The organism is Roseicella frigidaeris (assembly GCF_003258945.1).
GTDB classification, from domain to species: Bacteria; Pseudomonadota; Alphaproteobacteria; order Acetobacterales; family Acetobacteraceae; genus Paracraurococcus; species Paracraurococcus frigidaeris.
Genome location: NZ_QLIX01000015.1, coordinates 55,957 through 111,924, shown reverse-complemented (window position 1 = coordinate 111,924; position 55,968 = coordinate 55,957). Strand labels below are relative to the sequence as shown.

Here is a 55,968-nt window from a genome sequence, read left to right as displayed (position 1 = left end):
ACTACGTGCTGCACGCGCCGCAGGGCGACACCTATGCCGACCTGCTCTTCACCATGATCGAGCGGCGCGGCGAGCGGCCGCCCGTGACCTACACCACCTTCGAGGCGCGCGACCTCGGCGGCGACACGGCGGCCCTGCTCCGCGCCGCCCTGCACGAGGCCTGCGAGCGCCACCAGCCGCAGGTCCTGCTGGTCGGCGCCTCCTGCACCGCCGAGCTGATCCAGGACGATCCCGGCGGCCTGGCCCGCCGGATGGGCCTGCCGGTGCCGGTGATCCCGCTCGAACTGCCGGCCTATCAGCGGCGGGAGAATTGGGGCGCCGCCGAGACCTTCTACCAGCTCGTCCGCGCCTGCGCCGGCCCGCCCGGGCCGAGGCCGCCGCGCCCGGCCGGCGCGCCGCCCCGCTGCAACCTGCTCGGCCCGACCGCCCTCGGCTTCCGCCACCGCGACGACCTGCTGGAGGTGCGGGCGCTGCTCGCCGGCCTCGGCATCGCCGTCAATGTCGTGGCGCCGCTCGGCGCGACGCCCGCCGATCTCGCCCGCCTGCCGGAGGCGGATTTCAACGTGGTGCTGTATCCGGAGGTCGCCGAGCCGGCGGCGCGCTGGCTGGAGCGCAGCTTCGGCCAGCCGGCGCTGCGCGTGGTGCCGATCGGCGTCGGCGCCACCCAGGATTTCCTCGCCGAGGCGGCACGCCTCGCCGGGCTCCCCCCGCCGGCGCCGGCCGCCGCGGCCTCGCGGCTGCCCTGGTACTCGCGCTCCGTCGATTCGACCTACCTCACCGGCAAGCGGGTCTTCCTCTTCGGCGATGCGACGCATGCGATCGCCGCGGCCCGGGTGGCGACGGAGGAGCTCGGCTTCGAGGTGGTCGGCCTCGGCAGCTACAGCCGCGAATTCGCCCGCGAGGTGCGGGCCGCCGCCGCGCAATACGGCGTCGAGCCGCTGGTGACCGACGACTACCTGGAGGTGGAGGCGCGGATCGCCGAGCTGCAGCCCGAGCTGATCCTCGGCACGCAGATGGAGCGGCACATCGCCAAGCGCCTCGGCATCCCCTGCACGGTGATCTCGGCGCCGGTGCATGTGCAGGACTTCCCGGCCCGCCACTCGCCGCAGATGGGGCACGAGGGCGCCAACGTCCTGTTCGACAGCTGGGTGCACCCGCTGATGATGGGACTGGAGGAGCATCTGCTCGCCATGTTCCGCGAGGACACCGAGTTCAACGACGCGGCGCCGCCCTCGCATCTCGGCCACGCGGCCGCGGCGCCGCCGCCGCCGGACCTCGCCGCCTGGGGGGCGGAGGCCGAGCGCGAGCTGCAGAAGGTTCCCTTCTTCGTCCGCGGCAAGGCGCGCCGCAACACCGAACGCTTTGCCCGCGAGCGGGGCATCGTCACCATCACGGTCGAGACCCTCTACGATGCCAAGGCGCATTTCGCACGTTGACGCGGCGACGCCCTTGCGCGTCGTCATCGTCACCATGGACAGCCACCTGGCCGGCGCGGCGCTGCGGGCCCGGGCGGCGCTGCGGGCCGAGATCCGCGGGCTGGAGCTGGTGCTGCACGCCGCCGATACGTGGTGCGGCGACGCGGCGGCGCTGGAGCGCTGCGTCGCGGATATCGGGCGCGCCGACATCGTCATCGCCGCCATGCTGTTCCTCGAGGAGCACATCCAGGCCGTGCTCCCCGCCCTCGAGGCGCGGCGCGAGCAGTGCGACGCCATGCTCTGCATCATGTCCGCCGGCGAGGTGATGCGGCTGACCCGGCTCGGCCGCTTCAGCATGGCCGGCGAGGCGCGCGGCCCCCTGGCGCTGCTGCGGCGGCTGCGCGGCAGCCGGCCCGGCGGCGCCTCCAGCGGCCAGGGCCAGATGCGCATGCTGCGCGAGCTGCCGCGGCTGCTCCGCTTCATCCCCGGCACCGCGCAGGACCTGCGCGTCTACCTGCTGGCCCTGCAATACTGGCTGGCGGGATCGGAGGACAACCTCGCCGGGCTGGTGCGCCTGCTGGCGCGGAGCTACGCGGCCGGGCCGCGCGCCGGCCTGGTCCGCGGCCTCGGCGTCGCGGCGCCGGTGCGCTACCCGGAGACCGGCCTCTACCACCCGCGCCTGCCGGGCCGCATCGGCGAATCGATCGAGGCGCTGCCGCGCGGCGGCGAGGCCGGCACGGTCGGCCTGCTGCTCATGCGCTCCTACGTTCTGGCCGGGAACGCCGCGCATTACGACGGCGCCATCGCCGCCTTCGAGGCGCAGGGGCTGCGGGTGATCCCGGCCTTCGCCAGCGGGCTGGACGCGCGCCCGGCGATGCAGCGCTTCTTCCAGCGCGACGGCCGGCCGCTCGTCGATGCCGTCGTCTCGCTCACCGGCTTCTCGCTGGTCGGCGGCCCCGCCTACAACGATGCCCGGGCCGCCGAGGAGGCGCTGGCCGCGCTCGGCGTGCCCTATGTCGCGGCGCATCCGCTGGAGTTCCAGACGCTGGAGCAGTGGGAGGCCGATTCCCGCGGCCTCACCCCGGTCGAGGCCACGATGATGGTGGCCATCCCCGAGCTCGACGGCGCCACCTGGCCGATGACCTTCGGCGGCCGCGCCGGCGGCGCCGGCGAGGGGGGCTGCGCCATGGCGGTGCATGCCGAGCGGGCGGCGACGCTGGCCGCGCGCGTGGCGCGGCTGGTAGCGCTGCGCCGCAGCGCGCGGGCGGGACGCCGCCTGGCGATCGTGCTGTTCAACTTCCCGCCCAATGCCGGCGCGACGGGCACGGCCGCCTATCTGTCGGTCTTCGAATCGCTGCACCGCACCCTCGGCGCCCTGGCGGCGGCCGGCTATGCGGTGGAGGTGCCGGCGACGGTCGAGGCGCTGCGCGAGCGCGTCCTCGCCGGCAATGCCGCCCGCTTCGGCATGCCGGCCAATGTCGCCGCCCGCATCCCGGTCGATGCGCATGTGCGGCGGGAACGCTGGCTGCCGGAGATCGAGCAGCAATGGGGGCCGGCGCCGGGGCGGCACCAGAGCGATGGCGGCGGCCTGCTCGTGCTCGGCGCCGAGTTCGGCAACGTCTTCGTCGGCGTGCAGCCCGCCTTCGGCTACGAGGGCGACCCGATGCGCCTGCTCTTCGAGCGGAGCTTCGCGCCGACCCACGCCTTCGCCGCCTTCTATCGCTGGATCCGCGAGGAATTCGGCGCCCATGCGGTGCTGCATTTCGGCACCCATGGCGCGCTGGAGTTCATGCCGGGCAAGCAGGCCGGCCTCTCCGCCGCCTGCTGGCCAGACCGGCTGATCGGCGACCTGCCGAATTTCTACCGCTACGCCTCCAACAACCCCTCCGAGGGCACGCTGGCGAAGCGGCGCGCCGGGGCGACCCTGATCAGCTACCTCACCCCGCCGGTCGCCCAGGCCGGGCTGTATCGCGGCCTGCTCGACCTGAAGCTGGCGCTCGGGCGCTGGCGCGCGCTCGCGCCGGGCGAGGAGCGGGGCCCGCTGGCGGGGCTGGTGCAGGCCCAGGCGGCGGCCGTGGACCTCGCCCCGGCCGAGCCGGCCTGGAGCGAGCCGGAGGCCGAGATCGCGCGGCTCGGCACCGCACTGCTCCAGCTGGAATACGCCCTGATCCCGCACGGCCTGCACGTGATCGGCGTGCCGCCGACGCCGACGCAGCGGACCGAGCTGCTCGATGCCGCCGGCATCACCGAGCCGGGCCAGCGCGCGACGCTGGACGCCCTGCTGGCCGAGGACCACGAGACGCCGGCGATCCTGCGGGCGCTGGATGGCGGCTATCTGCGGCCGGCGCCGGGCGGCGACCTGCTGCGCTCCCCGGCGGTGCTGCCGACGGGCCGCAACCTGCACGGCTTCGATCCCTTCCACATCCCGAGCGCCTTCGCGCTCCAGGACGGCGCCCAGCAGGCCGAGCGGCTGCTCGCCCGCCACCGCGCGGAAGCCGGCGGCAGGCTGCCCGAGACGGTGGCGATCGTCCTCTGGGGCACCGACAATCTGAAGACCGAGGGCGGCCCCATCGCCCAGGCGCTGTGGCTGATGGGCGCGGAGCCGCGGCACGACAGCTATGGGCGCCTCGCCGGCACGCGGCTGGTGCCGCTGGAGCGGCTGGGCCGCGCCCGCGTCGATGTGGTGATGACGCTCTCCGGCATCTTCCGCGACCTGCTGCCGATGCAGACGCGGCTGCTGGCGGAGGCGGCGCTGTTCGCCGCCGGCGCGGCGGAGGAGCCGGCGGCGATGAACCCGATCCGCCGCCACGCCCTCGCCTGCCAGGCCGCGCATGGCGGCACGCTGGAGCAGGCGGCGCTGCGCGTCTTCGGCAATGCCGAGGGCGCCTATGGCGCCAACGTCAACCATCTGGTCGACCATGGCGCCTGGGAGGCGGAGGACGAGCTGGCGGAGGCCTATCTGCGCCGCAAGGGCTTCGCCTATGGCGTCGACGGGCGGCCGATGCGCCGCGACGCGGTGCTGCGGCAGATGCTCGGGACCGTCGAGGCCGCCTACCAGAACCTCGACAGCGTGGAGCTCGGCGTCACCACCGTCGACCATTACTTCGACACGCTCGGCGGCATCAGCCGGGCGGTGCAGCGGGCGCGCGGCGCCGGCCCGGTGCCGGTCTATGTCGGCGACCAGACGCGCGGCGAGGGCCGGGTGCGCAGCCTGGCCGAGCAGGTGGCGCTGGAGACCCGCACCCGCGCCCTGAACCCGCGCTGGTACGAGCCGCTGCTGCAGCACGGCCATGAGGGCGTGCGCCAGATCGAGGCGCATGTGACGAACACCGTCGGCTGGTCGGCGACGACCGGGCAGGTCGCGCCCTGGGTGTACCACCACCTGGCGCAGACCTTCATGCTCGACCCGGTGATGCGCGAGCGCATGGCGGAGCTCAACCCGACCGCCTCGGCGCGCATCGCCAACCGGCTGATCGAGGCGCAGCAGCGCCGCTACTGGTCGCCGGACCAGGAGATGCTGGACCGGCTGCGCCGGGCCGGCGAGGAGCTCGAGGACAGGATCGAAGGCGTGGCCGTGGAAGGTGCAGCATGACCGTCATATTCAGGCCCGCCCCCGGTGCCGCGCCCCGCCGCGGCGATGGCGACGGCAGCGTCCAGGTGCATATGGACGCCGCCTCGCGGATCGAGGGCGCCAAGGTCTTCGCCGTCTACGGCAAGGGCGGCATCGGCAAGAGCACCACCTCCTCCAACCTCTCGGTCGCCTTCACCCGGCTCGGCCAGCGGGTGCTGCAGATCGGCTGCGACCCGAAGCACGACAGCACCTTCACCCTGACCAAGCGCCTGGCCCCGACCGTCATCGACGCGCTGGAGGCGGTGGACTTCCACGCCGAGGAGCTGCGCGCCGAGGATTTCGTCTTCGAGGGCTATGGCGGCGTGCTCTGCGTCGAAGCCGGCGGACCGCCGGCCGGCACCGGCTGCGGCGGCTATGTCGTCGGCCAGACGGTGAAGCTGCTGAAGGAGCACCACCTGCTGGAGGAGACCGACGTCGTCATCTTCGACGTGCTCGGCGACGTGGTCTGCGGCGGCTTCGCCGCGCCGCTGCTGCATGCCGACCGGGGACTGATCGTCGCGGCGAACGACTTCGATTCGATCTTCGCGATGAACCGCATCGTCGCCGCCATCGGCGCCAAGGCGAAGAATTACGGCGTGCGGCTGGGTGGCGTCATCGCCAACCGCAGCGCCGGGACGGACCAGATCGAGCGCTACAACCGGGCGACCGGCATGCGCATGCTGGGGCATTTCCCGGATCTCGACGCCATCCGCCGCTCCCGCCTGAAGAAGGCGACGCTGTTCGAGATGGAGGACAGCCCGGAGGTCGAGGTGGCGCGCGCCGAATACCTGCGCCTGGCGGCCACCCTCTGGGCCGGCGTCGCGCCGATCGAGGCGCTGCCGCTGAAGGACCGCGAGATCTTCGACCTGCTGGGGTTCGACTGATGCCGACGGCGAGCTATGCGGAGCGGCGCGGCGAGCTCCGCACCTATTTCGACCGCACCGCGGCGGAGGCCTGGGCGCGGCTGACCTCGGACGCGCCGCTCGGGCGCATCCGCGCCACGGTGCGCGCCGGGCGCGAGGAGATGCGCGCCCTGCTGCTCGGCTGGCTGCCCGCCAGCCTGCCCGGCGCCCGCCTGCTCGATGCCGGCTGCGGCACCGGCGCGCTGGCGGTGGCGGCGGCGCGGCGCGGCGCCAGGGTCGTCGCAGTGGATCTCTCGCCGACCCTGGTCGGCCTGGCGCGCGAGCGCGGCACGGCGACGGCGCCCGGCCAGGTCGAGTTCCATGTCGGCGACATGCTCGACCAGGGCGGCGGCTTCGACCATGCGGTGGCCATGGACAGCCTGATCCACTACCGCGCGCCGGACATGGTGCGGGCGCTGGCCGGGCTGGCCGCGCGCGCCGAGCAGTCGGTGCTCTTCACCTTCGCGCCGCGCACGCCGGCGCTGACGGCGATGCATGCGGTCGGGCGGCTGTTTCCGCGCGGCGACCGCGCCCCGGCGGTCGAGCCGGTGAGCGAGGCGGTGCTGCGGCGGCTGATGGCGCGGGAGCCGGGCCTCGCCGGCTGGCGCCCCGCGCGCACCCGGCGCGTCGCGCGCGGCTTCTACATCTCCCAGGCCATGGAGCTGCGCCGCTCATGATCAGCGCCCGCAGCGCCGCCCGCGCCTGGATCCGGCTGAGCCCCGTCCTGCTGCCCTTCGCCGACGCCGCCTCGCCGGCGCTGCCGATGGCGCGGCTGCTGCGGCTCTCGCTGTTCCAGGTCTCGGTCGGCGTCTGCGCGGTGCTGCTGATCGGCACGCTGAACCGCGTCATGATCGTCGAGCTGGCGGTGCCGGCCGGCCTGGTCGCGGTCATGGTGTCCCTGCCGCTGGTCTTCGCGCCGCTCCGCGCCTTCATCGGCTTCCGCTCGGACACGCACCGCTCGGCGCTCGGCTGGCGCCGGGTGCCCTATCTGTGGTTCGGCACGCTGCTGCAATTCGGCGGCCTGGCGATCATGCCCTTCGCGCTGATCCTGCTCTCCGGCGACACCGAGGGGCCGGCCTGGATCGGCGAGGCGGCGGCGGCGCTCGCCTTCCTCCTGGTCGGCGCCGGGCTGCACACGGTGCAGACCGTGGGGCTCGCCCTGGCGACGGATCTGGCGCCGCCGGCGGCGCAGCCGAAGGTGGTGGCGCTGCTCTCCGTCATGCTGCTCCTCGGCATGCTGGTGGCCGGCCTCGGCTTCGGCCTGCTGCTGGCGGAGTTCAGCCAGCTCCGCCTGATCCAGGTGATCCAGGGCGCCGCGGTGCTGACCATGGCGCTGAACGGCATCGCGCTGTGGAAGCAGGAAGCGCGCGATCCGGGCCGCGCGGCGCGCGCCCCGGCGCAGCCCGGCTTCCGCGAATCCTGGCAGGCGCTGCGGCGCGAGGGGCCCTGGGGCCGCCGCCTGCTCGCCGCCGGCATCGGCACCGCCGCCTTCGGCATGCAGGACATCCTGCTGGAGCCCTATGGCGGGCAGGTCCTCCGCCTCGGCGTCGGCGCCACCACGGCGCTGACGGCGCTGCTGGCGGCGGGCGGCGTCACCGGCTTCGGCCTCGCCATGCGGGCGCTCGACCGCGGCGCCGACCCGCAGCGCCAGGCGGCGCTCGGGGCACTCATCGGCATCGCGGCCTTCGCCACGGTGACGCTGGCGGCGCCCCTGGAATCCGTCCCGGTCTTCGCGCTCGGCGTCGGGCTGATCGGCCTCGGCGCCGGCATCTTCGCGCATGCCACGCTCACCGCCTGCATGCGCATGGCGCCGGCGGGGCAGATCGGCCTCGCCCTCGGCGCCTGGAGCGCGGTGCAGGCGACCGCCGCCGGCACCGCCATCGCCGCCGGCGGGCTGCTGCGCGACGCCGTCGCGGAGCTCGCCGCGGGCGGCGCGCTGGGCGAGGCCCTGGCGATCCCCGCCACCGGCTACGGCGTGGTCTACCTGCTGGAGATCGCGCTGCTCTTCCTCACCCTCGCCGTCATTGGGCCGCTCGTCCGGCCCGTGGCGGCCGGGCATCGCATGCCACCGGCGGCGCAAGCCGCCCATCACCCCGGCTAAGCAACCCGCAGAGCGGAGGTCCCGGATGCCAAGCGCAACCCTCACCAACAGCTTCGATGTCGCGGCGCTCGCGCTCTATTCCTTTTTCCTCTTTTTCATCGGGCTGGTGATCTATCTCCGCCGCGAGGACAAGCGGGAGGGCTATCCCCTCGATTCCGACCGGACCACCAGCTCCGGCGGCCGCGTCGCGGTGCAGGGCTGGCCGCCCGTCCCGCAGCCCAAGAAATACCTCCTGGCGCATGACCCGCGGCCGACCGAGTTCGAGCGGCAGGAGCGCGACCTCACCGGGCTTCTCGCCCCGGCCGCCGGCTTCCCCGGCGCGCCCATGCAGCCGCTCGGCGACCCGATGCGGGATGGCGTCGGTCCCGCCTCCTATGCGGAGCGGCTGGACGTGCCGGACGTGACCTTCGACGAGCAGCTGCCGAAGATCGTGCCGCTGCGGGCCGCCCCCGGCTACCATCTGGCGACGGAGGATCCCGATCCGCGCGGCATGACGGTCATCGCCGCCGACGGCATCGCCACCGGCACCGTGGTGGAGGCCTGGGTCGATCGCTCCGAGACCTTCGTGCGCTTCCTCGAGGTCGAGACGGCGCCGGGCGGGCGGCGCGTGCTGCTGCCCATGATGCTGCTGCGGATCGATCCCGCACGGCGCCTCATCAACGTCAGCTCGGTCACCGCCGCGCAGTTCCTCGCCGCGCCGACGCCGCAGCATCCGGACCAGATCACGCTGCGGGAGGAGGACCGGATCACCGCCTATTTCGCCAGCGGCCATCTCTACGCCACGCCGCAGCGTCTGGGGCCGTTGCTGTGAGGGAGGCTGCCGTGAGGGAGCATGAACACGAACCGTTCCCCGGCCTGCCCGAGGCGCTGCCGGCAGGCGAGACCGTGCTCTGGCAGGGGACGCCGAGCTGGACCGGCCTGGCGCGCCGCACCTTCCGCATCGGCTGGCTGGCCGCCTATTTCGGCGCCATCGCTGCCTGGGGCGCGGCCGCCGTGCTGCAGGAGGGCGGCTCGCCCGGCGCGGCCGCCGCCGCCATGGCCTGGCCGCTGGCCCTCGGCGCCGGCGTGCTGGGACTGGTGACCGGCTTCTGCATCCTGGCGGCGCGGAGCACGCTCTACACCATCACCAACCGGCGGCTGGTGCTGCGGGTCGGCGTCGCGCTGCCGACGACGGTGAACCTGCCCTTTGCCAGCATCCGCAACGCCGGGCTGCGGCCCTGGCGCGGCGGCGGCGACATCCTGCTGACGCTGCTGCCGCCGCACCGCGTCTCCTATGCCGGCCTCTGGCCGCATCTGCGCGGGCTGCGGGTGGCGCAGCCGCAGCCGGTGCTGCGCGCCCTGCCGGATGCCGAGGTGGCGGGGCGCATCCTGGCGCGGGCGCTGGCGACCCATGCGGCGCTGCCGGTGCCCGGGCGGGCGATGCCGGCTTCGGCGCCGGCGCCGGTCGTCCCCCCCGGCACCGCAACGGCCTGACGGGGAGGGCGCCATGCCGCAAGGCCTTGCCGATCGTCTTGCCGCCCGGATCCCCGGCTTCGGGATCGCCGCGCTGCTGGTCACGGTGCTCGCGGCGGTTGCGCTGTCGGGCGGCACGGCCTCGGCGCCGGTCGAGGCCGAGCCGCCGCTGGCGATGCGGACGCTCCGCTTCGCCGATCTGCCGCAGGGCAGCATCGCGGTCCTGGATGCCGCGACCGGCGCCACCCTGGCGCGCTTCACGGCGGGCGAGGGCGGCTTCCTCCGCGGCGGCCTGCGCGGCCTGGTGCGCGAGCGCCGGCTGGACGGCGGCGGCGCCGAGGCGCCCTTCATCCTGGCGGCCTGGCGCGACGGCCGCCTGACCTTCGAGGACAGCACGACCGGCCGCGTCCTCGAGCTGCATGCCTATGGCCAGACCAATGCCGAGGCCTTCGCCCGGTTCCTCACCGCGCGGGAGATGACGCCATGATGGAACGCCTGTCAGCCCTCGGCCGCGGCGGCCGGGCGCGTCGCTTCGAGGTGCCCTGCACCGTCGAGATCGAGCGCAGCGCCGAATGCCTCTACGCCTACGCCATTCCCGAGGGCGTGGAGCTGCGCCCGGGCGACCGCGTGCTGGTGCATGGCGCGCCCGGCCATATCGGCTTCGGCGAGAGCACGCGCTTCGAGACGCGGGCGACGGTGCTGCGCGCCGGCCCGCTGGAGCGCGCCTGGACCCGCTTCGCCGCGATCCTTGAGCTCGCCGAGCTCTACCATGTGGGCTTCGAGCCCGAGGGGGCCGTATGAACGCCGTCACCCATGGCGCCCGCGCCGCGGCGCCGCTGAACGAGACCACCCGCATCGCCACCACCGACACGGTGCTCTCGCCGCGCTTCTACACCACGGATTTCGCGGCGGTGGACCGCATCAGCGTGGAATCGATCCGCGCCGACTGGGACCTGCTGATGGCGGAGTTCCGCGCCGACCCGAACCGCGGCCACTTCACCCGGACCGAGGCCTTCGATGCCTTCCGCATGGCGGATCTGCCGGAGGGTTTGCAGAAGGAGCTGCTGGATTTCCTCGTCAGCTCCGTCACCGCCGAATTCTCCGGCTGCGTGCTCTATGCCGAGATCAAGAAGCGCGTGCGCAACCCGGACATGCAGGCGCTGTTCGGCTACATGGCGCGCGACGAATCGCGGCATGCCGGCTTCATCAACGACACGCTGAAGGATCTCGGCGTGGGCGTGGATCTCGGCTTCCTCACCCGGGCGAAGAAGTACCACTACTTCACGCCCAAATTCATCTTCTACGCCACCTATCTCAGCGAGAAGATCGGCTACGCCCGCTACATCACCATCTTCCGGCAGTTCGAGCGGCATCCGGAGCTGCGCTTCCACCCGATCTTCCTGTGGTTCGAGAAGTGGTGCAACGACGAGTTCCGGCACGGCGAGGCCTTCGCCCTGCTGCTGCGCGCCAACCCCGCGCTGGTGCAGGGCAGGAACCGGCTCTGGTGCCGCTTCTTCCAGCTCGCCGTCTTCGCCACCATGTATGTGCGCGACCATGCCCGGCCGGAATTCCACAAGGCGCTGGGCCTGACGCCGACCGAGTACGACATGCAGGTCTTCCGCGTCACCGAGGCGATCTGCCGCCAGGTCTTCCCCGACACGCTCGACATCGACAACCCCGCCTTCCTGCGCGGGCTGGAGCGGCTGCGCCGGATCGGCGAGGGGATGGCGGCGGCACGGGCCGCGGGCGGCCTCGGCGGGCGGCTGCGGCGCCTCGGCCTCGGCGCGGCGGCGGCGGCGAGCTTCGCGCGGCTCTACCTGCTGCGGCCGCGCCGGCACGCCCTGCCGGATCAGGTGCGCATGGCGCCGGCCTGGTAGGGAAGGGGGCTGGCCATGCTCGATTACGGGCTCCCCGCGCTCACCGCCCTCTTCCTGTGGTGGTTCAGCACCGGGCTGATCCTGCATCTCGACGGTCTCCGCCCGGAGACCTTCCGCTGGAGCATGGCGGCCGCCACCCTGCTGCTGCTCGCAGCCCTCTGGGGCCTCGACGGCGTGGCGGATGACGACACGCCCCGCGGCGCCTATCTCGCCTTCGGCTGCGCCCTGCTCTGCTGGGCCTGGATCGAGCTCGGCTTCCTGACCGGCTGGATCACCGGGCCGCGGCGGGAGGCGCTGCCGCCCGGCGCCACCGGCTGGCCGCGGCTGCGCGCCGCCCTGGCGGCGGTGCTCTGGCACGAGCTGGCCATCCTCGGCGTCGGCATCCTGGTGCTGGCGGTCTGCTGGGGGCGGCCGAACATGGTCGGCGCCTGGACCTTCCTCGTGCTCTGGATCATGCGCACCAGCGCCAAGCTCAATCTCTTCCTCGGGGTGCGCAACCCGGGCGAGGGCTTCCTGCCGGCGCATCTGCGCTATCTCGGCAGCTATTTCGCGCGCCGCCCGATGAACCTGCTCTTCCCGGTCTCGGTCACGCTCGGCACCCTGGCCTGCGCGGCGCTGCTGCACGATTTCCTCGCCCCCGCCACCGGCCCCGAACGGGCCGCCGGCGCCGGCCTCGTCGCCACCCTGCTGGCGCTCGGCGTGCTGGAGCACTGGTTCCTGGTGCTGCCGATCCCGGTCGAGGCGCTGTGGCGCTGGGGCCTGCGCTCGCGCGGCGGCGCGCCGGCGCGGATCGCTAGCTGGGACCCGGGCCTCGGCGGGCCGCTCGATTCCCGCTCGCTGCGGCGGCTGCTGGACGAGGTGGCGGCCGGCGCCTTCGGCCAGGTGGAAAGCCTGCGCGGCGTGGTGCGGACCGGCTCGGGCTGGATCGGCTTCAGCCTCGCCGGCGGCCGGCCGCGGCTCGAGGACCGGGAGGCGGGCACGGAGCCGGCGCGCGTGGTGGCGATCGGCCGGGCCCTCGACGAGGCGCGGCTGCGCGCCGCCTTCGCCGCCTGTGCCCGGCCGGCGGCGCCGTGATGGGCCGCGTCATGAATCATCGGAACGCCAAGGGAGGTCCCATGCAGTACGAAGCCTTCTTCCGCCGGCAGCTTGACGGCCTGCGCCGCGAGGGGCGTTACCGCGTCTTCGCCGATCTCGAGCGTCAGGCCGGCCGCTTCCCGCGCGCGGCGCGCGACGGCGGCGCCGGCGAGGTGACGGTCTGGTGCTCCAACGACTATCTCGGCATGGGCCAGCATCCGGCGGTGCTGGAGGCGATGCAGGAGGCGCTCCTGCGCTGCGGCGCCGGCGCCGGGGGCACCCGCAACATCGCCGGCACCAACCACCACCACGTCCTGCTGGAGCAGGAGCTCGCGGCCCTGCACGGGGCCGAGGCGGCGCTGCTGTTCAACTCGGGCTACATGTCGAACTGGGCGACGCTCTCGACGCTGGCAGGGCGGATGCCCGGCTGCGTCGTGCTGTCCGACGAGCTGAACCATGCCTCGATGATCGAGGGCATCCGCCACAGCCGGGCGCAGTGCCGCGTCTTCCGCCACAACGACCCCGAGGATCTCGACCGCCGGCTCTCGGATCTCGAGCCGGGAACGCCGAAGCTGATCGCCTTCGAGAGCGTCTATTCCATGGATGGCGACGTCGCGCCGATCGCCGAGATCTGCGACGTGGCCGAGGCGCATGGCGCCATGACCTATCTCGACGAGGTGCATGCGGTCGGCCTCTACGGCCCGACGGGCGGCGGCATCGCCGAGCGCGAGGGGCTGGCGCACCGGCTGACGGTGATCGAGGGCACGCTCGCCAAGGCCTTCGGCGTGATCGGCGGCTACATCGCCGGCTCGGCGGCGATGTGCGACTTCGTCCGCAGCTTCGCCTCCGGCTTCATCTTCACCACCTCCCTGCCGCCGCATGTGGCGGCCGGCGCGCTGGCGAGCATCCGCCATCTCCGGGCGAGCGGCGCCGAGCGCGCCCTGATGCACGACCGGGTGGCGCTGCTGCGCCGCCGGCTGGACGAGGCCGGGCTGCCGCATCTGGCGAATCCCAGCCACATCGTCCCGGTGATGGTGGGCGATCCGGTGCAGTGCAAGCGCATCAGCGACCTGCTGCTGGAGCAGCACGGCATCTACGTGCAGCCGATCAACTACCCGACCGTGCCGCGCGGCACCGAGCGGCTGCGGCTGACGCCCTCGCCGCTGCACAGCGAGGCGGATATCGAGCATCTGGTCACCGCCCTGGCCGGGATATGGGCGGAGCTCAGCCTCAGGCGCGCCGCATGACGGGTCCCGTCAACGGCGCCATCAACGGCGCCGCCGCCCACCCGCCGCCGCGTCGCGCCGCCGCGCCCCGCCCGGCCCGCGCCGCGGCGCGGGCGGCCCCGAAGGAGGCGGCATCGGGGCGGCGCACCCCCTATCCCTTCTCGGCCCTCGTCGGGCAGGAGGAGATGCGGCTCGCCCTGCTCGCCGCCGCGGTCGATCCCGGCATCGGCGGCGTGCTCGTCTTCGGCGACCGCGGCACCGGGAAATCCACCGCCGTGCGGGCCCTGGCCGCCCTGCTGCCGCCGATGCGCGCCGTGCGCGGCTGCCGCTATGCCTGCGACCCGGCCGACCGCGCCGGCTGCGAGGACTGCCGCGCCCGCCGGTCGCGCGGCGCCCTGCCCACGCACAGCTTGCCGGTGCCGGTCATCGACCTGCCGCTCGGCGCGACCGAGGACCGCGTCGTCGGCACCCTCGACCTGGAGCGGGCGCTGGCCGCCGGGGTGAAGTCCTTCGAGCCCGGGCTGCTGGCCCGCGCGCATCGCGGCTTCCTCTACATCGACGAGGTGAACCTGCTGGAGGATCATCTGGTCGACCTGCTGCTCGACGTCGCCGCCTCCGGCGAGAACCTGGTCGAGCGCGACGGCCTCAGCATCCGCCATCCCGCCCGCTTCGTCCTGGTCGGCAGCGGCAATCCGGAGGAGGGCGAGCTGCGGCCGCAGCTCCTCGACCGCTTCGGCCTCTCGGTCGAGATCCGCACGCCGGAGGTGCTGGCGGACCGCGTCGAGGTGATCCGCCGCCGCGATGCCTTCGAGCGCGAGCCGGAGGGCTTCGCCGCGCTCTGGGCCGAGGAGGAGGCGGCGACGCGGCAGCGCATCGCCGAGGCGCGCGGCCGCATCGGCGCCATGGCGACGCCCGTCGCCATCCTCGAGGCCGCGGCGCGGCTCTGCCTGGCGCTCGGCACGGACGGGCTGCGCGGCGAGCTGACGCTGGTGCGCGCGGCGCGGGCGGTGGCGGCGCTGGAGGGCGAGGCGGCGGTGACGCTGGCGCATCTGCGCCGCGTCGCCCCGGCGGCGCTGCGCCACCGGCTGCGCCGCAACCCGCTGGACGAGGCGGCCTCGACCACCCGCGTCGAGCGGGCGATGGCCGAGGTGCTGGGCGCGTGACCACGGCGCCGCCCAAGGTCGCGCCGGGAGCCGCGCCCGAGACCGGGGCGGAGGCCGCGCTGGTCGCGGCGTTGCTGGCCCTCGACCCGGTGGGGCTGGGCGGCGTGGCCCTGCGCGGCCCGCCCGGGCCGGCGCGCGAGGCCTGGCTGGCGCTGCTGCGGCGGCTGTTGCCGCGCGAGGCGCCCTGGCGGCGGGTGCCGCCGGGCGTGGCCGATGGCCGGCTGCTGGGCGGCCTCGACCTGCCGGGCACGCTGCAGGCGGGGCGGCGGATCGCCGAACGCGGGCTGCTGGCCGAGGCGGATGGCGGGGTGCTGCTGCTCGCCATGGCCGAGCGCCTGCCGGCGGCCACGGCGCTGCGCCTCGCCGCGGCGCTCGATACCGGCGAGGTGCGGGTGGAGCGCGACGGCCTGGCCCTCTGCCAGCCCGCGCGGCTCGGCCTGGTGGCGCTGGACGAGGGGCTGGAGGAGGAGCGGCCGCCCGTCGCGCTGCTCGATCGCCTCGCCTTCCATCTCACGCTCGATGGCGCGCCGCCCGACGCGGCCGCGCCGGCCTCCCTGCGCGCGGCGCGGGCCCGGCTGCGCCGCTTGCCACCCCCCGCGCCGGCGGTGATCGAGGCGCTCTGCGCCACCGCGGTCGCGCTCGGCATCGCCTCGCTGCGGGCGCCGCTGCTGGCGCTGCGGGCGGCGCAGGCGGCGGCGGCGCTGGCCGGGCGCCGGGCGGTGGAGGCGGCGGATGCTGCGCTCGCCGCCCGCCTGGTCCTGGCCCCGCGCGCGACCCGGCTGCCGGCGCCCGAGGAGGCGGCGGAGGAGGAGGAAGCCGCGGAGGCGAGGCCGCCCGAGGCGACCCCCGAGGCGGCGCCCGGCGAGGCCGCGGCCCAGACGCTGCCCGATGTAGTGCTCGCCGCCGCCCGCGCCGCCCTGCCGCCGGAACTGCTGGCGCACCTCGCCGCCGCCGCGCCGGTCGCCGGCGCCGGTGCCGGCGGCGAGGGCCGCAAGGGGCCGGCGCGGCAGGCGGCGCGGCGTGGCCGGCCGGTCGGGACGCGGGCCGGCGATCCCCGCGCCGGCTTCCGGCTCAGCCTCGTCGAGACGTTGCGCGCGGCGGCCCCCTGGCAGCGGCTGCGCGGCGCCGGTGGGGCAGGGGCGCGCATCGCGGTGCGGCGGGAGGATTTTCGCGTCCTCCGCCTGCGCCGCCCGGCCGAGACCACGACGGTCTTCGTGGTGGATGCCTCCGGCTCCGCCGCCCTGCACCGGCTGGCCGAGGCGAAGGGCGCGGCGGAGCTGCTGCTGGCCGCCTGCTATGCGCGCCGCGACCGGGTGGCGCTGATCAGCTTCCGCGGCAGCGGCGCCGAGCTGCTGCTGCCGCCGACCCGTTCCCTGGTCCGGGCGCGGCGCTGCCTCGCCGCCTTGCCGGGCGGCGGCGGCACGCCCCTGGCCCTCGGGCTGGAGGCGGCGCGGGCCCTGGCGGCCACCGAGCGGCGGCAGGGCCGCACGCCGCTGCTGGTGTTGCTGACCGATGGCCGCGCCAACATCTCGCGCGAGGGGCGGGCCGCCGGCCGCGCCCAGGCCGAGGCGGATGCGCTGGCCGCCGGGCGGGCGCTGCGGCGGGAGGGCTGCGCCGGCGCCGTGCTGCTGGTGGACATGGCGCCGCGGCCGCAGGCCTTCGCGCGCGACCTGGCCGAGGCGCTCGGGGCGCCGCATCTGCCCCTGCCCGCCGCCGATCCCGCCCTCCTCTCGGCCGCGGTGCAGCGGACCGCGGCGCGGCTGGTGGCGGGGCATGGCGCGGCGGCGTGAGCGACCATCCGACCTGGGACCGGGAGGGCCGCGACTGGCCCAACCGCGCCGCCAGCCGCTTCGTCGAGGCCGGCGGCCTGCGCTGGCACGTGCAGGTGATGGGCGAGGGGCCGGTGCTGCTGCTGCTGCACGGCACCGCGGCGGCGACGCATTCCTGGCGCGACCTGGCGCCGCTGCTGGCGCGGCATTTCACCGTGGTGGCGCCGGACCTGCCGGGTCATGGTTTCACCGCCATGCCGCCGGCGGGCGGCCTCACCCTGCCGGGGATGGCGGCGCTGGTGGGGGCGCTGCTGCGCCGCCTCGACCTCGCCCCGGCGCTGGCCGCCGGGCATTCCGCCGGGGCCGCGGTGCTGCTGCGCATGGCGCTGGACGGGCGCATCGCGCCGCGCGCCGTCATCGGGCTGAACGCGGCGCTGCTGCCGATCGGGCGCGAGCATGCCGGCTTCTTCCGCGGCGCCGCGCGGCTGCTCGCCGGCCTCTCCTTCGTGCCGCGCGCCTTCGCCTGGCTCGCCTCCGAGCGCGGCGTGGCGGAGCGGCTGCTGCGCGACACCGGCTCGCGGATCGGGCCGCGGGGGGTCGAGTTCTATGCCCGGCTGCTGCGCCGGCCGGGGCATCTCCGCGCCGCGCTCGGCATGATGGCGGGCTGGGATCTGCGGCCGCTGCTGCAGGACCTGCCGCGCCTGCCGATGCCGCTGGTCCTGGTGGTGGGTGAGGGCGACCGCACCATCCCGCCCGGCGATGCGCTGCGGCTGCGGGGGATGCTGCGGACGGCGGAGGTGGTGCGGCTGCCCGGCCTCGGGCATCTCGCGCATGAGGAAAGGCCGGAGGCGGTCGCCGCCATCCTGGAGCGCTGGGCGCCGGTGCCGGAGGCGCGGAAGCTCGACCGGTGCGGCCTGCCGGAGCGGTGACGCCGGCGGCCGGGCCAGACGCCGGACCATGCTCCGTTCCCGCGGGTTCGCGGAGCATGGTCCGGCTCATGGTCTGGTCGCGTGATGCAGGCCTTCGGTGATCCCACCCCAGGCGATCACGCTCCAGGGGTGGTGCGATCGTGGCGCGGGGAGCGCGGCATGGCGGAGCAGGCGTCGAAGGGCGAGGGCGATGCGGCGGAGCCGCGCCGCCTGCCGCCGGAGCATCCCTGGCGGGTGGCGCTGACGGAGGAGCTGCATGCGCGGCCGACCGAGCCGATCGTCGCGCCGGCCCGGCTCTCCTTCCTCGCCCTGCTCTGCGAGGAGCCGGAGCGGGAGGCCGCCTGGGCGGCGATGCGCGACCTCGCGCAGCGCCACGGCGCGCCGCCGCCGCCGCCCGGCGCCGTGCATTACAGCGCCGAGCTGGGCGGCTTCCGCGTGAAATGGGAGCTGCACACCGAATTCTATCGCTGCGTCGTCCTGCAGCCCGGCGCCGAGCCGGAGCACCCCTTCGCCGCCCCGGCCATCGACGCGCTGCCGGCCGACTGGGTGGCGGCGCTGCCCGGCCGGCTCATCGCCGCCGGGCATCTGGTGCTGCTGCGCGGCGCGCCGGACCTGCCGCGGCTCGACCTGGCCACGGCGGCGCGGCATGTCTCCGGCGGCGTGGTGGCCGGCTCCGCCCTCGCCGGCGGCGCCGCGACGGTGCTGAGCGATTTCCGCCTGCATGCCGATGGCTTCGCCCGCTTCCTCATCGAGGACCGGGCGATGACCCGGCGCCAGGCCGGGCGGATGATGCAGCGCCTGATCGAGATCGACATCTACCGCGCCATGGCCCAGCTCGCCCTGCCGGTGGCGCGCGCGCTCGCCCCCGTCCTCACGCGCTTCGAGCAGACGCTGTCGGAGATCGCCGCGACGCAGGTGGAGGGCGGCGAGGCGGGGGAGGCGGCGCTGCTCGACCGGCTCACCCGACTGGCCGCCGATGTCGAGAGCTGGCACGCCCGCACGCGGTTCCGCTTCGATGCCGGCGCCGCCTATTACGCGCTGGTCGAGCGCCGCCTCGCCGAGCTGCGCGAGCTGCGGATCGAGGGCTTCTCGACCCTGCAGGAATTCCTCGACCGGCGCCTGGCGCCGGCCAGGGCCACCTGCATCGCCGTGGCGCGGCGGCACGAGGCGCTGTCGCAGCACGTGGCGCGGGCGACGCAGCTTCTCTCCACCCGCGTCGGGGTGACGCGGGAGCGCCAGGCGCAGGCGCTGCTCGCCTCGATGGACCGACGCGGCCAGCTGCAGCTGCATCTGCAGCAGACGGTGGAGGGGCTCTCCATCGCCGCCATCACCTACTACATCACGGGTCTCCTCGCCTATCTGGCCAAGGGCGCGAAATCCGCCGGCGTCCTCAAGCTCGACCCGGAGCTGGTCGCGGCGGCCGGCATCCCGGTCGTGGCGCTCGCCGTCGGCCTCGGCATCCTGCGCATCCGCCGGAGCCTGTCGCGGCATGGCTGAGACCGGGCGCAGGCCGATCTCACCATCCTGCGCCCAGCCTTTGGCATGAGCCCGCTTTTGCGCTGGCGGCATCTGTCAGACCAAGTTTACAGTCGCGACTGTCATGCTGAACGCCGCAACCCTCGACGCCGCACCGCCCCCTGAGTCGCCCCCGGGCGAGGCGCGGCCGGGGCCGGACCCCGCCCGGCCGCATGCGGTGGTCATCGGCAGCGGCTTCGGCGGCCTCGCCGCGGCGGTGCGGCTCGGCGCCCGCGGCTACCGCGTCACGGTGCTGGAGCGGCTGCCGAGCCTCGGCGGCCGCGCCCGCGTGCACCGGCAGGATGGCTTCACCTTCGATGCCGGCCCGACCATCGTCACCGCGCCGCAGCTCTTCGCCGAGCTCTGGACGCTGTGCGGCCGCCGCATGGAAGACGACGTGACGCTGCGGCCGCTCTCGCCCTTCTACCGCATCCATTTCGACGACGGCGCGCAATTCGCCTGCTCCGGCGATGCCGCGGCGATGCGGGCCGAGGTGACGCGGCTCAGCCCCGGCGACCTGGCGGGCTACGAGGCCTTCATGCGCATGAGCGAGACGCTCTGCCGCGTCGGCTTCGAGGAACTCGGCGACCAGCCCTTCGGCGCGCCGCGCGACATGCTGCGGGTGCTGCCGGCGCTGGTCCGCCTCGGCGCCTGGCGCTCCGTGCATGCGCTGGTGGCGCGGCATGTGCGCGACGACCGGCTGCGCGCCGCGCTCTCCTTCCATCCGCTGCTGATCGGCGGCAATCCCTTCGCGGCCAGCGCCCTCTACGGGCTGATCGCGCATCTGGAGCGGCGCTGGGGCGTGCACTGGGTGATGGGCGGCACCGGCCGGCTGGTCGAGGGGCTGGCCGGGCTCATCCGCGGCCAGGGCGGCACGCTGCGCTGCGGCGCCGAGGTGGCGGAGATCCTGCTGCGCGACGGGCGGGCCTGCGGCGTGCGGCTGGCCGATGGCGCGACGCTCGCCGCCGACATCGTCGTCTCCAACGCCGATTCCGCCTGGACCTACCGGCACCTGCTGCCCGGCCTGCGGCGGCGGCGCTGGACCGACCGGCGGCTGGCGCGGGCGCGCTCCTCCATGGGGCTCTTCGTCTGGTATTTCGGCACCCGCCGGCGCTACCCGGCGGTGGACCACCACAGCATCCTGCTCGGCCCGCGCTATCGCGGGCTGCTCGACGACATCTTCCGCCGCCGCGTGCTGCCGGCGGATTTCAGCCTCTATCTGCACCGGCCGACGGCGACCGACCCCGCCATGGCGCCGCCCGGCGCCGATGCCTTCTACGCCCTGGTGCCGGTGCCGCATCTCGGCGCCGGGATCGACTGGGCGCGCGAGGCCGAGCCCTTCCGCCGCGCCATCGCCCGCCGCCTGTCGGCGACCCTGCTGCCGGGGCTGGAGGATGCGGTGGTGACCTCGCGCGTCACGACGCCGCAGGATTTCGCCACCGACCTCCTTGCCTATCGCGGCGCCGGCTTCGGCCTCGAGCCCATCCTGACGCAGAGCGCCTGGTTCCGGCCGCACAACCGCAGCGAGGAGGTGGAGCGGCTCTACCTGGTCGGGGCGGGGACGCATCCCGGGGCGGGGCTGCCCGGCGTCCTCTCCTCGGCCCGCATTCTCGACAAGGTGGTGCCGCATGCCCATGCGTTGGCCTGACAGCCCGGCCGCCGCGGCCGCGGCGCGCGCCGATCTCGCCGCCTGCCGCGCCCTGCTCCGCGGCGGCTCGCGCAGCTTCCAGATGGCCTCGCTGCTGCTGCCGAAGCGGGTGGCGCGGCCGGCGGCGGCGCTCTACGCCTTCTGCCGCCTCGCCGACGACGCCATCGACGGCACGGAGCCGGGCATGGGCGCCGGCGGCGCCCGCGAGGCGGCCCTGGCCGGGCTGCAGGCGCGGCTGCACGCCGCCTATGCCGGACGGCCTGCCGCCCTGCCGGCGGACCGCGCCTTCGCCCTCGTCGTCGCGCAGCATGGCATCCCGCGCGCCTTGCCGGAGGCGCTGCTGGAGGGGCTCGCCTGGGATGCCGCGGGACGGCGCTACCCCAGCCTGGCGGCGCTCGAGGACTACGCGGCGCGGGTGGCCGGCGCGGTCGGCGCCATGATGGCCCTGCTGATGGGCGCACGGGGGGGAGAGGCGCTGGCGCGCGCCAGCGATCTCGGCGTGGCCATGCAGCTCACCAACATCGCCCGCGATATCGGCGAGGATGCGCGCGCCGGCCGGCTCTACCTGCCGCTGGACTGGCTGCGGGAGGCCGGGCTGGCGCCGGAGGCCTTCCTCGCCGCGCCGGCCTTCCAGCCCGGCCTCGGCACGGTCGTCGCCCGGCTGCTGCGGCGGGCGGACTGGCTCTATGCCCGGGCGGAAGCCGGCATCGCCCTGCTGCCGGCGGATTGCCGCCCCGGCATCGCCGCGGCGCGGCTGCTCTATGCCGAGATCGGCCGGCAGGTGGAGCGGCAGGGGCTCGATTCCGTCGCGGCGCGGGCGGTGGTGCCGGCCCGGCGCAAGGCCGCGCTGCTGCTGCGCAGCGCCGCGCTGGCGTTGCGGGCCGCGCCGGCGCCGGCGGCGCCGCCGCTCGCGGCCAACCGCTTCCTGCTGCGGGCGAGCGCCGCCGAGGCGCTGCCGCCGGAGGCGCCGCTGCCCGGCGCCTTCGACATCCCGGCCCGCCTCGCCCGGGTGCTGCACCTGTTCGAGCGGCTGGAGCGGCGCGACCGCGCGCACCGGCCCGCCGGCTTCGAGGGGCTGTCCGACGGCTTGTCCGATCCGGCGCGGGCGGGGTGAGGATGGCCGCCCTCGCCCCTTGGGCCGGCGCCGGCTTCTGCCTGGCCGGCGCCTGGCTGCTCCGGTCGGCCTGGGCGCGGCGCGCCCGGGCGCGCGCGGCGATGGCGCGGGGGCTGGCCGCGCCGCCCCTGGCGCCGTCGCTGGCGATGATGGGCGAGATGATGCCCCCCATCATCCGCCTCGGGCTGATCCTGGCCGGGCTGCAGGGGCTGCTCGCCTATGGCATGACCGGCGGCGTCTTCTCGCTCTTCGATCTCGCCGGCTTCCTCTTCCTGCTCCTCGCCTACGACCTCTGGCTCCGCTGCCGCACCCGCTACCGCCTGCCCGACGCGGCCGGCTGAGCGGGACCGCGTCGCGAGCAAATGACGAAGGGCCATGCCGTTGCCCCGGCCTCCGTCGCGCTTTGGCCGCAGGCTTCACCAAGGACGGGGCACGTCATGGGCTGGGAAAACTTCGTGAGCTGGCTGTTCGGCCTGACGCTGGTGGCGGCGCTCGCCATCGGCATCTGGCAATTCCTCTCGGTCCGGCGCAGCCGCGCCAAGCGGGGCGAGGAGGGGCCGGTGAAGCATCCGCTCGGCGCCGGCCGCAACACCCCGCCGCAACGCTGAGCGGCGGCCTGGGGCGGGCATGGACGGCGCGACGCTCGCGCGCTGGGAATGGGGCCTGATCCTGCTGCTGGTCCTGGCGCTGGCGCTGGCCGAGCTGGTCGCGGTGCGCCGCGCCATCGCCCGGGCCCGCGCCCGGGGCGAGCGCGGCTGAAGCGGTAATTCAGCGCAAGCTGCGCGGAATGCGGAAGGGCAGCATCGCCTGCACCCAGGGCGCGCGGAAGCGGTCCAGGTCCAGGCTCTCATGCACCGCCACCGTCGCCTCGCCGCAGAGCCGCGTCGCGATCATCGAGCGGGCATAGAAGGGCGCGTCCTGCAGCGTCCGCAGCACCCGCGGCGCCTCGCCCGGATCGGCGCGCGTCGGGCGGTCCAGCCGCCAGCGGCTGCGCGGCAGCGTCGCGGGCGGCGGTGGCGGCATGTCCTCGATCGCGCCCGAGGGGTGGACCCGCAGCGCCAGGGACTGAGCCGTGCCGTCCCGGCGCGCGACGTTGTAGAGCACCGCGCTGCCCGCCGCCTCTCCCTGGCCGAGCGGCGCGCGGCACCAGTCCCAGCGGCGGAAATCCTCCTCCAGCGGCGCATCGCCGTCGTTGCTGTCGAAATAGCCGGGGCCGGACCAGCGCAGCCGCGGCTGGTCGAGCTCCACCTCGATCCGCGCCGCCGCGGCGATGGGCCGCCAGCGGTGCCGCCCCGCGGCATCCAGCAGGAAGCCGCGCCGGCCGGGCGCGGCGGCGTGCAGCCGCACCCGGCCGCGCACCGGGCGCGGCAGCGGCGCCGCGACCTCGGCGAACTCCACCACCAGCGTCGCGCCGTCCCAGCGCAGCGTGCTCGGCCCGATGCGCAGCCAGTCCTCGCCGCGGCCGAGCGCCTCGCCGCGCCGCTCGGTCATCGCCCAGCGGCCGCCCGGGCCGTAGAGGGCGACGTTCAGCGCGCAATGCGCCGCCGGCTCCGCCGCCCGGCCGCCGCGCCGCGCCCAGGCATACCAGGGCGAGAAGACGCTGCCGATGAAGGCGATGATCGTCAGCCCGTGCCGCCCGTCCTCGCTCAGCCCGTCGAGGTACCACCACGCATAGCCGCGCGGCGGGACGGGCCGGTCGAACCGAGGTCCGCCCGCAGGCTCGCCGCCGCCTGACGGCCCGACAGCGCCGCCATCGGCACCCCCGCCCCCGGATGCACGCTGCCGCCGCAGAGATAGAGGCCCGGCAGCGCCGTCCGCGCCCCCGGCCGCTGGAAGCTCGCCTGCCAGCCATGCAGCGCCCGGCCGTAGAGGGCGCCCCCCGTCGCCGGGAAGAGCCGCTCGAACTCCGCCGGCGTGGTCAGCGCCGTCGCCATCGGCCGGAGCGTGAGGCCGCAGCGCCGCATCAGGCCGAAACTCGCCCGCTCGCATTCCTTGATCTCCGCTGGGGTGAAGGCGCGCCGGTCGCCGCTCGGCGGCGCGTTGACGAGCAGCAGCAACCGCTCCGGCCCGCCGGCATGCCCGCCCCCCGCATCGTCGCGGTCCTGGGCGCAGGCATAGACGGTGGGGTGGGCGGGCAGGCGTTGCTGGGCGAAGACGCGGTCGAACTCGTCCGCATAGGCGCCGGAGAAGAACACCGTGTGCCGCGCCAGCGGAAAGCCCTCCGCCTCGGCCAGCATGGCCCAGGTGACGGCCGAGAGGGAGCGCTCGCCCCGCAGCGTCACGGCGCGGGCCGGCAGCTCGCCGAACAGGCCGGCGGCCAGCGCCGCCAGGTCGGCGTTCAGGATGGCGGCGTCGACGGCCAGCCTTTCGCCATCGGCGAGCCTGAGGCCGGCGACGCGGCCGCCGCCGACCAGGATCTCGGCGACCTCGGCGCCGTAGCGGATCTGCGCCCCCCGTGCCGCGGCGAGGCCGGCCAGCGCCTCGGCCACCCGGTACATGCCGCCCTTGACCAGCCAGACCCCCTGTTGCTCGACATGCGCGATGAGCATCAGCGTCGCCGGCGCGAGGAAGGGCGACGAGCCGCAATAGGTCGAGTAGCGCCCGAAGAGCTGGCGCAGCCGCGCATCGGCGAAATGCTCGGCCAGGGCGCGCCAGAGCGTGGCGAAGGGGGAGACCCCCCAGAGCTCGGCGAGCCCCGCCGGCCAGGCGGCGGTGATCAGGGACAGCATGGAGGGGCGCGGCGCGCGGATGAAGGGCTGCTCCAGCGTGGACCAGATGCGGCGCGCGCGGTCGCAGAAGGCGCGGTAGCCCTGCGCTGCCGCCGGCCCGGCGAAGGCGCCGATCGCCTCGGCCGAGCGGTCGATATCGGCGTAGAGATCGAGCCGGCCGCCGCCGTCCCAGGCGTGGCGCGCCAGCACCGCCGCCGGCTGCAGCGTCAGGTGCTCGTCGAGCCTGGCGCCCGCCTCGGCGAAGATCTCCTCGAAGACCCAGCGCATGGTGAAGACGGTCGGGCCGGCATCGATGCGCGCATCGCCGAGCGCGATCTGGCGCATCTTGCCGCCCGGCGTCGCGGCGCGTTCCAGCACGATCACCTCGAGCCCCTGCGCCGCGAGCGACAGGGCTGCCACCAAGCCGCCGATGCCGGCGCCGACCACCGCAACACGTCCGGTGCGCATGAGGAGGGCCCCGCAATTAGCGCTTGACTCTTATGTCAATAGAAGTTGACAGTCGTGATCGTCAAACAAAAACGACAATCGCCAGGGCGCTCCCGAAGCCCCGGCGCAGCGGAGGACGGCAATGGACGGCGTCACCCGGATCGAGCGCAGCCTGGAGACTGCGGTGGCGATGGCCGACGCCGCCGATGCGCCGCCGCGCCTCGCTGCCGCCATGCGCCACGCCGTATTCCCCCGCGGCGCCCGGGTGCGGCCGCGCCTCTGCCTCGCTGTCGCCGCGGCCTGCGGCGAGGACGCCCCGGCCTTGACGGATGCCGCCGCGGCCGCGATCGAGCTGCTGCACTGCGCCTCCCTGGTGCATGACGACCTGCCCTGCTTCGACGATGCGGCGGAGCGGCGCGGCCGCCTCTCCGTGCATCGCGCCTTCGGCGTGCCGCTGGCCCTGCTGGCCGGCGATGCGCTGATCGTCCTCGCCTTCCAGACCCTGGCGCAGGCCAGCGAGGGCCTCGGCGCGCGGCTGCCGCCGGTGCTGGCCGCGGTCGGGCAGGGCGTGGGCGTGCCGCATGGCATCGTGGCTGGCCAGTCCTGGGAATGCGAGCCGGTCGCCGCGCTCGAGGCCTATCACCGCCAGAAGACCGGCGCGCTCTTCGCCGCGGCGGCCGCGGCGGGGGCGGCCTCCGCCGGCGCGGCGGATCTCGCGCCCTGGCGGATCTTCGGCGAGCGCCTCGGCGAGGCCTACCAGGCGGCGGACGACATCCGCGACGTGGTCGCCGAGCCCGACGAGATGGGCAAGCCGGCGGGCCGCGACGCGGCGCTCGGCCGGCCGAGCCTCGCCCTGGCGCTGGGCATTCCGGCCGCCGTGCAGCGGCTCGAGGAGCTCGTCGCCGTGGCGGCGCAGGCCATTCCCGCCTGCCATGGCGCCGCCGAGTTGCGCGCGCTCGTCCGCAGCGAGGCCCGGCGGCTGACGCCGCGCAGCCTCAGCCGCAGCGCGGCCTGAGCCGGCGGCATGACCGCGCGGGTCATGGCCCCGTCGATGCTGCCGGGCACGCTCGACCGGCTGCGCGACCTGCGCGAGGGGCTGGTGGCGAATCCGCGCTTCCGCCGCTGGGCGGCGCGCTTCCCGCTGACGCGGCCGGTGGCGCGGCGGCGGACGCGGGCGCTGTTCGATCTCTGCGCCGGCTTCGTCTATTCACAGGTGCTGCTGGCCTGCGTGCGGCTGCGGCTGTGCGAGCTGCTGCGCGCCGAGGGCGCGATGAGCGCCGCCGCCCTGGCGCCGCGCCTCGGCCTGGACGAGGCGGCGGCGCAGCGGCTGCTCGGCGCGGCGGCCTCGCTCGGCCTGGTGGCCCGGCGGCGGGGCGGCCGCTTCGCGCTCGGCCCGCTCGGCGCGGCCCTGGTCGGCAATGCCGGCTTGGTGGCGATGGTCGAGCACCATGCGGCGCTCTATGCCGACCTGCGCGACCCGGTGGCGCTGCTGCGCGGCGAGGGGCGCGGCGCGACGGATCTCGCGCGGCTCTGGCCCTATGCCGGCGAGGCGCGGCCCGAGGCGCTCGGCGCCGCCGAGGTGGCGGCCTATTCCACGCTGATGGCGGCCTCCCAGGCGATGATCGCCGAGGAGGTGCTCGATGTCGCGCCGCTGCGCGCGCATCGCTGCCTGCTCGACCTGGGCGGCGGGGAGGGCGTGTTCCTGGCCGCCGCCGCCGCCCGCGCGCCGCATCTGCAACTGCTGCTCTTCGACCTGCCGGCGGTGGCCGAGCGGGCGCGGGCCCGCTTCGCCCGGGAGGGGCTGGGAGGCCGGGCGCAGGCGATCGGCGGCGACTTCCTGCGCGATCCGCTGCCGGCCGGCGCCGACCTGATCTCGCTGGTGCGCGTGCTGCACGACCATGACGACGACGTCGCGCTCGCCATCCTGCGCGCCGCCCGGCGGGCCTTGCCGACCGACGGCAGCCTGCTGCTCGCCGAGCCGATGGCGGGCACGCCGGATGCCGAGCCCGCGGGCGAGGCCTATTTCGGCTTCTATCTCCTGGCGATGGGCCAGGGCCGGCCGCGCCGGCCGGCGGAGATCGACGGGTTGCTGCGCGCCGCCGGCTTCGGCCCGGCGCGGCTGCTGCGCACGGGCACGCCGCTGCTGGTGCGGGCCATGCTGGCGAGGCCGGTGGCATGACGCCGCCCGATCGCGCCGATGTGGCACGCGCCGTATGTCAGATGAAATTGACAGAAGTAATAGTCAGTTTAAACTTACAAACATCAGCACCCGGAGTCCCGCAGTGGACACCATGGCCGTGATCCTCGAGGAGCCAGAGCGCCTGGCGATCCGTCGCCTCAGCCTCTCGCCGCCCGGCGAGGCGGATGTGGTGGTCGAGGTGGCCTGGAGCGGCATCAGCACCGGCACGGAGCGCCTGCTCTGGTCCGGCCGGATGCCGCCCTTCCCCGGCCTTGGCTATCCGCTGGTGCCCGGCTACGAGTCGGTCGGCCAGGTCGCCGCGGCCGGGCCGGAGGCCGGGCTGCGCCCCGGCGAGACCGTCTTCATCCCCGGCGCGCGCTGCTTCGGCGAGGTGCGCGGGCTGTTCGGCGGCGCCGCCTCGCGTCTCGTGGTGCCCGGCGCGCGGGCCATCCGCATCGAGGCCGGGCTCGGCGAGCGCGGCGTGCTGCTGGCGCTGGCCGCCACCGCCTGGCACGCCCTCGCGGCGCCGCAGGCCCGGGCGCCGGACCTCGTCGTCGGGCATGGCGTGCTCGGCCGCCTGCTGGCGCGGCTGGCGCCGCTCGCCAGCGCGCCGCCGCCGGTGGTCTGGGAGCGCGACCCGTCCCGCGCCGCCGGCGCCGAGGGCTATGCCGTGCTGCATCCGGAAGCGGATGCGCGGCGCGACTACCGCGCGATCTACGACGCGAGCGGCGATCCGGCGGTGCTGGACACAGCGATCGCGCGGCTGGCGCCGGGCGGCGAGGTGGTGCTCGCCGGCTTCTATGCCGAGCCGCTGCGCTTCGCCTTCCCGCCGGCCTTCCTGCGCGAGGCGCGCATCCGCGTCGCCGCGGAATGGAAGCCCGACGACCTGCACGCCGTCGCCCGCCTGGTGGCGGAGGGGCGGCTCTCGCTGGACGGCCTGATCACCCATCGCCGCGCCGCCAGCGAGGCGGAGGCGGCCTACCGCACCGCCTTCGGCGATCCCGCCTGCCTGAAGATGGTCCTGGACTGGAGAGGTTCCGCATGAACGCACCCCTCGTCTCCGCCGGTTCGGCGCAGCCTATGGCCAGCCTGCACGCGCGGTTGCGCGCGGAGGCGGCAGAGGCGCCCGCGCCGGACACGGGCGGTGAGGCGTCCCGCGCGACGCAGGTGATCGCCATCTACGGCAAGGGCGGCATCGGCAAGTCCTTCACCCTGGCCAACCTCAGCTACATGCTGGCGCAGCAGGGCAAGCGGGTGCTGCTGATCGGCTGCGACCCGAAGAGCGACACCACCTCGCTGCTCTTCGGCGGGCGGAGCTGCCCGACCATCATCGAGACCTCCTCGCGCAAGAAGGCAGCGGGCGAGGCAGTGCAGATCGGCGATGTCTGCTTCAAGCGCGACGGCGTCTTCGCCATGGAGCTGGGCGGGCCGGAGGTCGGGCGCGGCTGCGGCGGCCGCGGCATCATCCACGGCTTCGAGTTGCTGGAGAAGCTGGGCTTCCACGACTGGGGCTTCGACTACGTGCTGCTCGACTTCCTGGGCGACGTGGTCTGCGGCGGCTTCGGCCTGCCGATCGCCCGCGACATGTGCCAGAAGGTGATCGTCGTCGGGTCGAACGACCTGCAGTCGCTCTACGTGGCGAACAACGTCTGCTCGGCGGTCGAGTATTTCCGCCGGCTCGGCGGCAATGTCGGCGTCGCCGGCATGGTGGTGAACAAGGATGACGGCACCGGCGAGGCGCATGCCTTCGCCGCCGCCGCCGGCATCCCGGTGCTGGCGGCCATCCCGGCCGACGAGGACATCCGCCGCAAGAGCGCCAGCTACGAGATCATCGGCAAGCCGGGCGGGCGCTGGGGGCCGCTCTTCGAGGCGCTCGGCAGCAGCGTCGCCGAGGCGCCGCCGCTGCGGCCGACGCCCCTGGCGCAGGAGGCGCTGCTCGGCCTCTTCTCGGGCGACGCGGTCGGCCGCGACGTGGTGCTGCAGCCGGCGACGATGGAGGACATGTGCGCCGCCGCGACGCTGGCGCGCCCCTCCCTCGAGGTCGTCTACGAGGGAAGCGTCTGAATGAGCGACGTGGCATCCCCCACGCTGCCGCCGGGCGAGGGTTGCCATGGCGGCCGCGAGACCATGCAGGCGGCCGCCCGCGCCGCCGGCAAGAGCGCGGCGCTCGACCGCATGCTGGCCGACTATCCGCGCGGCCCGCACGACCAGCCGCAATCCATGTGCCCCGCCTTCGGCGCGCTGCGCGTCGGGCTGCGCATGCGCCGGGTCGCGACGATCCTCTCCGGCTCGGCCTGCTGCGTCTACGGCCTCACCTTCACCAGCCATTTCTACGGCGCGCGCCGCACGGTGGGCTACGTGCCCTTCAACTCGGAGACGCTCGTCACCGGCCGGCTGTTCGAGGACATCCGCGACGCCGTCCGCGACACCGCCCGGCCGGAGGAGCATGACGCGGTGGTGGTGATCAACCTCTGCGTCCCCACCGCCTCCGGCGTGCCGCTGGACCGGCTGCCGCGCGAGATCGACGGCGTGCGCATCATCGGCATCGACGTGCCCGGCTTCGGCGTGCCGACGCATGCCGAGGCGAAGGACGTGCTGGCCGGCGCCATGCTGCGGGCGGCCCGGCAGGAGGCCGCGGCGGGGCCGGTGGCGCGGCCGCGCGAGCGGCGGGACGGCGAGCCGATGGTGGCGCCGATCGGCGAGCTCTTCCCGGCCGATCCGCCCGGCATCGCCGCGCTGCTGCGGCCGATGGGCCTCGGCCTGGCGCCGCCGCTGCCGGCGCGCGAGTGGCGCGACCTCTACGCCTCGCTCGACTGCCTGGCGGCCGCGGCGCTGCATCCCTTCTACACCGCGACGGTGCGCGAGTTCCACGCGGCCGGCCGGCCGGTCATCGGCTCCGGCCCGGTGGGCGTCGAGGGCAGCGCCGCCTGGCTGGAGGCGATCGGCCGCGCCGCCGGCCTGCCGGCCGCGCGCATCGGCGCCGCGACCGACCAGGCCGTGGCGGCGACCCGCGCCGCCCTGGCGCTGCACCCGGTCCAGGCGCGCGTGACGGTCTCCGGCTACGAGGGCTCCGAGCTGCTGGTCGCCCGGCTGCTGGTCGAGGCCGGCGCCGAGGTGCCCTATGTCGGCACCGCCCTGCCGCGCACCGAATGGAGCGAGCCCGACCGCGCCTGGCTGGAGGCGCGCGGCGCGCATGTGCAGTACCGCGCCTCGCTGGAGCAGGACCTGGCGGCAATGCGCGAGACCCGCCCGGACCTCGCCCTCGGCACCACGCCGCTGGTGCAGGCGGCCAAGGAGCTGGGCATCCCGGCGCTCTACTTCACCAACATGGTCTCGGCGCGGCCGCTCTTCGGCCCCGCCGGCGCCGGCGCGCTCGCCGGCATCGTCGCGGCGCAGACGCGCCAGGCCGGCCGCTTCTCCCGCATGGTCGCCTTCTTCGACGGCGTCGGCGCGGGCGAGGCCGCGGGCTATGGCAGCCGCGGCAAGCCCGCCGACCCGCCCGGCTTCCGCGAGCGCCAGCGCAAGCTGCGCGCCATGCGGGCCAAGGCGGACGAGGCGGTGGGGAGCTGACGGCGATGCTGGTGCTCGATCACGACCGGGCCGGCGGCTACTGGGGCGCCGTCTATGCCTTCACCGCCATGCGCGGGCTGCGCGTGGTGATCGACGGGCCGGTCGGCTGCGAGAACCTGCCGGTGACGGCGGTGCTGCACTACACGGATGCGCTGCCGCCGCACGAGCTGCCGATCGTCGTCACCGGCCTCGACGAGGACGCGCTGTCGCAGAACGGCACAGAGGGCGCGCTGCGGCGCGCCGCCGGCACCCAGGACCCCGACCTGCCGGCGGTGGTCGTCACCGGCTCCATCGCCGAGATGATCGGCGGCGGCGTGACGCCCGAGGGCAGCAACCTCCGCCGCTTCATCCCGCGCACCATCGACGAGGACCAGTGGCAGGCGGCCGACCGCGCCATCAACTGGCTCTGGACGGAGTTCGGCGACCGGCGCGGCAAGGTCCGGCCGCGCACGCGCAAGCCCGGCGAGCCGCCGCGCGTCAACATCATCGGGCCGATCTACGGCACCTTCAACATGCCCTCCGACCTTGCCGAGATCCGCCGCCTGGTGGAGGGCATGGGCTGCGTGGTGAACCTCGTCTTCCCCCTCGGCAGCCATATCGAGGACATCGCGAAGCTGCCCGATGCCGACGTCAACATCTGCCTCTACCGCGAGTTCGGGCGGCGGCTCTGCGAGACGCTGGAGCGGCCCTGGCTGATGGCGCCGATGGGCGTCTTCGCCACCACCAACTTCCTGCGCAAGCTGGGGGAGCTGACCGGCCTCGACCCCGAGCCCTTCATCGAGCGCGAGAAGCACACCACGCTGAAGGTGCTGTGGGACCTGTGGCGGAGCGTGACGCAGGACTTCTTCGCCAGCGCCTCCTTCGCTGTGGTGGCGACCGAGACCTATGCGCGCGGCCTGCGCCGGCTGCTCGAGGAGGAGCTCGGCATTCCCTGCGCCTTCGCCTTCGAGCGCCGCCCGGGCGAGAAGACCGACAACGCGGCGGTGCGCCAGGCGATGCGCGACACGCCGCCGCTCGTCCTCTTCGGCTCCTACAACGAGCGCATGTACGCGGCCGAGCTGCGCAGCCGCGCCATCTACATCCCCGCCTCCTTCCCCGGCGCGATCATCCGGCGGAGCACCGGCACGCCCTTCATGGGCTATGCCGGCGCGGCCTATGTGGTGCAGGAATACTGCAACGCGCTCTTCGATGCGCTCTTCCACATCCTGCCGCTCGGCACCGATCTCGACCGGGTCGATCCCACGCCGGCGCGCGCCGCCGAGAGCTGGGACGAGGCGGCCCTGCTGATGCTGGAGGAACGGCTGCAGGCCGAGCCCTTCCTGCTGCGCATCTCCGCGGCCAAGCGCCTGCGCGAGAATGCCGAGCGGAAGGCCCGTGCGGCCGGCGAGCGGCGCGTGACGGCCGATCGCCTCGCCCGCTCGCTTCTCGAGGAGGGCGCGGCATGAGCCGCCCTGGCCTCCCTCATCGTCCGCGACGCGAAGCGCTGCGGCGATCCCGGCCGCGCGGGACCCGCGCGGCAACGGCCGCGAGGCCAAACACCGAGAGGTGCCAGCATGTCTGACGCAAGGGACAAGAGAGATGTCTCCTTGTCGGGACTGACCGAGCCGGAGGCGAGGGAGTTTCACAGCATCTTCGTCACCAGCTTCATCGTCTTCACCGTGATCGCCATCATCGCCCACTTCCTCGTCTGGCAGTGGCGTCCCTGGCTGCCCGGCGTCGACGGGTACCGGACCTCGCTCCTGGATGGCGCGAGCAGCCTGCTGACGATGTTGACCTAGGGAGGAAAACGCCATGTGGCGCGTTTGGCTGCTTTTCGATCCGAGACGGGCGCTCGTCGCGCTCTTCACCTTCCTGCTCGTCCTGGCGCTGCTGATCCACTTCATCCTGCTCAGCACCGACAGGTTCAACTGGCTGGAGGGGGCTCGCCGCACGGCGGTGCCCGGAACCACGGCGGGACAGATGACCCCGCTGCCGGCACCGGCGCCGGGGACGACACGGTAACGCGGCCGTCCCGCCGGAGAACCGGGCGGGGCCGCGTGCCCCGCCCAAGACCGGGATGGCCGGGCAGAGGGAGAACCACGGCATGGCGATGCTGAGCTATGAGAGGAAGTACCGCGTCCGTGGCGGTACCCTGCTCGGGGGCGACCTGTTCGATTTCTGGGTGGGGCCGTTCTATGTCGGCTTCTTCGGCGTCACGACGATCTTCTTCAGCGCCCTCGGCACGGCGCTGATCGTCTACGGCGCGGCGCTGCAGGGCACCTTCAACATCTGGCTGATCAACATCCCGCCGCCGGATCTCCGCTACGGCCTCGGCTTCGCGCCGCTCAAGGCCGGCGGGCTATGGCAGGCGATCACGGTCTGCGCCATCGGGGCCTTCTGCTCCTGGGCGCTGCGGCAGGCGGAGATCGCCCGCAAGCTGGCCATGGGCTACCACATCCCGGTCGCCTTCAGCGTCGCCATCCTCGCCTATATCACGCTCGTCGTCGTGCGGCCGGTGCTCATGGGCGGCTGGGGGCACGGCTTCCCCTACGGCATCTGGAGCCATCTCGATTGGGTCTCCAATGTCGGGTACCAGTACCTGCATTTCCACTACAACCCGGCGCACATGCTCGCGGTGACCTTCTTCTTCACCACGACCTTCGCGCTCTCGCTGCACGCCTCCCTCGTCCTGGCCGCGCTGAACCCGAAGAAGGGCGAGCCGGTGAAGACGGCGGAACACGAGAACACCTTCTATCGCGACATCATCGGATACTCGATCGGCACGCTCGGCATCCACCGCCTCGGCCTGTTCCTGGCGCTGAGCGCCGGGTTCTGGAGCGCGGTGTGCATCGTCATCAGCGGGCCGTTCTGGACGCGCGGCTGGCCGGAATGGTGGGGCTGGTGGCTGCGCCTGCCGATCTGGAGCTGAGAAGACCCGCGCGCCGGCCCCCCCGTGCCGGCGCGCCAAGAGAACATGCTGGAGGAGGGGCCTAGGCCATGGGGTATGAGTACCAGAACCTCTTCACCCGCGTTCAGGTGCGCGGGCCCGCCTATTCCGGCGTGCCCGTCGCCCGCGCGGACGAGCCGCGCGGCGGCCAGGTCTCCTTCTCGCATCTCCTCGGACAGATCGGCGATGCGCAGGTCGGGCCGATCTATCTCGGCTGGCTCGGCCTGATGTCGCTGATCTGCGGCTTCGTCGCCGTGGAGATCATCGGCCTCAACATGTGGGCCTCGGTGAACTGGGACCCGGTGCAGTTCATCCGCCAGTTGCCCTGGCTGGCGCTCGAGCCGCCGGCGCCGCACTGGGGGCTGCGCCTGCCGCCGCTGCAGGAGGGGGGCTGGTGGCTGATGGCCGGCTTCTTCCTCACCCTGTCGGTCCTGCTCTGGTGGCTGCGGGTGTACCAGCGGTCGCGCCAGCTCGGCCTCGGCACGCACACGCCATGGGCCTTCGCCGCCGCGATCTGGCTCTACCTGGTGCTCGGCTTCATCCGGCCGCTGCTGATGGGAAGCTGGGGCGAGGCGGTGCCCTTCGGCATCTTCCCGCACCTCGACTGGACCGCGGCTTTCTCGATCCGCTACGGGAATCTCTTCTACAACCCGTTCCACGCCCTCTCGATCGTCTTCCTCTACGGCTCCACCCTGCTCTTCGCCATGCATGGCGCGACCATCCTCGCCGCCGGGCGGTTCGGTTCGGAGCGCGAGGTGGAGCAGGTGATCGATCGCGGCACGGCGCATGAGCGCTGCGCCATCTTCTGGCGCTGGACCATGGGCTTCAACGCGACCTTCGAGAGCATCCACCGCTGGGCCTGGTGGTTCGCCGTGCTGTGCCCGCTGACGGGCGGCATCGGCATCCTGCTGACCGGCACGGTGGTCGACAACTGGTACCTCTGGGCGATCAAGCACGGCTATGCGCCGGCCTATCCGGCCGTCTGGCCGCATGTCGCCGACCCAGGCCTGATGACGGGAGCGGCACGATGAACGGCTTCGGCAGGAATTTCGTGCTTGGCGTCTCGTCGTCGATCGCGGTGCTGGTCGTCCTGGCCATCGTGCTGACCACCTTCGAGCGGCCGCCGGTCGAATCGGTGCAGCGCGGCTTCCGGGGCACCGGGATGGAGCTGGTCTACAACCCGCGGACGGTGGCGGCGGATCTCGCCGCCGTGCGGCTGCCGGAGGTGCTGGACCCCGCCGACAACGACGGGCCGCGCGCCTCCGAGATCTACGAGAACGTCAAGGTCCTCGGCAACCTCTCGAACGCGCAGTTCCTGCGGCTGATGCAGGCGATGACCGAGTGGGTGTCGCCCGAGGGCAGCGTGGAGAACGGCGGCTGCAACTACTGCCACAACCCGGAGAACCTGGCGGCGGATGACCGCTACACCAAGGTGGTGGCACGCCGGATGTTGCAGATGGTGCACGAGATCAATGGCAAGTGGCAGACGCATGTCGGGGAGACGGGCGTGACCTGCTACACCTGCCATCGCGGCCAGCCGGTGCCGGCGGCGGTCTGGTCCACCACGCCGGCGCAGGGCCGCTCGACGGGCCTGCTGGAATCCTCCACCGGGCAGAACCTCGCGGCGCCCTCGGTCGGCCTCACCTCGCTGCCCTACGACGCCTTCACGCCCTTCCTGCTGCAGGATCACGAGATCCGCGTGATCACGCGGCCGGATGCACCGGCGGTGAACCGCTCCTCCATCAAGCAGACGGAGTGGACCTACGGGCTGATGGTGCATTTCTCCGAGGCTCTCGGCGTGAACTGCACCTACTGCCACAACAGCCGCGCCTTCTTCGACTGGGACGAGAGCAGCCCGCCGCGCGCGACGGCCTGGCACGGCATACGCATGCTGCGCGACGTCAACGGCAACTATATCGAGCCGCTGCGGAACGTCATGCCGCCGGAGCGCCACGGGCCGCTGGGCGATGCGCTGAAGGCGAACTGCGCGACCTGCCATCGCGGCGCCTTCAAGCCCCTCTACGGCGCCCCGCTGCTGCGTGACTACCCAGAACTGCGCGAAGTCCGGGAGAACGCCGCGCAGTGAGCCTGCCTGGGCCATGGCATGGTCCATGGCCCGGCAGGGCGGGTCTGCGGGGCGGCGCCGCGCGCCCGGCATGGTGACGCGCCGCACCGCACCCGCAGAGGAATGCCGCATGCAACGTACCATACTGACAGTCGCGATCGCCCTTGGCGTTCTCCCGAGCCTTCCCGTGGCGGCGCAGGACGCGGCCGCAGGCCAGCGCGTCTTCAATCAATGCCGCGTCTGCCATGTCATCGAGGATAACGGCCGCAACGGTGTCGGCCCCAACCTGCACGGCATCGTCGGTCGGAAGGCGGCCAGCCTCTCCAGCTATTCCTATTCCTCCGCCATGAAGGCCAAGGGCGAGGAAGGCTGGGTCTGGACCGAGGACAACCTGAACACCTATCTCGAGAACCCGCGCGGCATCGTGCCCGGCACCAAGATGTCCTTCCCGGGCCTGAAGGACGAGGAGCAGCGGAAGAACGTGATCGCCTTCCTCAAGTCGCAGGGCTAACCCCGCCGCGCGGCATGGTCCGGGAACCATGCCGCCGGCAATCCGGCCTCACACGTCGAGATTGGCGACCTTCAGCGCGTTGTCGACGATGAACTCCCGCCGCGGCTCCACGACATCGCCCATCAGCGTCGAGAAGACGGTCTCCGCTGCCTCGACATCCTCGACCTTGACCCTGAGCTGGGTGCGCACCGCCGGATCGAGCGTGGTCTTCCAGAGCTGCTCGGGGTTCATCTCGCCCAGCCCCTTGAAGCGCTGGATGGTCAGCCCCTTGCGGCCCTGCGCCAGCAGCCGCTCCAGCGCCATGGCCGGACCCGGCACGGGGGTCTCGGCGCCGTCCAGCGCCAGCACCGCGCCCTCGGCGAATTGCCGGCCGAGCGCCTCGCGCCGCTCGTCGAGCCAGCGCGCCTCGGCGCTGCGCAGCGCCACCGGCGTCAGCGCGTAGCGCTCCGTCACCCCGCGCACCGTGCGCCAGAGCTGCAGCCCCGCCTCGCCCGGCGCGGCGTTCCAGTGCCGCTCCGCCGGCAGGGCCAACATGTTCAGCCGGCCGACCAGGGCCGCCGCGGCGGCGGTCGCGCGCTCGGCATCGAGGGTGAGGGCGCCGGCGACGGCGGCCTGCTCGACGATCTCGGCCGGCACGTGCGCGGCGAGGCGGCGGATGCGCGCCGCGGTCTGCCGCAGCGCCTCCGCCTCCGCCCGCAGCGCCTCGCCCGCCAGCACGCGGCCATCGCCGAGCGAGAGCGTCGCGCCGTTGAGCGCCTTCTCGAGCAGGTAGTCCTCGAGCGCCCGGTCGTCCTTCAGGTAGCGCTCGTCATTTCCGCGCTTGGCGCGGTAGAGCGGCGGCTGGGCGATGTAGAGATGCCCGCGCTCGATCAGCTCCGGCATCTGCCGGAAGAAGAAGGTGAGCAGCAGGGTGCGGATATGGCTGCCATCCACATCCGCGTCCGTCATGATGACGATGCGGTGGTAGCGCAGCTTGTTGGCGTCGAACCCGCCCTTGGCCGGCTCGCCCGGGCCGATGCCGGTGCCGAGGGCGGTGATCAGCGTGCCGATCTCGGCCGAGGAGAGCATCTTGTCGACGCGCGCCCGCTCGACGTTCAGGATCTTGCCCTTGAGCGGCAGGATCGCCTGGAAGGCGCGGTTGCGCCCCTGCTTGGCCGAGCCGCCGGCGCTGTCGCCCTCCACCAGGAAGAGCTCGCACTTGCTCGGGTCCTTCTCCTGGCAATCGGCGAGCTTGCCGGGCAGGGTCGAGATGTCGAGCGCGTTCTTGCGCCCCACCTTCTCGCGCGCGAGCTGCGCCGCCTTCCGCGCCGCCGCGGCCAGCACCACCTGCTCGAGGACGTTCTTCGCTTCCTTCGGATGCGTCTCGAACCAGTGGGACAGGGCATCGGCGACCGCCGCCTGCACCACCGGCTGCACCTCGGAGCTGACCAGCTTGTCCTTGGTCTGGCTGCTGAATTTCGGGTCCGGCACCTTGACCGAGAGGACGCAGGTCAGCCCCTCGCGCATGTCCTCGCCGACGAGCTCGACCTTCTCCTTCTTCGCCAGGTCGTCGGCGTATTTCGCCACCACGCGGGTCAGCGCCTGGCGGAAGCCGGCCTGATGGGTGCCGCCGTCGCGCTGCGGGATGTTGTTGGTGAAGCACAGCGCCACCTCGCGCGGGCTGTTGTTCCACCACATCGCCAGCTCGACCCGGATGCCCTCCTGCTCCTTCGAGACCAGGCTGACGGGCGGCCGGAAGAGCGGCTCCTTGCCCTGGTCGAGCCATTCGACGAAGGCAACGAGGCCGCCCTTGAAGTCGAACAGCACCTCCTGCGCCGGGACGTGGCGGTCGTCCTTCAGCGAGATGGAGAGGCCGGAATTGAGGAAGGCGAGCTCGCGCACCCGCCGCTCGAGCACGGCGAAATCATACTCGACCTTGGTGAAGGTGCCGGAGGAGGGCTTGAAGGTCACCTCCGTGCCGCTCCGCTCCTCGGAGGGGCCGAGGATGGTCAGCGGCTGCACCGTCTCGCCATGCGCGAAGCGGACGAGATGCTCGATGCCGTTGCGCCAGATCCGCACATGCATCCATTCGGACAGCGCGTTCACCACCGCGGCGCCGACGCCATGCAGGCCGCCGGAGACCTTATAGGAGTTCTGGTTGAACTTGCCGCCGGCATGCAACCGGGTCAGCACGACCTCGGCGGCGGAGATCCCCTCCTCCTCATGGATGTCGACCGGGATGCCCCGCCCGTCGTCGCGCACGGTGACGGAGCCGTCGCCGTTCAGCGTCACCTCCACCCGCGTGGCGAAGCCGGCCTGCGCCTCGTCGACGGCGTTGTCGATGATCTCGAAGGCCATGTGGTGCAGGCCCGAGCCGTCATCGGTGTCGCCGATATACATGCCAGGCCGCTTCCGCACGGCCTCGAGGCCACGCAGGACGGTGATGGAAGCGCTGTTGTAATCGTCCCCGGTGCGGTCAGGCGGGGTCGGTTCGGCGCGCGCGGCTGCGTCGCTCATGCCGGCGGCAAACTCCTCAGGTCTTCGGGGCGGGAAACACGCCCTAATATAGGGATTCAGACGGCGCGGGGCACGGCAAAATCCGTGTCCGCAACGAGTTGCCCGGGGCTCGCCCGGAACCCCTCGGCCAGGCCGCGCAAGGGGGCGAAGAGGCCGGCATCGGTGCCGGTCAGGAAGGCCTGGGCCGGCAGCCCGGCCAGCGCCGCGAAGAGCGCCTCGCGCCGGGTCGCGTCGAGATGCGCCGCCACCTCGTCCAGCAGCAGCAGCGGCGCGAAGCCGCGGGCGGCGGCGATCAGCCCGGCATGCGCCAGCACCACCGCCACCAGCAGCGCCTTCTGCTCCCCGGTGGAGCAGAGCGCGGCCGGCAGGTCCTTCGGCGCATGGGTGAAGAGCAGGTCGGCCCGGTGCGGCCCGCTGAGCGTCGCCCCGGCCGCCGCGTCGCGGCCGCGGCTGGCGGCCCACTCGGCCCGCAGCCGCTCCTCCACCGCCAGCGCCGGCGCCTCGGCCAGCGCCGCGGCGACCGGGCATTGCAGCGCCAGCCGCGCCGCCGGGAAGGCGCCGGTCACGCCCTCCGCCAGAAGGGCGTTGAGCCGCGCCACCAGCCCGCGCCGGGCGGCGGCGGTCGCGGCGCCGTGCCGGGCCATGGCGTCCTCCAGCCCGGCCAGCCAGGCCGGGTCGGCCCGGGCGCCCTCCCGCCGCGCCTGCGCCAGCAGGCGGTTGCGCTGCGCCATGGCCTGGTCGTAGCCCGCCACCTCGCGCGCATGGTGCGGCTCCAGCGCCCAGACCAGCCGGTCGAGGAAGCGGCGCCGGTCGCCCGCCCCATCCTGGAACAGCCGGTCCATCTGCGGCGTCAGCCAGACCGCGGCCACCCGCTCGGCCAGCAGGGCCTGGGAGCGCACCGGGGCGCCGTCGAGGCGAAGGACCCGGCGTTCCGGCGGCCCGCCCTCGGGCGTGCCGGTGCCGATGTCGAATGCCTGGCCGAAGGGGTCATGGAAGCGCCCCGCCGCGGCCCAGGGCAGCGGCGCCCCGCCCTCCTGGCGGCCGAGCTCCACGGTCCGCGCGCCACGCAACCCGCGGCCCGGCCCGAGCAGGCTGACCGCCTCCAGCAGGTTGGTCTTGCCGGCGCCGTTCGGGCCGGTGACGAGGATGATCCGGCCCTGGAACGGGATGGTCAGCGCCGGCCAGCTGCGGAAGTCCCGCAGCATCAGCCGGCCGAGATGGAGGCCGGGGGCCGGCGCCATCAGCGGCCCGCCTCCGGGGAGCCGGGAGGGGCCGGGCGGAAGGCCTCAGCCTTCCTCGTCGCGGTCGTTCTCCACCTCGAGCTCGTCGCCGATCGACTCCGCATCGTCCTCGAGCTCCTCGGCGTCCTCGACCGCCTCGTCGCCCTCGACATCCTCGAGCTCCACCTCGTCGCCTTCCGCCTCCGGCGCGGCGACGCGCTTCTTCAGCTTGTCCTCGGCCGGCAGCGCGCCGGCGGTGCGGCGCAGGCGCGGCTGCTCGGCCGGCTGCTCGGTGCCGCATTTCGGGCAGACGGCCGGCGCCCGCATCAGGTCGTAGAATCTCGTGCTGCAGGCAACGCAGACACGCTTGAGGCCCAGTTCGGGCTTGGCCATGGGGGAGACGCCTCGCAGCTCGGGCCGTCCGCCGGCCGGGGCCGGATGGCGGGAACGGCGCGACCGCCCGCCTCGCCCCGGGCGGGGACGGGCAGCGGGCGGCCAAAAAAGGGTCTGGCGCATTGCCACGCGGCATCGCCCATGTCAAACGCGCCGCATGGCCCAGCCCGACGCCCTGCAACCTTTGCGCGCTTCGGCGCCGGCGCGCGGCCTCTCCGGCCGCCATGCCGTCCCCGGCGACAAGTCGATCAGCCACCGCGCCCTGATGTTCGGCGCCCTGGCCGTCGGCACCACCGAGATCGCCGGCCTGCTGGAGGGCGAGGACGTGCTGCGCACCGCCGCCGCCATGCGGGCGCTCGGCGCCGCGGTGGAGCGGCTCGGGCCCGGCGCCTGGCGCGTCGCAGGCCGCGGCGTCGGCGGCCTGGTGGAGCCGGCGGATGTGCTCGACATGGGCAATTCCGGCACCGCCGCCCGGCTGCTCTGCGGGCTGCTGGCCGGGCACCCGATCTTCGCGGTGATGACCGGCGACGCCTCGCTCCGCAAGCGGCCGATGCGCCGCGTCACCGATCCGCTGGCCGCGACCGGCGCCCGCTTCTGGGCCCGGGAGGGCGGCCGGCTGCCGCTGGCGGTGCAGGGCGCGGTCGATGCCCTGCCGCTCGACTACACCCTGCCGGTCGCCTCGGCCCAGGTGAAGTCGGCCTGCCTGCTCGCCGGGCTCTGCGCCCGCGGCACCACGCGGGTGGTCGAGCCCGAGCGGACGCGCGACCACACCGAGAACATGCTGCGGCATTTCGGCGCTACGGTGCGGGTGGAGGACCTGCCGGAGGGACGGCTGATCGAGCTGGAGGGCCAGCCGGAGCTGGCGGCGGCGCCGATCCTGGTGCCGGGCGATCCCTCCTCGGCCGCCTTCCTGCTGGTGGCGGCGCTGCTGGTCCCGGGCTCCCGGATCACGGTGGAGAATGTCGGGCTGAACCCGCTCCGCACCGGGCTGCTGACCACGCTGCGCGAGATGGGGGCGCGGCTCACGGTGGAGAATGCCCGCATCGCCGGCGGCGAGCCGGTGGGCGACGTCACCGCCGAGGCCGGGCCGCTGCGGGCGGTGGAGGTGCCGCCGGGCCGGGCGCCCGCGATGATCGACGAATACCCGGTGCTTGCCGTCGTCGCCGCGGCGGCGGAGGGGGAGACGCGGATGCGCGGCCTCGCCGAGCTGCGGGTGAAGGAGAGCGACCGGCTGGCGGCGACCGCGGCGCTGCTGGCGGCGAACGGCATCGCGGCGCGGATCGAGGGCGACGACCTGCTGGTGCAGGGCACCGGCGGCGCCATCCCGGGCGGCGGCCTCGTCGCCACCCATATGGATCACCGGCTGGCGATGAGCGCCCTGGTCATGGGCCTCGCCGCCCGGGCCCCGGTGGCGGTGGACGACGCCGCCTTCATCGAGACCAGCTTCCCCGGCTTCGCCGCCCTGCTGAACCGCGCCGCCGGCGGGCCGGCCATCGGCCCGGCATGAGCCGGGGCGCCGCGCGGCTGGTGGTCGCGGTGGACGGCCCGGCCGCGGCCGGCAAGGGCACCCTGGCGCGCCGCCTCGCCGCCGCCCTCGGCCTGCCCTATCTCGACACCGGCCTGCTCTACCGCGCCGTCGGCCGGCGCGTGCTCGACCGGGGCGCCGACCCCGCGGATGCCGCCGCCGCCGCCGCCGCCGCGCGGGCCCTGGCGCCGGCCGATCTCGAGCGGGGCGACCTGCGCGGGCCGGAGGCCGACCGGGCGGCGAGCGCGGTGGCCGCCATCCCGGCGGTCCGGGCGGCGCTGCTCGACTGGCAGCGCGATTTCGGCCGGCGCCATGGCGCGGTGCTGGACGGGCGCGACATCGGCACCGTCGTCTTCCCCGAGGCAACGGTGAAGCTCTTCGTCACCGCGAGCGTCGCGGAGCGGGCGCAGCGCCGCTGGCTGGAGCTGCAGGGGCGCGGCGTCGCCGCCGACCCGGCCGCGGTCGAGGCCGAGCTGCGCGAGCGCGACGCCCGGGATGCCGGCCGTGCCGTGGCGCCGCTCCGCCCGGCCGCGGATGCCCGGCTGCTCGACACCACGGCGCTGGATGCGGAGGCCGCCTTCGCCATGGCGCTGGCGCTGGTCCGGGAACGGCTGGGCGAACGTCCGGCCTGAATTGAACGATCTGGGCGATGGCGCGCGATTCCGCTTGACGCCCTTCCGACAAGGGCTTAGCCACGTTCAACCGCGCGCCTAGGGGGGCCGCGGCGTTCGTGTTCCGGGGGTCTGGCCTAGCTGGACGCCCCGCTGGACGAACCGGTAACGGGCGGGCCGAAACGCCGCCCCAGCACACGGGTCCGATGCGCCATTGCCGCTCCCGCACGGGGAGGGCTGGGGCCGGGCCAGGTCGTGCCCGCTTGCCCCCGGTATCGATCCGGGACCGCGGCGGGGGCGCAGGGCGCTTGCCTGCATCTCGCAGGCTTCCCAGGAACAGATCGCTACATGGCAACCGCCACCAGCCTCGCTCATCAGGATGCGGGGTCCGAGGACTTCGCCGCACTGCTCGATGCCACGCTCGGCGCCGATACCGGCTTCGCCGGCTCGGTGGTCTCCGGCCGCGTGCTGCGCATCGATGACGACTACGCCGTCGTGGATGTGGGACTGAAGAGCGAGGGGCGCGTCCCCCTCAAGGAATTCGCGCCGCAGGGCCAGAAGCCCGAGGTGCAGCCCGGTGATGTCGTCGAGCTCTTCGTCGAGCGCTACGAGGACCGGGACGGCTCCATCGTCCTGTCGCGCGAGAAGGCGCGGCGCGAGGAGGCCTGGACCAACCTCGAGAAGGCCTACCAGGCGCAGCAGCGCGTCAACGGCGTGATCTTCGGCCGGGTCAAGGGCGGCTTCACCGTCGATCTCGGCGGCGCCGTGGCCTTCCTCCCCGGCTCGCAGGTCGATATCCGCCCGGTGCGCGATGTCGGCCCGCTGATGGGCAGCCCGCAGCCCTTCCAGATCCTCAAGATGGACCGCGCCCGCGGCAACATCGTGGTCAGCCGCCGCGCGGTGCTGGAGGAGACGCGCGCCGAGCAGCGCAGCGAGCTCATCCAGGGCCTGAAGGAGGGCATGGTCCTCGACGGCGTGGTGAAGAACATCACCGACTACGGCGCCTTCGTCGATCTCGGCGGCGTCGATGGCCTGCTGCACGTGACGGACATCGCCTGGCGGCGGATCAACCACCCGTCCGAGGCCCTGACCATCGGCCAGCCGGTGAAGGTGCAGGTCATCCGCTTCAACAGCGAGACCCAGCGCATCAGCCTCGGCATGAAGCAGCTGATGGCCGATCCGTGGGACGGCGTCGCGCTGAAGTACCCGGTGGGCGCCAAGTTCTCCGGCCGCGTCACCAACATCACCGACTACGGCGCCTTCGTGGAGCTGGAGCCGGGGGTCGAGGGCCTGGTCCACGTCTCCGAGATGAGCTGGACCAAGAAGAACGTCCATCCGGGCAAGATCGTCGCCACCTCGCAGGAGGTGGACGTGATGATCCTCGACGTGGACGAGCCGAAGCGCCGCATCTCGCTCGGCCTGAAGCAGGCCCAGGGCAATCCGTGGGACCTGTTCCTCGAGGCGCATCCGCCGGGCTCTGAGGTCGAGGGCGAGATCCGCAACATCACCGAGTTCGGCCTCTTCATCGGCATCGGCCCGGATATCGACGGCATGGTCCACATGTCCGACATCTCCTGGGACGAGGCCGGCGAGCAGGCGATGCTGCGCTTCAACAAGGGCGACATCGTCAAGGCGAAGGTGCTCGACGTCGATGTCGAGAAGGAGCGCATCTCGCTCGGCATTAAGCAGCTCCAGGCCGATCCGGCCGCCGAGGTGCTGGACAAGGTGCGCAAGGGCGACGTCGTCACCTGCATCGTCACCCAGGTGCAGGCCAACGGCATCGAGGTGAAGGTCGAGGACGTGCTGACCGGCTTCATCCGCCGCGCCGAGCTCGCGCGTGACCGTGGCGACCAGCGCCCCGACAAGTTCGCCGTGGGCGAGAAGGTCGATGCCAAGGTCGTCGCCGTGGACCGCGCCGCCCGCCGCCTCTCCCTGACCATCAAGGGCAAGGAGATCGAGGAGGAGCGCGAGGCGATGAAGGAATACGGCTCGACCGACAGCGGCGCCTCGCTCGGCGACATCCTCGGCGCGGCCATCCGCCGCCGCCGCGAGATGGCCGGCGAGGAGTAATCGGCCCGATCCCCGCGGCGCCTCGGCGCCGCGGGGCGGACAAGGGAAGGGCGGCTGCCGCGGCGATGCGGCAGCCGCCCTTTTTTCATGTGAGGGGCAGGGCGGTGCAACCGTCCTGCGCTCGGTATCATACTGACGGCCGTTGCTGGTGACCCATCAACGGCCTTCTCAGTTGCCGGGCGCAAACCTCCGGTTTGCCTGGGCCCTCGCGCCACTCGGCGCGGCGCCCGTTCGGGCGCTCGGCATGAATGGACCATTCATGCCGTTGGTATCACTGCACCGGCGCGCCGATGCCGGTGCCGCGGACGATGCCGCCCGCGCCCGGATTGACGGTGACCGGCGCCCCGGCGCCGGTGCCGCCCGCGCCGCCCGTGGCCGAGCGCTCGATGCCGGCCGCGCCGGGGCTGACATTCGTGACCGTCGGGTTCTGCATGCCGCGGCTCGGATCTGCCTGCATGTTCCGCAGCTGCTGCTGGCGCAACAGGGACTCGGTGGTGCCGGTCGGCATGGTGCTGAGCGGTCCGCTGGCCTGTTTCGGCTCGCAGGCCGCCAGGGCCAGGGAGGCGAGCAGCAGGCCTCCCATCACGCGCGGGCAATGCATCGTCATCTCCTCGCCTGGTCGCTTGCCATCCCATTGGGACGCAGGCGGAATGCCCGGTCAACGAGATTGCATCGCGCCACCCTGGCAGGATGGACGCAGTGTGGCCCAGGCGACACGATTGCCTCGGTGGCGAACCGATGGCCGCGGCGCCGCGCCCGGCGCCCTGGCGGAGCGTTGCAGGGCATTCACGGCGAGGGCGGCCGGGCGGAAGATGCCGCCCATGCCGATCGCCCCTTGGCGGACAGGCCCGGAGCAGAGCATGGCCCTCGAGACCGATCTCCTCATCGACCGCCGGCGGCTGAAGCGGCGCCTGGCCTTCTGGCGGGCCGGCGCCGTCCTGCTGCTGCTGGCCGGCGTGATGGCCCTGCTGCTCGGCCGGACCGGCCCGTGGCTCGAGCGCGACCATGTCGTCCGCCTGCCGGTCGAGGGCATCATCACCGATGACCGGCGCCTGGCCGAGGCGCTCGACCGGCTGGGCCGGGATGCCTCGGCGAAGGCGGTCATCGTCTCCATCGACAGCCCCGGGGGCAGCGTCGGCGGCGGCGAGATGCTGCATGGCGCCTTGCTGCGCCTGCGCGAGACGAAGCCGGTGGTCGCGGTGATGCGCGGCACCGCCGCCTCGGCCGGCTACATGACCGCCGTCGCGGCGGAGCGGATCTTCGCCCGCGAATCCACCATCACCGGCTCGATCGGCGTGCTGCTGCAGACCTTCGACGGCTCGGAATTGCTGGCCCGCCTCGGCGTGCGGACCGAGGCGATCACCTCCGGCCCGCTGAAGGACCAGCCGAGCCCGCTGCACCCGCTCTCGGGCGAGGGGCGGGCGGCGCTGCAGGGGGTGGTCGGCGACATGTACGAGCAGTTCCTCGCCATGGTGGTGGCCGGCCGGAAGCTGCCGGAGGAGCGGGTGCGGCCGCTGGCGGATGGCCGCGTGCTGTCCGGCCGGCAGGCCCTCGCGGCCGGGCTGGTGGACGCGATCGGCGGCGAGCGGGAGGCGCGGGCCTGGCTCGCCGCCGAGAAGGGCGTCGCGGCCGATCTGCCGGTGCGCGACCTGCAGCCGCGCGGCACCGCCGAGCGGCTGCTCCGGGCGGCCTGGGGCGGAGCTGTGAAAACCGTGATTTCAGAATGGCTTGGCGTTGACGGGCCGGCGCCGCTCTGGCAGGTTTTCCGCTGATCCCGGTCGGCCGGGCCAGGGGGGGCACCTTGCGGGGCTGGCAGCAATGACCAAGAGCGAGCTGATCGCGCATCTGGCCGCGGAGAACCCGCATCTCCGCCAGCCCGATATCGAGCTGATCGTGGCCACGATCTTCGACGAGATCACCGCCGCCCTGGCGCGGGGAGACCGCGTGGAGCTGCGCGGCTTCGGCGCCTTCTCGGCCAAGAAGCGCGATGCTCGCACCGGCCGCAACCCGCGCACGGGGGCCGCGGTGCCGGTGGCCGGCAAGGCGGTGCCCTATTTCAAGCCGGGCAAGGAGCTGCGCGAGCGGGTCAATGGCGGCGAGCCGCAGGCCGCGACCCGGGCCAAGGTCGAGGCCTGAGGCCGCCCAGCGGCCCGGACCACGATCCGCTCGCCCCGGTTCGCGGAGCCTGGTCTAGGCCCTTGTTTGGCCGCGTGATTTACGCCTTCGGCGAGGCCGCCCCAGGCGATCGCGCTCTAGCCATTCCCATGCGGCGCCCCGGGTTGTAGGCATGCCGCCCGACCCCCGTCCGACGGAAGGCCCCGATGCGCTGGATCCTACTCCTGCCCCTGCTGATCCTGCTGGTGCTGTTCGGCCTGTCGAACCGCGACGCGGTCGCGCTGCGCCTCTGGCCCTTCGACGTGGCCTGGGTGGCGCCGCTCTCGGTCGCCATCCTGCTCATCGGCGCCCTCTGCTTCCTCTTCGGCGCCCTGGTCACCTGGCTGGCCAGCCTGCCCTATCGCCGCCGCGCCCGGCGGATGGAGGATGCGGCGCGGGCGATGGAGGCGGAGCTCGCCGATTTCCGCGCCGCCGCCGCCAAGCAGGTCGGCCCGGTCCCGCCGAGCGGCGGCACCGGCCTCGTCGCCCTGCGCCGGCCGGCGGCCTGACCGGCCGGCCCGCATGCTCGCCCGCCCCCAGCAGCCCGCGGCGCGGCTGATCCCGGCGATCGACACCGCCGATCCCGCCCGCGCCGCCGCGCTCGCCGCCGCGCTCGCGCCCTGCTGCGGCGCCCTCAAGCTCGGCCTCGAGCTCTTCGCCGCCGAGGGGCCGGCGGCGGTCCGGGCCATGGCCGGGGCGGCCCCGGTCTTCCTCGACCTCAAGCTGCACGACATCCCGAACACGGTGGCCGGCGCCGTCCGCTCCCTGCTGCCGCTGCGCCCGGCGATGCTGACCCTGCACGCCGCGGGCGGCGCGGCGATGCTGGCGGCGGCGCGCGAGGCGGCCGAGCAGGCCGGGGTGGCGCGGCCGATCCTGCTGGCGGTGACGGTGCTGACCAGCCTCGATGCCGCGGCCCTCGCCGCGACGGGGGTGGCCGGCGGGCCGGTGCAGCAGGTGCTGCGCCTCGCCCGGCTGGCGCTGGAGGCGGGGGCGGACGGCCTCGTCTGCTCGCCGCGCGAGGTGGCGCCGATCCGCGACGCCTTCGGCGCCGCGCCGCTGCTGGTGGTGCCGGGGGTGCGGCCGGCGGGCAGCGAGAGCGGCGACCAGGCGCGCACCGCAACCCCGGCCGAGGCAGTGGCCGCCGGCGCCGACTGGATCGTGGTGGGCCGGCCGATCACCGGCGCCTCGGACCCCGCGGCGGCGGCCCGCGCCATCGCCGCCGGGCTGCCGGCGTGATCCTGGTCAAGATCTGCGGGGTGAAGGACGCGGCGGGGTTCGATGCCGCCCTCGCCGCCGGCGCCGATCTCCTCGGCTTCGTCTTCTACCCGCCCTCGCCCCGGGCGGTGACGCCCGAACAGGCCGCATCGCTCTCCCGCCGCGCCACCGGCGGGCCGCTCCGCGTCGGCCTCTTCGTCGATCCGGAGGATGCGCTGCTCGCGGCGGCGCTGGCCGCCCTGCCGCTCGACCTGATCCAGCTGCATGGCGAGGAGACGCCGGCCCGCGCCGCCGCCATCCGCGCCCGCTTCGGCCGGCCGGTGATGAAGGCGCTCGGCATCGCCAGGCCGGCCGACCTGGCGCGGCTCGCCGACTACGCCCCGGCGGTGGACCGCTTCCTGCTCGATGCCAAGCCGCCGCCCGGGGCCAGCCTGCCGGGCGGCAACGCCGCCGCCTTCGACTGGCGGATCGTGGCCGGCCAGCCCATCCCGCGCCCCTGGCTGCTGGCCGGCGGGCTGACGCCGGCGACGGTGGCGGAGGCGCTCCGCCAGTCCGGCGCCCCGGGGGTGGATGTCTCCTCCGGCGTCGAGCGGGCGCGGGGGGTGAAGGACCCGGCGCTGATCGCCGCCTTCGTCGCCGCGGCGCGGCGCGGAGAGGACGCCGCGGCGCGGCGCGGAGAGGACGCCGCGGCGCGGCGCGGAGAGGATGCCGCGGCGCGGGGCGGGGCGGGGGCCGCGGCCCCGGGTTCCGTCAGGGGGGCGGCGGCGCTATGAGGCGCGAGGGATGCGGGATCCCCGGGGAACGCAAGTGAACAAGCCTCTGCCCAATACCTTCCGCCAGGGCCCGGATGGCCGCGGCCGCTTCGGCCCCTTCGGCGGCCGCTTCGTCGCCGAGACGCTGATGCCGCTGATCCTCGAGGTCGAGCAGGCCTATGAGGCGGCGAAGCGCGACCCGGCCTTCGATGCGGAATGGCGGCACCTGCTGACGCACTATGTCGGCCGCCCGAGCCCGCTCTGGCACGCCGCGCGGCTGACCGAGCATCTGCGCCAGGGGGCGGGGGAGGGGCGGGGCGCCCGCGTCTACTTCAAGCGCGAGGAGCTGAACCACACCGGCGCGCACAAGATCAACGCCGTGCTCGGCCAGATCCTGCTGGCCAGGCGCATGGGCAAGACCCGCATCATCGCCGAGACCGGCGCCGGCCAGCATGGCGTGGCGACGGCGACCGCCTGCGCCCTGTTCGACCTGCCCTGCACCGTCTTCATGGGCGCGACCGATGTCGAGCGGCAGCAGCCCAACGTCTTCCGCATGAAGCTGCTCGGCGCCGAGGTGGTCCCCGTCACCTCCGGCGCGGCGACGCTCAAGGACGCGATGAACGAGGCGCTGCGCCACTGGGTGGCGCATGTGCACGACACCTATTACTGCATCGGCACCGTCGCCGGCCCGCATCCCTATCCGGCCATGGTGCGCGACTTCCAGTGCGTGATCGGCGTCGAGACGCGCGAGCAGATCCTCGCCGCCGAGGGGCGGCTGCCGGATGCGCTGGTCTGCGCCGTCGGCGGCGGCTCCTCCGCCATGGGGCTGTTCCACCCCTTCCTCGACGATGCCTCGGTGGCGATGTACGGCGTCGAGGCCGCCGGCCGCGGCGTCGACACCGAGGAGCATGCCGCCTCGCTCACCCGCGGCCGGCCGGGCGTGCTGCACGGCAACCGCACCTATCTGCTGCAGGATGGCGACGGGCAGATCCAGGAGGCGCATTCCATCAGCGCCGGCCTCGACTATCCCGGCATCGGGCCGGAGCATGCCTGGCTGCACGAGAGCGGCCGGGTGCAGTACGTGACCGCGACCGACACCGAGGCGCTGGAGGCCTTCCAGCTCTGCTCGCGGCTCGAGGGCATCATCCCGGCGCTGGAATCCGCGCATGGGCTGGCCGAGGTGATCAAGCGGGCGCCGACCATGCAGCGGGACGGCCTCATCGTGCTCAACCTCAGCGGCCGCGGCGACAAGGACATCTTCACCGTGGCGCATCATCTGGGCGTGCAGCTGTGAGCCGCATCGCCGACCGCTTCGCCGCCCTGAAGCGCGAGGGCCGCGGCGCCCTCGTCACCTATCTCCAGGCCTACGACCCCGACCCGGCCACCTCCCTCGCCATCCTGCGCGGCCTGCCCGGCGCCGGCGCCGATGTCATCGAGATCGGCGTGCCCTTCACCGACCCCATGGCGGACGGCCCCTCCATCCAGCGGGCGGCGCTCCGGGCGCTGAAGGCGGGCGGCACGCTCTCGCGCGTGCTCGCCATGGTGCGCGACTTCCGCCGCGGCAACGCGGCGACGCCGGTGGTGCTGATGGGCTACTACAACCCCATCCTCGCCTATGGGATCGAGCGCTTCTGCACCGATGCCGCCGCCTCGGGCGTCGATGGCCTCATCATCGTCGACGTCCCGCCGGAGGAGGCGGACGAGGTGGAGCCGCAGGCGCGGGCGCAGGGCCTCGACCTGATCCGCCTGGTGGCGCCGACCACCGACGAGGCGCGGCTGCCGCGCGTCCTCGCCGCCACCTCGGGCTTCGTCTACTACGTCTCGATCGCCGGCATCACCGGGACGCGGAGCGCCAGCAGCGCCAGCCTGGCCGAGGCGATCCCCCGCATCCGCCGGCACACGGACCTGCCCGTCTGCATCGGCTTCGGCATCCGCACGCCGCAGCAGGCGGCCGAGGCGGCGCGGCTGGCCGATGGCGCCGTGGTCGGCACGGCGCTGGTCGATACGCTGGCCGCCTCGCTCGACGAGGAGGGGCGGGCGCGGCCGGAGACGGTGCGCCAGGTGCTCGACCAGGTGCGCGGCCTGGCCGAGGCGATCCGCGGCGAGGGCTGATACCAAGGGCATGGATATTCCATTCATGCCGAGCGCCCGGATGGGCGCCGCCGGTCGCGCCGCCGGGCGCGCCCGTCAGCGCGACGCGGCGAAGCCAGGCAAACCGGAGGTTTGCGCCCGGCGTCTGAGGGGCTTGTTGATGGCGACCCATCAACGGCCGTTGGTGTGAGGGCCCGATGAACTGGATCAGCGAATGGGCGCTGCCGAAGATCAAGACGCTGTTCGGCGCGCCGCGCGAGGTGCCGGAGAATCTCTGGCACAAATGCCCCGCCTGCGAGCAGATGATCTTCCACCGCGACCTCGAGCGGAACCTGCATGTCTGCCCGCATTGCGCGCATCACCTGCGCATCGGCGCCCGGCAGCGGCTGGACTACACGCTGGATGAGGGCTGGCAGCGGATCGAGCTGCCGAAGGCGCCGGCCGACCCGCTGCGCTTCCGCGACCAGCGCCGCTACGGCGACCGGCTGCGCGAGGCCCAGGCCAAGGCGGGCCAGGAGGATGCGGTGGTGGTGGCGCATGGCGCCATCGAGGGCAACCGCGTCGTCGCCGCCGCCTTCGAGTTCAGCTTCATGGGCGGTTCCATGGGCGCCGGCATCGGCGAGGCGATCGTCACCGCCGCCCGCCTCGCCGTGCTGCAGGACAGCCCGCTGATCGTCTTCACCGCCTCGGGCGGCGCCCGCATGCAGGAGGGCGCGATCAGCCTGATGCAGATGCCGCGCACCGTCATCGCCACCCGCATGGTGAAGGAGGCCGGGCTGCCCTTCATCGTGGTGCTGGCCGACCCCACCACCGGCGGGGTGACCGCGAGCTTCGCCATGCTGGGCGACATCCAGATCGCCGAGCCGGGGGCGCTGATCGGCTTCGCCGGCGCCCGCGTCATCGAGCAGACGGTGCGCGAGAAGCTGCCGGAGGGCTTCCAGCGCGCCGAGTACCTGCTGGAGCACGGCATCCTCGACATGGTGGTGCGGCGCGCCGAGATGCGCCCGACCCTGGCCCGGCTGATCGGCCTGCTGCGGCTGCCGGAACGGCTGAGCGGCGAGGATGCCGCCGCCTCGCCGCTGCCGCTGCCCGCCCCGGCCGAGCCCGAGGGGGCCGGGCCGGCGCCGTGACCGGTGTCCCGATTGGCGTCCCGCCCGGTGTCCCGATCGGCGCCCCGATCGGCGCCATGGCCGCGCCCTCCGGCCGGTCGGAGGCGGTGCTCGACCGGCTGCACGGGCTGCATCCGAAGCTGATCGATCTCAGCCTCGGGCGCCTCCAGCGCCTGCTCGCCGCCCTCGGCCACCCCGAGCGCGCCCTGCCGCCGGTGATCCATGTGGCGGGGACCAACGGCAAGGGATCGACCTGCGCCTTCCTGCGCGCCATCGCCGAGGCGGCGGGGCAGCGGGTGCATGTCTACACCTCGCCGCATCTGGTGCGCTTCCACGAGCGCATCCGCCTCGCCGGCCGGCTGGTGGAGGAGGCGGCGCTCGCCGCCGCGCTGGAGGAGGTGGAGACGCGCAACGCCGGCGCGCCGATCACCGTCTTCGAGGTGATCACGGCGACCGCGCTGCTGCTCTTCAGCCGCGTGCCCGCCGACCTCCTGGTGCTGGAGGTCGGGCTCGGCGGCCGGTTCGACGCAACCAACGTGATCGACCGCCCCGCCGCCACCGCCATCACCAGTATCTCCATGGACCATATGGAGTTCCTCGGCGACCGGCTGACCGGGATCGCGGCCGAGAAGGCGGGCATCATGAAGCCGGGCGTGGCCTGCGCGACCGGGGCGCAGGACCCGGCGGTGCAGGCGGTGCTGGAGGCCGAGGCGGCACAGCTCGGCGCGCGGCTGCTGGCGCGCGGCCGCGACTGGCGCATCGCCGAGCGGGCGGGCGGGCTGCGCTACGAGGATGCCGCGGGCGCGCTCGACCTGCCGCCGCCCGCCCTGCTCGGCGCGCACCAGGCGGAGAATGCCGGCATCGCCATCGCCGCCCTGCGCGCCTGGGCACCAGACTGGCTGAGCGATGCCGCCATCGCCGAGGGCATCGCCGCGGCGGAATGGCCGGCCCGGCTGCAGCGCCTGCGCGGCCGGCTGGCCGGGGCCCTGCCCGCGGGCTGGGAGCTCTGGCTGGATGGCGGCCACAATGCCGGCGGCGGCCTGGCCCTGGCCGGGCAGCTCGCCCGCTGGGACGACCGGCCGCTGCACCTGCTGGTCGGGATGAAGGGCAGCAAGGCGGTGGAGGAGTTCCTGCGCCCGCTGCTGCCGCATGCGACGACGCTCTGGGCGGTGGCGGAGCCAGGACAGCACCAGGCGGTGCCGGTGGAGCGGATCGTCGCGGCGAGCGGCGGCCGCGCCCGTCCGGGCCCGACGGTCGGCGAGGCGCTGGCCGCGCTGCCGCGCGCCCCCGACCCGGCGCGGGTGCTGATCTGCGGCAGCCTCTACCTCGCCGGCGAGGTGCTGAAGGCGGATGACCCTGCCGATCCGTCACCCTGACCGCCCCGGGAAATATGACGAAACGGTAATATTAAATTGAATGTAAATTGCCGGTCCGTCGGTGCGGCCGACCGCCGATGGTCAGCCGCCGAGGCCGGCAGGCCGTCGCATCCCGGCCGCCCATGCTGTGCAGCATCGTTTGCGATCAAGGGAATGCAGGCCGCGCCGATGGGCGGGGCGGGATGGCCGGCGCTATCGGGTGCTCCGGCCCCGGGATTGGGGGAGACTTCGAACTTCGCGGTTTCGTCATTATTGTTGCTTGCAAACGATCGTGCGGAGCGGCGAAGGCAACAGGGGATTTAATTAATTTCTGGATCAAATTCTCGCATCTGGTTAATCCGTACCGAGTTGGGAACGGAACGGGTGGCATGCGGAAGATCGGCACCTCGGCGAACGATACCCTGACGGGCGACCTTGGCTCGGATTCGATCGAGGGTGGCGGCGGCACCGACACGCTCACCTATGCCGGGCTCGCCCCCGGCTATGACCTGGCTGTCACCTTCAGCGCCCCCGGCAGCGCGGCGGTCGTGAAATCCAGCCAGGGCACGCCGGTCGGCACGGATAGGGTCGCCGGCATCGCCGCCATCACCGGCGGCGCCGGGCGCGACCTCTTCGACTTCACCGCCGCCTATGGGCGGGCGAGCACCACCGCCGCGGTGACGGACATCGCCGGCGGCGCCGGGAACGACACCATCAAGGCCGCCGGGCGCTCCTGGGTGGAGGCGGATTACACCGGCGCCGCCGGCTCGGTCATCGCCTCGCTGCAGATGCGGACGGATGCCGATGGGCACCAGATCGGCCAGGCGGTGGACGGCGATGGCGGCATCGACACGCTGATCGACCTGCACCGCATCCGCGGCTCGACCCATGCCGACCGCATCACCGGCGGCGCCGGCAACGACACCGTCACCGGCAGCCTCGGCAACGACACCCTGGCGGGCGGCGCCGGCTCCAACCTGCTCGACTATTCCCGCATGGTCGCGCCGGACGGCACCACGCTCCGGATCACGCTGAACAGCGACGGCAGCGGCACCGCCGAGAAGAGCGGCGGCGGCACGGACGGCTTCACCGCCTTCCAGACCATCAATGCCGGCGGCGGCGCCGACCGCATCGAGGCGGCGAAGGCCGCCGCCTCGATGCAGGTGCTGCGGGGGATGGCCGGGGCCGACACCATCGACGGCGCCGATTCGCTGCTGAACCTCGTCGACTACGCGCTCGACATCGCCGGCGTCTCGATCGACCTCGGCGCCGGGACCGCCCGCGACGGCTGGGGCGATGTCGACGCGCTGCAGAAGGTGCTGCGCATCCGCGGCTCGGACTTCGCCGACACCATCAAGGGCAGCGGCAAGAGCGAGACCTTCGATGCCAGCCTCGGCAGCGACAGCTATGCCGGCGGCGGCGGCAGCGACACGCTGAGCTATTCCGGCCTCCTCGGCCGCAGCGTCACCATCGTCCTGACCGCCGCCGGCACCGGCACCGCCGTGAAGAGCAGCGGCGGCGGGACGGACAGCTTCTCCGGCATCGGCGTGGTGCAGGGGAGCAGCGGCGGCGACATGATCCGCGCCGCCGCCGGCGCCACCGGCGTGACCCTGCTGCGCGGCCTCGGCGGCACCGACACCATCGACGGCGCGAGCAATGCGCTGAACGTCGTCGACTACAGCCAGAGCGCCGCCGGCGTGGCGGTCAACCTGGCCAACGGCATCGCCGCCGACGGCGAGGGCGCCTCCGACCGCCTGTCCCATGTCGTCGCGGTGCAGGGCTCGCGCCTGGCCGACACGATCGTCGGCGGCAGCGCGGCCACGGTCTTCTACGGCACCACCGGCAACGACCGCTACACCGGCGGCAGCGCCGCCGACACGCTGAGCTATGCCTGGACCGACGGCATCCGGATCACCACCCGCTTCGACGCCGCCGGCACCGGCACCGTGTCCAAGGCCGGCGGCGCGTTCGGCACCGACAGCGTCACCGGCATCGACACCCTCGTCGGAGGCCGGGCGGCGGATGATCTCGGCGGCCATGTGGCGGCCCTCGGCACCACGCTCTTCCTCGATGGCGGCAGCGGCAACGACACCCTCCGCGGCTACGGCCTCGACGAGAACGTCGCCGACTACGCCGCCCGCACCGGGCCGCTCACCGCGGTGCTCGGCGCCGGCGGCACCGCCTCGCTCGCCGGCGGCGAGGTCGACCGGCTGGTCGGCATCGTGGCGATCCGCGGCACCGCGCAGGCCGACCGCATCACCGGCAGCGCGGCGGATGAGCGCGTCATCGGCTCCGGCGGCAACGACACCATCGCGGGCGGCGGCGGGCACGACACGCTGGATTACGGCCAGGCCGGCCTCGCCGCGGGCATCGCCGCGACCTGGACCGGCGCCGATTCGGGCAGCGTCGCCAAGCTCGGCACCGACAAGGCCGACAGCTTCGGCGGCATCGATCATATCGTCGGCACCGGCTTCGCCGACAGCATCGCCGGCCATGCCGCGATCACCCATGCCGTCTATGTCTTCGGCGGCGCCGGCAGCGATTCGATCGCCGGCGGCGGCAGCGCCCTGCTGGTCGCCGACTACCAGGGCGGCGCGGCCATCCAGGCCGATCTCGGCGCCGGCACGGTGGTCGAGGCCTATGCCACGCCGAGCACCGACCGGCTGACCGGCATCGTCGCGCTGCGCGGCTCCGCCCAGGCGGATGCGATCGCCGGCACCGCCGCGGCCGAGACGCTGTGGGGCGGCGCCGGGGACGACACCCTGGCCGGCGGCGG

52 protein-coding genes (2 of these 52 cut by a window edge) are annotated in these 55,968 nt (G+C 74.1%); 46 read left to right on the top strand and 6 right to left on the bottom strand.

Features of this window, described 5'->3' with window-relative positions; all coding sequences use genetic code 11:
• From bchB to DOO78_RS28450, 21 genes are all read left to right on the top strand, one after another.
• A protein-coding gene (bchB, locus tag DOO78_RS18025) for a ferredoxin:protochlorophyllide reductase (ATP-dependent) subunit B (protein ID WP_111471255.1) crosses the window boundary here: on the top strand, positions 1 to 1,436 show its 3' portion. 79 nt of this gene lie to the left of the window's left edge; the window shows 1,436 of its 1,515 coding nt (coding positions 80-1,515); its start codon lies beyond the left edge, outside the window; the stop codon is at positions 1,434 to 1,436.
• Between the two features lie 13 nt (positions 1,437 to 1,449).
• On the top strand, positions 1,450 to 5,007 hold the full coding sequence (locus DOO78_RS18020) for a magnesium chelatase subunit H (RefSeq protein ID WP_456309653.1): 3,558 nt from the start codon (positions 1,450 to 1,452) through the stop codon (positions 5,005 to 5,007).
• A complete protein-coding gene (bchL, locus tag DOO78_RS18015; protein ID WP_111471253.1) occupies positions 5,004 to 5,909 on the top strand; it encodes a ferredoxin:protochlorophyllide reductase (ATP-dependent) iron-sulfur ATP-binding protein in 906 nt (301 codons plus the stop codon). The genes DOO78_RS18020 and bchL overlap by 4 nt, the downstream gene beginning before the upstream one ends.
• Positions 5,909 to 6,604: a magnesium protoporphyrin IX methyltransferase gene (bchM, locus tag DOO78_RS18010; protein WP_111471252.1), complete on the top strand. Its 696-nt coding sequence runs from the start codon at positions 5,909 to 5,911 to the stop codon at positions 6,602 to 6,604. Before bchL ends, bchM begins: the two co-directional genes overlap by 1 nt.
• Positions 6,601 to 8,028, top strand: coding sequence for a BCD family MFS transporter (locus DOO78_RS18005; protein WP_111471251.1), 1,428 nt, complete (start codon positions 6,601 to 6,603; stop codon positions 8,026 to 8,028). The genes bchM and DOO78_RS18005 overlap by 4 nt, the downstream gene beginning before the upstream one ends.
• A 25-nt stretch (positions 8,029 to 8,053) precedes the next feature.
• The gene (puhA, locus tag DOO78_RS18000; RefSeq protein ID WP_111471250.1) at positions 8,054 to 8,839 is read left to right on the top strand and encodes a photosynthetic reaction center subunit H; all 786 of its coding nucleotides are present in this window, start codon (positions 8,054 to 8,056) and stop codon (positions 8,837 to 8,839) included.
• 11 nt (positions 8,840 to 8,850) lie between these two features.
• Positions 8,851 to 9,501, top strand: coding sequence for a photosynthetic complex putative assembly protein PuhB (gene puhB, locus DOO78_RS17995; protein WP_111471249.1), 651 nt, complete (start codon positions 8,851 to 8,853; stop codon positions 9,499 to 9,501).
• A 13-nt stretch (positions 9,502 to 9,514) separates the two neighbouring features.
• Positions 9,515 to 9,967 (top strand): photosynthetic complex assembly protein PuhC, encoded by a 453-nt coding sequence (puhC, locus tag DOO78_RS17990; protein WP_207802957.1) that lies wholly within the window; start codon positions 9,515 to 9,517, stop codon positions 9,965 to 9,967.
• The gene (locus DOO78_RS17985; RefSeq protein WP_207802956.1) at positions 9,964 to 10,281 is read left to right on the top strand and encodes a hypothetical protein; all 318 of its coding nucleotides are present in this window, start codon (positions 9,964 to 9,966) and stop codon (positions 10,279 to 10,281) included. The genes puhC and DOO78_RS17985 overlap by 4 nt, the downstream gene beginning before the upstream one ends.
• Positions 10,278 to 11,357 carry a magnesium-protoporphyrin IX monomethyl ester (oxidative) cyclase gene (acsF, locus tag DOO78_RS17980; RefSeq protein WP_111471247.1) on the top strand — a complete coding sequence of 360 codons (1,080 nt, stop codon included), beginning with the start codon at positions 10,278 to 10,280 and terminating at the stop codon, positions 11,355 to 11,357. The genes DOO78_RS17985 and acsF overlap by 4 nt, the downstream gene beginning before the upstream one ends.
• A 15-nt stretch (positions 11,358 to 11,372) precedes the next feature.
• The gene (puhE, locus tag DOO78_RS17975; protein ID WP_111471246.1) at positions 11,373 to 12,431 is read left to right on the top strand and encodes a putative photosynthetic complex assembly protein PuhE; all 1,059 of its coding nucleotides are present in this window, start codon (positions 11,373 to 11,375) and stop codon (positions 12,429 to 12,431) included.
• 41 nt (positions 12,432 to 12,472) lie between these two features.
• Complete coding sequence (hemA, locus tag DOO78_RS17970) at positions 12,473 to 13,678, top strand: 5-aminolevulinate synthase (RefSeq protein ID WP_111471245.1); 1,206 nt, start codon at positions 12,473 to 12,475, stop codon at positions 13,676 to 13,678.
• Positions 13,675 to 14,820: a magnesium chelatase ATPase subunit I gene (bchI, locus tag DOO78_RS17965; RefSeq protein WP_111471244.1), complete on the top strand. Its 1,146-nt coding sequence runs from the start codon at positions 13,675 to 13,677 to the stop codon at positions 14,818 to 14,820. The genes hemA and bchI overlap by 4 nt, the downstream gene beginning before the upstream one ends.
• Positions 14,817 to 16,610, top strand: a complete 1,794-nt coding sequence (locus DOO78_RS17960) for a magnesium chelatase subunit D (protein WP_111471243.1) — start codon at positions 14,817 to 14,819, stop codon at positions 16,608 to 16,610. Before bchI ends, DOO78_RS17960 begins: the two co-directional genes overlap by 4 nt.
• Positions 16,607 to 17,518, top strand: coding sequence for an alpha/beta fold hydrolase BchO (gene bchO / locus DOO78_RS17955; RefSeq protein WP_111471242.1), 912 nt, complete (start codon positions 16,607 to 16,609; stop codon positions 17,516 to 17,518). Before DOO78_RS17960 ends, bchO begins: the two co-directional genes overlap by 4 nt.
• A 159-nt stretch (positions 17,519 to 17,677) precedes the next feature.
• Positions 17,678 to 19,015 carry a DUF3422 family protein gene (locus DOO78_RS17950; RefSeq protein ID WP_111471241.1) on the top strand — a complete coding sequence of 446 codons (1,338 nt, stop codon included), beginning with the start codon at positions 17,678 to 17,680 and terminating at the stop codon, positions 19,013 to 19,015.
• Positions 19,016 to 19,118: 103 nt separating this feature from the next.
• Entirely contained in the window at positions 19,119 to 20,681 is a 1,563-nt protein-coding gene (crtI, locus tag DOO78_RS17945; protein ID WP_111471240.1) for a phytoene desaturase family protein, read from the top strand.
• On the top strand, positions 20,662 to 21,795 hold the full coding sequence (locus DOO78_RS17940) for a phytoene/squalene synthase family protein (protein ID WP_111471239.1): 1,134 nt from the start codon (positions 20,662 to 20,664) through the stop codon (positions 21,793 to 21,795). The genes crtI and DOO78_RS17940 overlap by 20 nt, the downstream gene beginning before the upstream one ends.
• Positions 21,796 to 21,797: 2 nt before the next feature.
• Positions 21,798 to 22,136, top strand: a complete 339-nt coding sequence (locus DOO78_RS17935) for a hypothetical protein (protein WP_111471238.1) — start codon at positions 21,798 to 21,800, stop codon at positions 22,134 to 22,136.
• Between the two features lie 114 nt (positions 22,137 to 22,250).
• The gene (locus DOO78_RS27610; RefSeq protein WP_165838962.1) at positions 22,251 to 22,403 is read left to right on the top strand and encodes a hypothetical protein; all 153 of its coding nucleotides are present in this window, start codon (positions 22,251 to 22,253) and stop codon (positions 22,401 to 22,403) included.
• A gap of 19 nt (positions 22,404 to 22,422) precedes the next feature.
• Complete coding sequence (locus DOO78_RS28450) at positions 22,423 to 22,554, top strand: hypothetical protein (RefSeq protein ID WP_279387808.1); 132 nt, start codon at positions 22,423 to 22,425, stop codon at positions 22,552 to 22,554.
• A 9-nt stretch (positions 22,555 to 22,563) separates the two neighbouring features.
• On the opposite strand, the gene DOO78_RS17930 is transcribed toward DOO78_RS28450, so the two are convergent.
• Together DOO78_RS17930 and crtD are read right to left on the bottom strand one after the other, a co-directional pair.
• Positions 22,564 to 23,286, bottom strand: a complete 723-nt coding sequence (locus DOO78_RS17930) for a carotenoid 1,2-hydratase (RefSeq protein ID WP_243634587.1) — start codon at positions 23,284 to 23,286, stop codon at positions 22,564 to 22,566.
• Positions 23,287 to 23,441: 155 nt separating this feature from the next.
• On the bottom strand, positions 23,442 to 24,971 hold the full coding sequence (crtD, locus tag DOO78_RS17925; RefSeq protein WP_111471237.1) for a 1-hydroxycarotenoid 3,4-desaturase CrtD: 1,530 nt from the start codon (positions 24,969 to 24,971) through the stop codon (positions 23,442 to 23,444).
• A 121-nt stretch (positions 24,972 to 25,092) separates the two neighbouring features.
• On the opposite strand from crtD, the gene DOO78_RS17920 reads away from it, so the two are divergent.
• The 12 genes from DOO78_RS17920 (at position 25,093) to DOO78_RS17865 (ending at position 36,201) form a co-directional block, all read left to right on the top strand.
• Entirely contained in the window at positions 25,093 to 25,965 is an 873-nt protein-coding gene (locus DOO78_RS17920; protein ID WP_111471236.1) for a polyprenyl synthetase family protein, read from the top strand.
• 9 nt (positions 25,966 to 25,974) lie between these two features.
• A complete protein-coding gene (locus DOO78_RS17915; protein WP_111471235.1) occupies positions 25,975 to 27,129 on the top strand; it encodes a methyltransferase in 1,155 nt (384 codons plus the stop codon).
• 112 nt (positions 27,130 to 27,241) lie between these two features.
• On the top strand, positions 27,242 to 28,174 hold the full coding sequence (bchC, locus tag DOO78_RS17910) for a chlorophyll synthesis pathway protein BchC (RefSeq protein ID WP_456309659.1): 933 nt from the start codon (positions 27,242 to 27,244) through the stop codon (positions 28,172 to 28,174).
• A gap of 35 nt (positions 28,175 to 28,209) precedes the next feature.
• A complete protein-coding gene (locus DOO78_RS17905) occupies positions 28,210 to 29,193 on the top strand; it encodes a chlorophyllide a reductase iron protein subunit X (protein WP_111471233.1) in 984 nt (327 codons plus the stop codon).
• Positions 29,194 to 30,699, top strand: coding sequence for a chlorophyllide a reductase subunit Y (bchY, locus tag DOO78_RS17900; RefSeq protein ID WP_111471232.1), 1,506 nt, complete (start codon positions 29,194 to 29,196; stop codon positions 30,697 to 30,699). It abuts the gene before it with no gap.
• Positions 30,700 to 30,704: 5 nt separating this feature from the next.
• Complete coding sequence (bchZ, locus tag DOO78_RS17895) at positions 30,705 to 32,144, top strand: chlorophyllide a reductase subunit Z (RefSeq protein WP_111471231.1); 1,440 nt, start codon at positions 30,705 to 30,707, stop codon at positions 32,142 to 32,144.
• A gap of 141 nt (positions 32,145 to 32,285) precedes the next feature.
• Positions 32,286 to 32,477, top strand: a complete 192-nt coding sequence (gene pufB, locus DOO78_RS17890) for a light-harvesting antenna LH1, beta subunit (protein ID WP_408887579.1) — start codon at positions 32,286 to 32,288, stop codon at positions 32,475 to 32,477.
• Positions 32,478 to 32,490: 13 nt separating this feature from the next.
• On the top strand, positions 32,491 to 32,700 hold the full coding sequence (gene pufA / locus DOO78_RS17885; RefSeq protein ID WP_111471229.1) for a light-harvesting antenna LH1, alpha subunit: 210 nt from the start codon (positions 32,491 to 32,493) through the stop codon (positions 32,698 to 32,700).
• Between the two features lie 82 nt (positions 32,701 to 32,782).
• Complete coding sequence (gene pufL / locus DOO78_RS17880) at positions 32,783 to 33,607, top strand: photosynthetic reaction center subunit L (protein ID WP_111471228.1); 825 nt, start codon at positions 32,783 to 32,785, stop codon at positions 33,605 to 33,607.
• A 68-nt stretch (positions 33,608 to 33,675) separates the two neighbouring features.
• The gene (gene pufM, locus DOO78_RS17875) at positions 33,676 to 34,656 is read left to right on the top strand and encodes a photosynthetic reaction center subunit M (protein ID WP_111471227.1); all 981 of its coding nucleotides are present in this window, start codon (positions 33,676 to 33,678) and stop codon (positions 34,654 to 34,656) included.
• Entirely contained in the window at positions 34,653 to 35,711 is a 1,059-nt protein-coding gene (pufC, locus tag DOO78_RS17870; RefSeq protein ID WP_111471226.1) for a photosynthetic reaction center cytochrome PufC, read from the top strand. The genes pufM and pufC overlap by 4 nt, the downstream gene beginning before the upstream one ends.
• Positions 35,712 to 35,736: 25 nt before the next feature.
• A complete protein-coding gene (locus DOO78_RS17865) occupies positions 35,737 to 36,201 on the top strand; it encodes a c-type cytochrome (protein WP_243634586.1) in 465 nt (154 codons plus the stop codon).
• A 48-nt stretch (positions 36,202 to 36,249) separates the two neighbouring features.
• Here the strand turns inward: DOO78_RS17865 and gyrB are convergent, their stop codons facing one another.
• From gyrB to DOO78_RS17850, 3 genes are read right to left on the bottom strand one after another with little or no spacing between them, the layout of a single operon-like run.
• A complete protein-coding gene (gene gyrB / locus DOO78_RS17860) occupies positions 36,250 to 38,697 on the bottom strand; it encodes a DNA topoisomerase (ATP-hydrolyzing) subunit B (RefSeq protein ID WP_111471224.1) in 2,448 nt (815 codons plus the stop codon).
• A 56-nt stretch (positions 38,698 to 38,753) separates the two neighbouring features.
• Positions 38,754 to 39,938 (bottom strand): DNA replication/repair protein RecF, encoded by a 1,185-nt coding sequence (recF, locus tag DOO78_RS17855; protein WP_111471223.1) that lies wholly within the window; start codon positions 39,936 to 39,938, stop codon positions 38,754 to 38,756.
• Between the two features lie 45 nt (positions 39,939 to 39,983).
• Positions 39,984 to 40,310 carry a TIGR02300 family protein gene (locus tag DOO78_RS17850; RefSeq protein WP_111471222.1) on the bottom strand — a complete coding sequence of 109 codons (327 nt, stop codon included), beginning with the start codon at positions 40,308 to 40,310 and terminating at the stop codon, positions 39,984 to 39,986.
• Positions 40,311 to 40,467: 157 nt separating this feature from the next.
• On the opposite strand from DOO78_RS17850, the gene aroA reads away from it, so the two are divergent.
• From aroA to rpsA, 3 genes are all read left to right on the top strand, one after another.
• Positions 40,468 to 41,817, top strand: coding sequence for a 3-phosphoshikimate 1-carboxyvinyltransferase (gene aroA / locus DOO78_RS17845; RefSeq protein WP_111471221.1), 1,350 nt, complete (start codon positions 40,468 to 40,470; stop codon positions 41,815 to 41,817).
• Positions 41,814 to 42,467: a (d)CMP kinase gene (gene cmk / locus DOO78_RS17840; protein WP_111471220.1), complete on the top strand. Its 654-nt coding sequence runs from the start codon at positions 41,814 to 41,816 to the stop codon at positions 42,465 to 42,467. Before aroA ends, cmk begins: the two co-directional genes overlap by 4 nt.
• Positions 42,468 to 42,794: 327 nt before the next feature.
• On the top strand, positions 42,795 to 44,516 hold the full coding sequence (gene rpsA, locus DOO78_RS17835; protein WP_111471219.1) for a 30S ribosomal protein S1: 1,722 nt from the start codon (positions 42,795 to 42,797) through the stop codon (positions 44,514 to 44,516).
• Between the two features lie 271 nt (positions 44,517 to 44,787).
• Here rpsA and DOO78_RS17830 read toward each other — a convergent pair whose 3' ends face one another.
• On the bottom strand, positions 44,788 to 45,117 hold the full coding sequence (locus DOO78_RS17830; protein WP_111471218.1) for a hypothetical protein: 330 nt from the start codon (positions 45,115 to 45,117) through the stop codon (positions 44,788 to 44,790).
• Between the two features lie 259 nt (positions 45,118 to 45,376).
• Between DOO78_RS17830 and sppA the strand changes: the two genes are divergently transcribed.
• From sppA to DOO78_RS17780, 10 genes are all read left to right on the top strand, one after another.
• Positions 45,377 to 46,288 carry a signal peptide peptidase SppA gene (gene sppA / locus DOO78_RS17825; protein WP_111471217.1) on the top strand — a complete coding sequence of 304 codons (912 nt, stop codon included), beginning with the start codon at positions 45,377 to 45,379 and terminating at the stop codon, positions 46,286 to 46,288.
• Between the two features lie 46 nt (positions 46,289 to 46,334).
• The gene (gene ihfB / locus DOO78_RS17820) at positions 46,335 to 46,652 is read left to right on the top strand and encodes an integration host factor subunit beta (RefSeq protein ID WP_111471216.1); all 318 of its coding nucleotides are present in this window, start codon (positions 46,335 to 46,337) and stop codon (positions 46,650 to 46,652) included.
• 185 nt (positions 46,653 to 46,837) lie between these two features.
• Entirely contained in the window at positions 46,838 to 47,179 is a 342-nt protein-coding gene (locus DOO78_RS17815) for a LapA family protein (RefSeq protein WP_111471215.1), read from the top strand.
• A 13-nt stretch (positions 47,180 to 47,192) separates the two neighbouring features.
• Positions 47,193 to 47,906, top strand: a complete 714-nt coding sequence (gene pyrF, locus DOO78_RS17810) for an orotidine-5'-phosphate decarboxylase (RefSeq protein ID WP_111471214.1) — start codon at positions 47,193 to 47,195, stop codon at positions 47,904 to 47,906.
• Complete coding sequence (locus DOO78_RS17805; protein WP_456309640.1) at positions 47,903 to 48,658, top strand: phosphoribosylanthranilate isomerase; 756 nt, start codon at positions 47,903 to 47,905, stop codon at positions 48,656 to 48,658. Before pyrF ends, DOO78_RS17805 begins: the two co-directional genes overlap by 4 nt.
• A gap of 34 nt (positions 48,659 to 48,692) precedes the next feature.
• On the top strand, positions 48,693 to 49,931 hold the full coding sequence (gene trpB / locus DOO78_RS17800) for a tryptophan synthase subunit beta (protein ID WP_111471213.1): 1,239 nt from the start codon (positions 48,693 to 48,695) through the stop codon (positions 49,929 to 49,931).
• A complete protein-coding gene (gene trpA, locus DOO78_RS17795) occupies positions 49,928 to 50,749 on the top strand; it encodes a tryptophan synthase subunit alpha (protein ID WP_111471212.1) in 822 nt (273 codons plus the stop codon). The genes trpB and trpA overlap by 4 nt, the downstream gene beginning before the upstream one ends.
• Positions 50,750 to 50,925: 176 nt before the next feature.
• On the top strand, positions 50,926 to 51,858 hold the full coding sequence (gene accD, locus DOO78_RS17790; RefSeq protein ID WP_111471211.1) for an acetyl-CoA carboxylase, carboxyltransferase subunit beta: 933 nt from the start codon (positions 50,926 to 50,928) through the stop codon (positions 51,856 to 51,858).
• A gap of 56 nt (positions 51,859 to 51,914) precedes the next feature.
• Positions 51,915 to 53,213: a bifunctional folylpolyglutamate synthase/dihydrofolate synthase gene (locus DOO78_RS17785; protein ID WP_111471210.1), complete on the top strand. Its 1,299-nt coding sequence runs from the start codon at positions 51,915 to 51,917 to the stop codon at positions 53,211 to 53,213.
• Positions 53,214 to 53,581: 368 nt separating this feature from the next.
• Positions 53,582 to 55,968: the 5' portion of a beta strand repeat-containing protein gene (locus DOO78_RS17780; RefSeq protein ID WP_165838961.1), read on the top strand. 1,171 nt of this gene lie beyond the right edge of the window; only the first 2,387 of its 3,558 coding nucleotides appear in the window; it begins with the start codon at positions 53,582 to 53,584; its stop codon lies off the right edge, out of view.

What these genes read in the sequence shown, in the direction of transcription:
- bchL (WP_111471253.1), top strand. Translation starts at nt 5,004, where the DNA reads ATGACCGTCATATTCAGGCCCGCCCCCGGTGCCGCGCCCCGCCGCGGC.
- bchM (WP_111471252.1), top strand. Translation starts at nt 5,909, where the DNA reads ATGCCGACGGCGAGCTATGCGGAGCGGCGCGGCGAGCTCCGCACCTAT.
- DOO78_RS18005 (WP_111471251.1), top strand. Translation starts at nt 6,601, where the DNA reads ATGATCAGCGCCCGCAGCGCCGCCCGCGCCTGGATCCGGCTGAGCCCC.
- puhA (WP_111471250.1), top strand. Translation starts at nt 8,054, where the DNA reads ATGCCAAGCGCAACCCTCACCAACAGCTTCGATGTCGCGGCGCTCGCG.
- puhC (WP_207802957.1), top strand. Translation starts at nt 9,515, where the DNA reads ATGCCGCAAGGCCTTGCCGATCGTCTTGCCGCCCGGATCCCCGGCTTC.
- DOO78_RS17985 (WP_207802956.1), top strand. Translation starts at nt 9,964, where the DNA reads ATGATGGAACGCCTGTCAGCCCTCGGCCGCGGCGGCCGGGCGCGTCGC.
- acsF (WP_111471247.1), top strand. Translation starts at nt 10,278, where the DNA reads ATGAACGCCGTCACCCATGGCGCCCGCGCCGCGGCGCCGCTGAACGAG.
- puhE (WP_111471246.1), top strand. Translation starts at nt 11,373, where the DNA reads ATGCTCGATTACGGGCTCCCCGCGCTCACCGCCCTCTTCCTGTGGTGG.
- hemA (WP_111471245.1), top strand. Translation starts at nt 12,473, where the DNA reads ATGCAGTACGAAGCCTTCTTCCGCCGGCAGCTTGACGGCCTGCGCCGC.
- bchI (WP_111471244.1), top strand. Translation starts at nt 13,675, where the DNA reads ATGACGGGTCCCGTCAACGGCGCCATCAACGGCGCCGCCGCCCACCCG.
- DOO78_RS17950 (WP_111471241.1), top strand. Translation starts at nt 17,678, where the DNA reads ATGGCGGAGCAGGCGTCGAAGGGCGAGGGCGATGCGGCGGAGCCGCGC.
- crtI (WP_111471240.1), top strand. Translation starts at nt 19,119, where the DNA reads ATGCTGAACGCCGCAACCCTCGACGCCGCACCGCCCCCTGAGTCGCCC.
- DOO78_RS17940 (WP_111471239.1), top strand. Translation starts at nt 20,662, where the DNA reads ATGCCCATGCGTTGGCCTGACAGCCCGGCCGCCGCGGCCGCGGCGCGC.
- DOO78_RS17935 (WP_111471238.1), top strand. Translation starts at nt 21,798, where the DNA reads ATGGCCGCCCTCGCCCCTTGGGCCGGCGCCGGCTTCTGCCTGGCCGGC.
- DOO78_RS28450 (WP_279387808.1), top strand. Translation starts at nt 22,423, where the DNA reads ATGGACGGCGCGACGCTCGCGCGCTGGGAATGGGGCCTGATCCTGCTG.
- DOO78_RS17930 (WP_243634587.1), bottom strand. Translation starts at nt 23,286, where the DNA reads ATGACCGAGCGGCGCGGCGAGGCGCTCGGCCGCGGCGAGGACTGGCTG.
- crtD (WP_111471237.1), bottom strand. Translation starts at nt 24,971, where the DNA reads ATGCGCACCGGACGTGTTGCGGTGGTCGGCGCCGGCATCGGCGGCTTG.
- DOO78_RS17920 (WP_111471236.1), top strand. Translation starts at nt 25,093, where the DNA reads ATGGACGGCGTCACCCGGATCGAGCGCAGCCTGGAGACTGCGGTGGCG.
- DOO78_RS17915 (WP_111471235.1), top strand. Translation starts at nt 25,975, where the DNA reads ATGACCGCGCGGGTCATGGCCCCGTCGATGCTGCCGGGCACGCTCGAC.
- bchC (WP_456309659.1), top strand. Translation starts at nt 27,242, where the DNA reads ATGGCCGTGATCCTCGAGGAGCCAGAGCGCCTGGCGATCCGTCGCCTC.
- DOO78_RS17905 (WP_111471233.1), top strand. Translation starts at nt 28,210, where the DNA reads ATGGCCAGCCTGCACGCGCGGTTGCGCGCGGAGGCGGCAGAGGCGCCC.
- bchY (WP_111471232.1), top strand. Translation starts at nt 29,194, where the DNA reads ATGAGCGACGTGGCATCCCCCACGCTGCCGCCGGGCGAGGGTTGCCAT.
- bchZ (WP_111471231.1), top strand. Translation starts at nt 30,705, where the DNA reads ATGCTGGTGCTCGATCACGACCGGGCCGGCGGCTACTGGGGCGCCGTC.
- pufA (WP_111471229.1), top strand. Translation starts at nt 32,491, where the DNA reads ATGTGGCGCGTTTGGCTGCTTTTCGATCCGAGACGGGCGCTCGTCGCG.
- pufL (WP_111471228.1), top strand. Translation starts at nt 32,783, where the DNA reads ATGGCGATGCTGAGCTATGAGAGGAAGTACCGCGTCCGTGGCGGTACC.
- pufM (WP_111471227.1), top strand. Translation starts at nt 33,676, where the DNA reads ATGGGGTATGAGTACCAGAACCTCTTCACCCGCGTTCAGGTGCGCGGG.
- pufC (WP_111471226.1), top strand. Translation starts at nt 34,653, where the DNA reads ATGAACGGCTTCGGCAGGAATTTCGTGCTTGGCGTCTCGTCGTCGATC.
- DOO78_RS17865 (WP_243634586.1), top strand. Translation starts at nt 35,737, where the DNA reads ATGGCCCGGCAGGGCGGGTCTGCGGGGCGGCGCCGCGCGCCCGGCATG.
- gyrB (WP_111471224.1), bottom strand. Translation starts at nt 38,697, where the DNA reads ATGAGCGACGCAGCCGCGCGCGCCGAACCGACCCCGCCTGACCGCACC.
- recF (WP_111471223.1), bottom strand. Translation starts at nt 39,938, where the DNA reads ATGGCGCCGGCCCCCGGCCTCCATCTCGGCCGGCTGATGCTGCGGGAC.
- DOO78_RS17850 (WP_111471222.1), bottom strand. Translation starts at nt 40,310, where the DNA reads ATGGCCAAGCCCGAACTGGGCCTCAAGCGTGTCTGCGTTGCCTGCAGC.
- aroA (WP_111471221.1), top strand. Translation starts at nt 40,468, where the DNA reads ATGGCCCAGCCCGACGCCCTGCAACCTTTGCGCGCTTCGGCGCCGGCG.
- cmk (WP_111471220.1), top strand. Translation starts at nt 41,814, where the DNA reads ATGAGCCGGGGCGCCGCGCGGCTGGTGGTCGCGGTGGACGGCCCGGCC.
- rpsA (WP_111471219.1), top strand. Translation starts at nt 42,795, where the DNA reads ATGGCAACCGCCACCAGCCTCGCTCATCAGGATGCGGGGTCCGAGGAC.
- DOO78_RS17830 (WP_111471218.1), bottom strand. Translation starts at nt 45,117, where the DNA reads ATGCATTGCCCGCGCGTGATGGGAGGCCTGCTGCTCGCCTCCCTGGCC.
- sppA (WP_111471217.1), top strand. Translation starts at nt 45,377, where the DNA reads ATGGCCCTCGAGACCGATCTCCTCATCGACCGCCGGCGGCTGAAGCGG.
- ihfB (WP_111471216.1), top strand. Translation starts at nt 46,335, where the DNA reads ATGACCAAGAGCGAGCTGATCGCGCATCTGGCCGCGGAGAACCCGCAT.
- DOO78_RS17815 (WP_111471215.1), top strand. Translation starts at nt 46,838, where the DNA reads ATGCGCTGGATCCTACTCCTGCCCCTGCTGATCCTGCTGGTGCTGTTC.
- pyrF (WP_111471214.1), top strand. Translation starts at nt 47,193, where the DNA reads ATGCTCGCCCGCCCCCAGCAGCCCGCGGCGCGGCTGATCCCGGCGATC.
- accD (WP_111471211.1), top strand. Translation starts at nt 50,926, where the DNA reads ATGAACTGGATCAGCGAATGGGCGCTGCCGAAGATCAAGACGCTGTTC.
- DOO78_RS17785 (WP_111471210.1), top strand. Translation starts at nt 51,915, where the DNA reads ATGGCCGCGCCCTCCGGCCGGTCGGAGGCGGTGCTCGACCGGCTGCAC.